The 56,278-nt window shown below is 70.6% G+C and carries 53 protein-coding genes, 1 tRNA gene and 2 pseudogenes (2 of these 56 running past the window's edge); 33 read left to right on the top strand and 23 right to left on the bottom strand.

Going from position 1 to position 56,278, the window contains the following annotated elements:
• The 6 genes from OG956_RS16680 to OG956_RS16655 all read right to left on the bottom strand — a co-directional run.
• On the bottom strand, positions 1–1,160 hold the 5' portion of the coding sequence (locus OG956_RS16680; RefSeq protein ID WP_330338765.1) for a cupin domain-containing protein. 34 nt of this gene lie to the left of the window's left edge; only the first 1,160 of its 1,194 coding nucleotides appear in the window; the start codon lies at positions 1,158–1,160; its stop codon lies off the left edge, out of view.
• Between the two features lie 16 nt (positions 1,161–1,176).
• Positions 1,177–1,323: a hypothetical protein gene (locus OG956_RS16675; protein WP_330338764.1), complete on the bottom strand. Its 147-nt coding sequence runs from the start codon at positions 1,321–1,323 to the stop codon at positions 1,177–1,179.
• 176 nt (positions 1,324–1,499) lie between these two features.
• A complete protein-coding gene (locus OG956_RS16670; protein WP_330338763.1) occupies positions 1,500–1,634 on the bottom strand; it encodes a hypothetical protein in 135 nt (44 codons plus the stop codon).
• Positions 1,619–1,855: a DUF7848 domain-containing protein gene (locus tag OG956_RS16665; protein ID WP_330338762.1), complete on the bottom strand. Its 237-nt coding sequence runs from the start codon at positions 1,853–1,855 to the stop codon at positions 1,619–1,621. The genes OG956_RS16670 and OG956_RS16665 overlap by 16 nt, the downstream gene beginning before the upstream one ends.
• Positions 1,852–2,223 carry a hypothetical protein gene (locus OG956_RS16660; RefSeq protein ID WP_330338761.1) on the bottom strand — a complete coding sequence of 124 codons (372 nt, stop codon included), beginning with the start codon at positions 2,221–2,223 and terminating at the stop codon, positions 1,852–1,854. The genes OG956_RS16665 and OG956_RS16660 overlap by 4 nt, the downstream gene beginning before the upstream one ends.
• A gap of 44 nt (positions 2,224–2,267) precedes the next feature.
• Positions 2,268–2,684: a recombinase family protein gene (locus tag OG956_RS16655; RefSeq protein WP_330338760.1), complete on the bottom strand. Its 417-nt coding sequence runs from the start codon at positions 2,682–2,684 to the stop codon at positions 2,268–2,270.
• 119 nt (positions 2,685–2,803) lie between these two features.
• Between OG956_RS16655 and OG956_RS16650 the strand changes: the two genes are divergently transcribed.
• Genes OG956_RS16650 through OG956_RS16640 form a run of 3 tightly spaced genes read left to right on the top strand, consistent with a single transcriptional unit; the run spans position 2,804 to position 5,287 of the window.
• The gene (locus OG956_RS16650) at positions 2,804–3,847 is read left to right on the top strand and encodes a helix-turn-helix domain-containing protein (RefSeq protein ID WP_330338759.1); all 1,044 of its coding nucleotides are present in this window, start codon (positions 2,804–2,806) and stop codon (positions 3,845–3,847) included.
• Positions 3,844–4,533, top strand: a complete 690-nt coding sequence (locus OG956_RS16645) for a YdcF family protein (protein ID WP_330338758.1) — start codon at positions 3,844–3,846, stop codon at positions 4,531–4,533. The genes OG956_RS16650 and OG956_RS16645 overlap by 4 nt, the downstream gene beginning before the upstream one ends.
• Positions 4,475–5,287 (top strand): WbqC family protein, encoded by an 813-nt coding sequence (locus tag OG956_RS16640; protein WP_443065566.1) that lies wholly within the window; start codon positions 4,475–4,477, stop codon positions 5,285–5,287. Before OG956_RS16645 ends, OG956_RS16640 begins: the two co-directional genes overlap by 59 nt.
• A 62-nt stretch (positions 5,288–5,349) precedes the next feature.
• On the opposite strand, the gene OG956_RS16635 is transcribed toward OG956_RS16640, so the two are convergent.
• The 3 genes and pseudogenes from OG956_RS16635 to OG956_RS16625 form a co-directional block, all read right to left on the bottom strand.
• On the bottom strand, positions 5,350–5,796 hold the full coding sequence (locus tag OG956_RS16635; protein ID WP_330338757.1) for a plasmid mobilization relaxosome protein MobC: 447 nt from the start codon (positions 5,794–5,796) through the stop codon (positions 5,350–5,352).
• 704 nt (positions 5,797–6,500) lie between these two features.
• On the bottom strand, positions 6,501–7,190 hold the full coding sequence (locus tag OG956_RS16630; protein WP_330338756.1) for a zinc finger domain-containing protein: 690 nt from the start codon (positions 7,188–7,190) through the stop codon (positions 6,501–6,503).
• Positions 7,191–7,197: 7 nt separating this feature from the next.
• Positions 7,198–8,041, bottom strand: a pseudogene (locus OG956_RS16625) (helix-turn-helix domain-containing protein).
• A gap of 481 nt (positions 8,042–8,522) precedes the next feature.
• Here OG956_RS16625 and OG956_RS16620 point away from each other — a divergent pair.
• From OG956_RS16620 to OG956_RS16600, 5 genes and pseudogenes are all read left to right on the top strand, one after another.
• Complete coding sequence (locus OG956_RS16620; RefSeq protein ID WP_330338755.1) at positions 8,523–8,780, top strand: helix-turn-helix domain-containing protein; 258 nt, start codon at positions 8,523–8,525, stop codon at positions 8,778–8,780.
• 141 nt (positions 8,781–8,921) lie between these two features.
• On the top strand, positions 8,922–9,134 hold the full coding sequence (locus OG956_RS16615) for a helix-turn-helix domain-containing protein (protein ID WP_330338754.1): 213 nt from the start codon (positions 8,922–8,924) through the stop codon (positions 9,132–9,134).
• Positions 9,134–10,271, top strand: a pseudogene (locus tag OG956_RS16610) (tyrosine-type recombinase/integrase). The gene OG956_RS16615 and the pseudogene OG956_RS16610 overlap by 1 nt, the downstream one beginning before the upstream one ends.
• A 208-nt stretch (positions 10,272–10,479) precedes the next feature.
• Positions 10,480–12,546, top strand: a complete 2,067-nt coding sequence (locus tag OG956_RS16605; RefSeq protein WP_330338753.1) for a GNAT family N-acetyltransferase — start codon at positions 10,480–10,482, stop codon at positions 12,544–12,546.
• Positions 12,543–13,022 (top strand): ASCH domain-containing protein, encoded by a 480-nt coding sequence (locus tag OG956_RS16600; RefSeq protein WP_330338752.1) that lies wholly within the window; start codon positions 12,543–12,545, stop codon positions 13,020–13,022. Before OG956_RS16605 ends, OG956_RS16600 begins: the two co-directional genes overlap by 4 nt.
• A gap of 39 nt (positions 13,023–13,061) precedes the next feature.
• Here the strand turns inward: OG956_RS16600 and OG956_RS16595 are convergent, their stop codons facing one another.
• Together OG956_RS16595 and OG956_RS16590 are read right to left on the bottom strand one after the other, a co-directional pair.
• A complete protein-coding gene (locus tag OG956_RS16595) occupies positions 13,062–13,580 on the bottom strand; it encodes a DUF3761 domain-containing protein (protein WP_330338751.1) in 519 nt (172 codons plus the stop codon).
• 538 nt (positions 13,581–14,118) lie between these two features.
• Positions 14,119–14,192: transfer RNA gene (locus tag OG956_RS16590), tRNA-Gly, on the bottom strand.
• A 282-nt stretch (positions 14,193–14,474) separates the two neighbouring features.
• Here OG956_RS16590 and OG956_RS16585 point away from each other — a divergent pair.
• The 3 genes from OG956_RS16585 (at position 14,475) to OG956_RS16575 (ending at position 15,902) form a co-directional block, all read left to right on the top strand.
• Positions 14,475–14,633, top strand: coding sequence for a hypothetical protein (locus tag OG956_RS16585; RefSeq protein WP_330338750.1), 159 nt, complete (start codon positions 14,475–14,477; stop codon positions 14,631–14,633).
• A 182-nt stretch (positions 14,634–14,815) separates the two neighbouring features.
• Positions 14,816–15,391: a dCTP deaminase gene (gene dcd / locus OG956_RS16580; RefSeq protein WP_330338749.1), complete on the top strand. Its 576-nt coding sequence runs from the start codon at positions 14,816–14,818 to the stop codon at positions 15,389–15,391.
• Between the two features lie 13 nt (positions 15,392–15,404).
• Complete coding sequence (locus tag OG956_RS16575; RefSeq protein ID WP_330338748.1) at positions 15,405–15,902, top strand: phosphoribosyltransferase; 498 nt, start codon at positions 15,405–15,407, stop codon at positions 15,900–15,902.
• Positions 15,903–15,971: 69 nt separating this feature from the next.
• Here the strand turns inward: OG956_RS16575 and OG956_RS16570 are convergent, their stop codons facing one another.
• The gene (locus OG956_RS16570) at positions 15,972–16,280 is read right to left on the bottom strand and encodes a hypothetical protein (protein WP_330338747.1); all 309 of its coding nucleotides are present in this window, start codon (positions 16,278–16,280) and stop codon (positions 15,972–15,974) included.
• Between the two features lie 27 nt (positions 16,281–16,307).
• The gene (locus OG956_RS16565) at positions 16,308–18,896 is read right to left on the bottom strand and encodes an ATP-binding protein (RefSeq protein WP_330338746.1); all 2,589 of its coding nucleotides are present in this window, start codon (positions 18,894–18,896) and stop codon (positions 16,308–16,310) included.
• A gap of 327 nt (positions 18,897–19,223) precedes the next feature.
• On the opposite strand from OG956_RS16565, the gene OG956_RS16560 reads away from it, so the two are divergent.
• A complete protein-coding gene (locus OG956_RS16560; RefSeq protein WP_330338745.1) occupies positions 19,224–19,889 on the top strand; it encodes a hypothetical protein in 666 nt (221 codons plus the stop codon).
• Between the two features lie 325 nt (positions 19,890–20,214).
• Here the strand turns inward: OG956_RS16560 and OG956_RS16555 are convergent, their stop codons facing one another.
• The 3 genes from OG956_RS16555 to OG956_RS16545 form a co-directional block, all read right to left on the bottom strand.
• Positions 20,215–21,243, bottom strand: a complete 1,029-nt coding sequence (locus tag OG956_RS16555) for a Yip1 family protein (protein ID WP_330338744.1) — start codon at positions 21,241–21,243, stop codon at positions 20,215–20,217.
• Positions 21,244–21,360: 117 nt separating this feature from the next.
• Positions 21,361–22,719, bottom strand: coding sequence for an FG-GAP and VCBS repeat-containing protein (locus OG956_RS16550; RefSeq protein ID WP_330338743.1), 1,359 nt, complete (start codon positions 22,717–22,719; stop codon positions 21,361–21,363).
• A gap of 69 nt (positions 22,720–22,788) precedes the next feature.
• Positions 22,789–24,270 carry an FG-GAP-like repeat-containing protein gene (locus OG956_RS16545; protein WP_330338742.1) on the bottom strand — a complete coding sequence of 494 codons (1,482 nt, stop codon included), beginning with the start codon at positions 24,268–24,270 and terminating at the stop codon, positions 22,789–22,791.
• A gap of 229 nt (positions 24,271–24,499) precedes the next feature.
• Here OG956_RS16545 and OG956_RS16540 point away from each other — a divergent pair, with 229 nt between their 5' ends.
• Complete coding sequence (locus OG956_RS16540) at positions 24,500–24,826, top strand: antibiotic biosynthesis monooxygenase family protein (protein ID WP_330338741.1); 327 nt, start codon at positions 24,500–24,502, stop codon at positions 24,824–24,826.
• A gap of 71 nt (positions 24,827–24,897) precedes the next feature.
• On the opposite strand, the gene OG956_RS16535 is transcribed toward OG956_RS16540, so the two are convergent.
• Positions 24,898–27,165: a (Fe-S)-binding protein gene (locus tag OG956_RS16535; RefSeq protein ID WP_330338740.1), complete on the bottom strand. Its 2,268-nt coding sequence runs from the start codon at positions 27,163–27,165 to the stop codon at positions 24,898–24,900.
• 186 nt (positions 27,166–27,351) lie between these two features.
• On the opposite strand from OG956_RS16535, the gene OG956_RS16530 reads away from it, so the two are divergent.
• From OG956_RS16530 to OG956_RS16510, 5 genes are all read left to right on the top strand, one after another.
• Positions 27,352–28,371, top strand: coding sequence for an MraY family glycosyltransferase (locus tag OG956_RS16530; RefSeq protein WP_330338739.1), 1,020 nt, complete (start codon positions 27,352–27,354; stop codon positions 28,369–28,371).
• A gap of 94 nt (positions 28,372–28,465) precedes the next feature.
• A complete protein-coding gene (gene dnaK / locus OG956_RS16525) occupies positions 28,466–30,307 on the top strand; it encodes a molecular chaperone DnaK (RefSeq protein ID WP_330338738.1) in 1,842 nt (613 codons plus the stop codon).
• A complete protein-coding gene (gene grpE / locus OG956_RS16520; protein WP_330338737.1) occupies positions 30,307–30,981 on the top strand; it encodes a nucleotide exchange factor GrpE in 675 nt (224 codons plus the stop codon). The genes dnaK and grpE overlap by 1 nt, the downstream gene beginning before the upstream one ends.
• A 42-nt stretch (positions 30,982–31,023) precedes the next feature.
• Positions 31,024–32,190, top strand: coding sequence for a molecular chaperone DnaJ (dnaJ, locus tag OG956_RS16515; RefSeq protein WP_330338736.1), 1,167 nt, complete (start codon positions 31,024–31,026; stop codon positions 32,188–32,190).
• Positions 32,191–32,195: 5 nt separating this feature from the next.
• Entirely contained in the window at positions 32,196–32,648 is a 453-nt protein-coding gene (locus OG956_RS16510; RefSeq protein ID WP_330338735.1) for a heat shock protein transcriptional repressor HspR, read from the top strand.
• Between the two features lie 64 nt (positions 32,649–32,712).
• Here OG956_RS16510 and OG956_RS16505 read toward each other — a convergent pair whose 3' ends face one another.
• Entirely contained in the window at positions 32,713–34,743 is a 2,031-nt protein-coding gene (locus OG956_RS16505) for a fibronectin type III domain-containing protein (protein ID WP_330338734.1), read from the bottom strand.
• A 291-nt stretch (positions 34,744–35,034) separates the two neighbouring features.
• On the opposite strand from OG956_RS16505, the gene OG956_RS16500 reads away from it, so the two are divergent.
• Positions 35,035–36,144, top strand: coding sequence for a sugar ABC transporter substrate-binding protein (locus OG956_RS16500; protein ID WP_330338733.1), 1,110 nt, complete (start codon positions 35,035–35,037; stop codon positions 36,142–36,144).
• A gap of 239 nt (positions 36,145–36,383) precedes the next feature.
• Positions 36,384–37,430: a helix-turn-helix transcriptional regulator gene (locus tag OG956_RS16495; RefSeq protein ID WP_330338732.1), complete on the top strand. Its 1,047-nt coding sequence runs from the start codon at positions 36,384–36,386 to the stop codon at positions 37,428–37,430.
• Here OG956_RS16495 and OG956_RS16490 read toward each other — a convergent pair.
• Together OG956_RS16490 and OG956_RS16485 are read right to left on the bottom strand one after the other, a co-directional pair.
• Positions 37,393–38,379, bottom strand: coding sequence for a helix-turn-helix transcriptional regulator (locus OG956_RS16490; protein ID WP_330338731.1), 987 nt, complete (start codon positions 38,377–38,379; stop codon positions 37,393–37,395). The two genes, OG956_RS16495 and OG956_RS16490, sit on opposite strands and share 38 nt — an antisense overlap.
• A gap of 20 nt (positions 38,380–38,399) precedes the next feature.
• Entirely contained in the window at positions 38,400–39,344 is a 945-nt protein-coding gene (locus tag OG956_RS16485; protein ID WP_330342861.1) for a helix-turn-helix transcriptional regulator, read from the bottom strand.
• Positions 39,345–39,526: 182 nt separating this feature from the next.
• Here OG956_RS16485 and OG956_RS16480 point away from each other — a divergent pair, with 182 nt between their 5' ends.
• Together OG956_RS16480 and OG956_RS16475 are read left to right on the top strand one after the other, a co-directional pair.
• Positions 39,527–39,823 carry a hypothetical protein gene (locus tag OG956_RS16480; RefSeq protein ID WP_330338730.1) on the top strand — a complete coding sequence of 99 codons (297 nt, stop codon included), beginning with the start codon at positions 39,527–39,529 and terminating at the stop codon, positions 39,821–39,823.
• Positions 39,820–40,155: a hypothetical protein gene (locus OG956_RS16475; RefSeq protein WP_330338729.1), complete on the top strand. Its 336-nt coding sequence runs from the start codon at positions 39,820–39,822 to the stop codon at positions 40,153–40,155. Before OG956_RS16480 ends, OG956_RS16475 begins: the two co-directional genes overlap by 4 nt.
• Before the next feature lie 171 nt (positions 40,156–40,326).
• On the opposite strand, the gene OG956_RS16470 is transcribed toward OG956_RS16475, so the two are convergent.
• The gene (locus OG956_RS16470) at positions 40,327–40,719 is read right to left on the bottom strand and encodes a pyridoxamine 5'-phosphate oxidase family protein (protein WP_330338728.1); all 393 of its coding nucleotides are present in this window, start codon (positions 40,717–40,719) and stop codon (positions 40,327–40,329) included.
• 129 nt (positions 40,720–40,848) lie between these two features.
• Between OG956_RS16470 and clpB the strand changes: the two genes are divergently transcribed.
• Both clpB and OG956_RS16460 read left to right on the top strand, forming a co-directional pair.
• The gene (clpB, locus tag OG956_RS16465) at positions 40,849–43,446 is read left to right on the top strand and encodes an ATP-dependent chaperone ClpB (protein ID WP_330338727.1); all 2,598 of its coding nucleotides are present in this window, start codon (positions 40,849–40,851) and stop codon (positions 43,444–43,446) included.
• 257 nt (positions 43,447–43,703) lie between these two features.
• A complete protein-coding gene (locus OG956_RS16460) occupies positions 43,704–44,243 on the top strand; it encodes a YbjN domain-containing protein (RefSeq protein ID WP_330338726.1) in 540 nt (179 codons plus the stop codon).
• A gap of 15 nt (positions 44,244–44,258) precedes the next feature.
• Here the strand turns inward: OG956_RS16460 and OG956_RS16455 are convergent, their stop codons facing one another.
• Both OG956_RS16455 and OG956_RS16450 read right to left on the bottom strand, forming a co-directional pair.
• Positions 44,259–45,479, bottom strand: a complete 1,221-nt coding sequence (locus tag OG956_RS16455) for a hypothetical protein (RefSeq protein ID WP_443065565.1) — start codon at positions 45,477–45,479, stop codon at positions 44,259–44,261.
• Positions 45,480–45,596: 117 nt separating this feature from the next.
• Positions 45,597–46,781 carry a pyridoxal phosphate-dependent aminotransferase gene (locus tag OG956_RS16450; protein WP_330338725.1) on the bottom strand — a complete coding sequence of 395 codons (1,185 nt, stop codon included), beginning with the start codon at positions 46,779–46,781 and terminating at the stop codon, positions 45,597–45,599.
• 927 nt (positions 46,782–47,708) lie between these two features.
• On the opposite strand from OG956_RS16450, the gene OG956_RS16445 reads away from it, so the two are divergent.
• The 9 genes from OG956_RS16445 to OG956_RS16405 all read left to right on the top strand — a co-directional run.
• Positions 47,709–48,233, top strand: a complete 525-nt coding sequence (locus tag OG956_RS16445) for a DUF2617 family protein (protein WP_330338724.1) — start codon at positions 47,709–47,711, stop codon at positions 48,231–48,233.
• 98 nt (positions 48,234–48,331) lie between these two features.
• Positions 48,332–49,969 carry a polyamine aminopropyltransferase gene (locus OG956_RS16440; protein WP_330338723.1) on the top strand — a complete coding sequence of 546 codons (1,638 nt, stop codon included), beginning with the start codon at positions 48,332–48,334 and terminating at the stop codon, positions 49,967–49,969.
• 54 nt (positions 49,970–50,023) lie between these two features.
• Complete coding sequence (locus OG956_RS16435) at positions 50,024–50,842, top strand: SRPBCC domain-containing protein (protein ID WP_330338722.1); 819 nt, start codon at positions 50,024–50,026, stop codon at positions 50,840–50,842.
• 30 nt (positions 50,843–50,872) lie between these two features.
• On the top strand, positions 50,873–51,661 hold the full coding sequence (locus OG956_RS16430; protein ID WP_330338721.1) for an aldose epimerase family protein: 789 nt from the start codon (positions 50,873–50,875) through the stop codon (positions 51,659–51,661).
• A gap of 10 nt (positions 51,662–51,671) precedes the next feature.
• Positions 51,672–52,220, top strand: coding sequence for an orotate phosphoribosyltransferase (gene pyrE / locus OG956_RS16425; RefSeq protein WP_330338720.1), 549 nt, complete (start codon positions 51,672–51,674; stop codon positions 52,218–52,220).
• Between the two features lie 144 nt (positions 52,221–52,364).
• Positions 52,365–53,387 carry a class II fructose-bisphosphate aldolase gene (gene fbaA, locus OG956_RS16420; RefSeq protein WP_330338719.1) on the top strand — a complete coding sequence of 341 codons (1,023 nt, stop codon included), beginning with the start codon at positions 52,365–52,367 and terminating at the stop codon, positions 53,385–53,387.
• A gap of 69 nt (positions 53,388–53,456) precedes the next feature.
• Entirely contained in the window at positions 53,457–54,920 is a 1,464-nt protein-coding gene (locus tag OG956_RS16415; protein ID WP_330338718.1) for an MFS transporter, read from the top strand.
• Between the two features lie 80 nt (positions 54,921–55,000).
• Positions 55,001–55,414, top strand: coding sequence for a DUF3151 domain-containing protein (locus OG956_RS16410; RefSeq protein ID WP_330338717.1), 414 nt, complete (start codon positions 55,001–55,003; stop codon positions 55,412–55,414).
• A gap of 145 nt (positions 55,415–55,559) precedes the next feature.
• Positions 55,560–56,278 carry the 5' portion of a tryptophan 2,3-dioxygenase family protein gene (locus OG956_RS16405; RefSeq protein WP_330338716.1) on the top strand. Its footprint extends 130 nt past the window's final position, so the window shows 719 of its 849 coding nt (coding positions 1–719); its start codon is at positions 55,560–55,562; its stop codon lies beyond the right edge, outside the window.

Below are 56,278 nucleotides of genomic sequence, written 5' to 3'. Positions count from 1 at the left end.
CCGTCCTTCAGCTCCGAGGCGATGGCAGCGATCTCTGCGACTGGCAGGCCGGTTGCTGTGGCCAGTTCGCCGAGGGACACGGTGCTGGGTGCGGCGGACAGCAGGTGCTGGAGGAGGGGCCGGACTTCCTCAGCCATCTCCCACTCGTTGTCGCAGGCTCGGAAGATCACGCTGTCCGTGTTGGCCGCAGGTTCCAGGCGAGATCGTGTGGTGGTCAGCCTGATGCGGAGGTCCGGGTCTGCGGGGATGCCGGTGATGTGGGGCAGGCTCGGCCGCAGACGGGTGAGGTCGGTGCCGTCGCGCATCGCCGTGTACCGGTCGACGAGATCCGAGTTTTCCAGGGCGGTGGTGACTTCCTTGCGCAGCCGTTCAAGGTAGGCCGTCTGCTGGGTGGCTGGTGCGTGGACGGGCAGGTCCTCGCGCAGGACGTCGTGGCGGCGCAGGTCATCGGCGAGCCAGGACAGGAGCTGGGCGCCGGTGGCGCTCTGGATGCCGAAGGTGAGGTGGAGGGAGTGTTCGCCTTCGGAGGCGGCCACCGAGTGCCACCAGCCGCGCGGAAGGTAGAGCAGGTCACCCGGGCGCAGGACCAGCTCCGTGATCGGCTGCTCCGGCGGTGGTTCGGGCTCGTCGGTGTCCTTGTACATAGGAGCGGTGCGGGTGGGGCCGTACAGCTTCCAGCGTTTGGCGCCGTCGATCTGGATGACGATCACCTCGTGGTCGTCCCAGTGCACGCCGAAGCCCTCGCGGGCGGTCCATGAGGCGTACAGGTTGGTCTGCACTCCGGTGCGCAGCCAGTGCTCCAGCTCCATCGCGGCGCGGCCGACGGGCGGGTGGAGTTCGTCGACGGCGTCGATGACCAGGGAGGCGCCCTCGGCGAGGCGGGCGTGCAGTTCGCTTGGGTGCAGGCGGTGCCAGACGGTGTGCCGGCGGGTGGTGACCGGGGCGGTGTAGCGGTGGGCGGGCAGCATCTCGCCGTCTGCGGAGAGGCGGAAGCGGGGCGGTTCCAGGCGGTGGGTGGCCAGGATGGTGTTGACGTCGTCCCATGTGATCAGGCTGCCGGGGTTGGTGATGGCGGCCGGGACGTGGCGGTGGTGGCGGTGGAGCACCTGGGCCAGGAACTCGTCCTGGCCCAGGTGAGCCGCCAGGTTCAGCGGCGACAACGCGTTTCCTCCCGGATCAGTCGTTGCCGTCGGTACGGCCGGTGCTGCCGCCGTCGGACGGGGTGACGCCGCGCTCGCGGGCGGCCTGGATCCTGCGACGGGCCTTGACCAGGCCCGGCCGGACCGGACCGGCCGTCGGGGCGGTGGTGGTGCTGTTCGGCATTGGTTCCTCCTGGTGTGAGAGATGAGGTGCATTGCGGACCCGCCCCGGACGGCGCTCGACCTGTCCATGGGCTCGGGCGGCTGATCCGCCCGGGGCGGGGTTTGCAGCCCGCCCCTGCCAGGGCTTCTCGGAGTGGGGGAACGTCTCGATCGGCTACGTCCGGCAGGGACGGGAACTCAGGGATGGGCCGGAGATGTGGCGACCGTCACGCCAATCACGAAGCCGCATGAGGCGGAGAGCAGCATGATCAGCAGCGGGCCCGTGTAGCGGGCCAGTCGGCTCACGGTGCGGCCCATCAGGGCTTCCACCATGCCCGCCACGGCCGCGTGATGATCTCCCGGTATGTGTGATGCGAGGGGTTGCGGCCTCCGTGCTCGAACACCCAGCTCTGGGGTTCGGCGAAGTCGACGCTGGGCGGCGAGTTGTCACCACAGACCGAGCACTGCATCGCATAGGTTGCGGGCTCGGCGTCGGGCTCACGGTCGGGCTGGAGCGTCCATTCCTTGGGGCACACGACTGCTCGGACACTCACCGGCCCACCTCCTTCAGAGCGGCACTGACATAGGGGTGCTGGAGCGCGGCGTGGAGGGCGTCGGCATCGGTGAGGGTGTCGTCGTCAGGCAGCTCGCACCAGCCGCCTAGCCAGTCGTCGATCTGTTCCAGGCTGGGCGCGACGAGCCAAGAGTTGGTGGACAGATGCCGTACCGGCAGTTCGCCCCACCTTTCGGCGGTGCCGGTTCCAACGGCGTAGTAGAGGCGTTCATTGGGCCCGTCGTAGAGCACCGGACCGATCGCCGCGCCGGTGGCCCGCAGGTGGGCCAGGGCCAGGAACCCGATGTCCGCGGAGGTTCGTACGAGGTCCCAGCCGTCGCCGACTCGGAGCAGGCGCAGGCTGGGCATGTCGTTGACCGTAGGTGCGCTGCGCAGTGCTTCGCGAAGGGACATCACGTTCCCCCTTGGCGCAGGAGGCCGGGGCTCGCGATGAGGGAGGGTGCGGGGTCCGTTGCCGGCCTGGTGGAGCGAACCACGATCAGACGAGTGCCTGGCGCCGTCATCTGCCGCTGTCGGTCGGTCGCAACGCGCCTCGGGCCGAGGTGGCTGAGGGCGGGAACCACGACGCCATAGGTGTCGGGCAGTTCGAGTGCGTCGAGGAGGCCGACGAAGGCGGGAGACCGGGCGGCAGTCGTCGCCTCTCGGTCCGTGAACACTCCGCACAGGCGCAGTTCGTGCTGTCGGCAGTACTCGGTGAGACAGGAGACGAGCGCCGCGTGGCGGGCCAGGCCACCGGATACATGGCGCAGGTAGCCGAAGACCTGGGGGAAGGCCACGGGGCGGCGTTCCGTGATGAGTTCGTCGTCCATGTCCCCAGCGTCCACTGCCGCGAACGGCCTTGAAATGACCCGCTGTTGCACTTTCGTTGCACTTCCCGCCCCGCGTCGTCACCGAGAGTGCTTCCATACGTGACGGAGGGAGGTCATCCGTGGTCAGCGTGCAGCAATGGACCGGCCGGGAAGCGAGCGCCCTGCGCGCAGCGCTGCGCATGAGTACGCGCACCTTCGCCGAGCACCTCGGTGTCGCGCTGCGCACGGTCGCCAAGTGGGAGAGCCTCGGCAGCGAAACCCAGCCCCGCCCGGACACCCAAGCCATCCTCGACACCGCGCTCGCCCGTGCGGACTCCGCCGCCCAGGCCCGGTTCGAGGCGCTGCTGTTCCCTGAGCGCAAGAGCGCGCGGCTGGCGGACCATGAGACGTGGGCCGAGGACATTGAGCGCGCGGTCGTCTGCATCAGCCGCCAGGACTTTCCCTTCGCCACCACCTTGCTGAACCGCTGGCTGGGACGCCTCGACCCGCATCACCTGGACGACAAGGGCCTGTACCTCTATGGCCGTTCCCTCGTGCTTCTCGGGGACCTGCAACGGGATCAGGGGGCGGTCCTCGGCCCGCTCTCCGCCCGGCATTCCTACACCGCAGCTCGCGGCATGTTCACCGAGCTCGACATCCCGCGCCGAGTGGCCCAGATCGATCTTTCCCTCGCCGTCGTCCAGGAGATGTCGGGTCAGCTCGACGCCTCCGCCCGCCAGTACGAACTGCTTGCCACGGACGAGCGTTTAAGCCCTCGCGATCGAGCCAGGGCGCGGCTCTGGGTGGGTACCGCGCTGAGCAAGAAGGGCAACAACGAGTACGCCACCCAGGTCATGACAGCCGCCACCCGTGCCTTCGAGGACCTCGGCGAGCCGGAGGACTGGTCGGTCGCCCACCAGAAGCTGGCCCTGGCCCACCGAGGCGCCGGCGACCTGAAGCAGGCACTGCACTACATCGACGTCGCGCGCACCACCGGCACGGTCGACTCGCCGATGCAGCGAGTGCGGCTGGACACCGCCTACGGGCACATCCTTCTGTCGGACGCGGCGACCCGGAATGATGGGCTGTCCGTCCTCGATCAGGCGGCTCAGGTGGCCCAGCAGTACGGGCTGAGCCACCAGCTGCGCAGTATCGAGGGCATCCGGAAGGACCAGCAGGGATGAGCCAGGGAGTGCCAGTGCCGGAGCACGAGCAGCGCCAGATCACCGACCAGCAGTTCCACGACGCGACGCTGATCTGGAACTACCACCAAATGGGCCATGAGCAGCGGCCCTGCTCGGCGGCGATCGGCCTGGGCAGCCATGACCTGGGCGTGGCCACCACGGCCGCCGAAATGTACCGTGCCGGTCTCTTCCCGGTCCTGGTCTTCAGCGGCGGCAACAGCCCCACCACCCGCGCCCGCTTCCCGCGCGGTGAGGCTGTCCACTACCGCGAGCACGCCCTGAGCCTGGGCGTGCCGGACGAAGCGATTCTCGTGGAGCCGAAAGCCGCGAACACCGGGCAGAACATCACCTTCTCCCGCGAGCTGCTCACCGAGGCCGACGTGGAGGTGGAGTCGCTGCTTCTGATCTCCAAGCCGTACATGGAGCGGCGCTCGTACGCGACATGCCGCAAGCTGTGGCCCGAGGTGGACGTCGTATGCGCATCCGAACCGCTGGAGCTGGACGACTACATCAAGTCGATCGGCGACGAGAAACTCGTCATCGACATGCTCGTCGGCGACCTGCAACGGGTGATCGAGTACCCGAAGCTCGGCTTCGCCATCGAGCAGGACGTGCCGGGAGATGTGTATGAGGCTTACGAGCGCCTCCTGGGTGCCGGTTTCGACAGCCGCCTCATCGGCACCTGAGTCATCCCGCTTCGGTCCACCAAGCGAGGTCTGCGCGATCCATCAGCCGAACCTGTTCCCACGCCTGTCCACCTTGGCGAAGCTCTTCGCCGCCGACCGCTGGATCGTCCTCGACGACGTACAGTTCGCCCGGCGCGACTACCAGCACCGCGCTCGCCTCGCCGCCTTGGACGATCCCGGTCGGCAGCAGTGGCTCACGCTACCGACACACCTTCCCCACGGGCGGCCGACACTAATCAGCCAGGCGCGGCTCGTTGATCCTCATTGCTCGCGCAGGACTGTCGAGCTGCTTGTGCGCCAGTACTACGGCCGCAGTGGCCACAGGGACGCCGTGCGCGATGTTCTCGACGCGGCCCTGGACGCATTGGACACCACTGATCGTGTGGCACGTATTGCGCGAGCATCGACGCTCGCCATGCTCGCTGCGCTTGGCTGGGCCAGGGAGGTGCTGGACAGCGGTCGGATCCGCACCCGTCACAACCGATCGGAGCGCCTCGCCGATCTCGCGGCAGCCACCGGCAGCACCCACTATCTGTGCGGCACCGGCGGTACGCGCTACCTCGACCCTGCCCCCTTCGATGCCCACGGCATCTCCGTATTGCCCTTCCACACCCCTGTGGATACGGAGGACCCGCTTTGGTGCTGGGCTCGGCGTGCCAGCAGCCTCTGGGCCTTGAGCAAGATCGGGCCGCGGGAACTGGCAGGTCGGCTGGCTGCCTTGCGAGAAGGTCATCGGCTCGGTGCACTGCTCTGAGCACTGGCCGACTCCTCTCAGAGACGCCACCCAGCGCTCGCGGATCCTGCCCGCGCTGCTTCCTAGTGCTGGGCGATGAGCTGTTGCACCGCGTAGTCGACGCGGTGAACGGCGCGGTTTACGGCGGCGAGGACGGCGTCGATCTCGACAGGCCAGGAACCGGAGTTGAGGGCCTTGGAGGCTTGGTTGAGGTTGTTGCCGACCTGGTTGAGGTGCCGGCGTGTGGCGAACAGTTCCGAGATTGTTTCTCGTCGTCCGGCTATGGCAGCGGCGGTGTTGTTGAGGTCACTGGCGGCGGCGAGGCCGCTGCGGGCGAGGAAGGCGGGCAGACTCGCTCGGGTCGCCGCGGCAGCAGCGGTGAGGACGGTTTTCTCGGTGTCGTTGAGACGGACACAGCACACGTGAACGCGCTTGTCATTGCCGGATCTCGGCCAGCGCTTGCGCGCGGTCTTCTCGGAGGTGCGGTGCTTGGAGCTTGGCGACTGCCCTTCTGGCTGCGATCCCCCCACGGCCGCTGCCTCCCGGACTGGCGCCCCCTGGTGCCAGTCCGGACCCGCCACCCCCGGGGCGGGTTGCGCCTGGACAGTCTTCCCCACCGGGGAAGACTGTCTTGGCGGATAACTTGCTGCGCGGTTGTCGGGGGCGGTGGGCGTCTCCTGCCGGTTGGTGTGTTCATGGTGTCGGTCGTGCATGCGTGGTTCTCCGGGGTGTTCGGTAGGGGAGCTGAGTCGCCGGGTCGCCGAGCGAGGGCAGCGGTCGGAGCAATTCGGCGGTGGTCGGCTGAGGTCTGGACAGGTCGACCGAGATGGGCGTTGTCCGAGCGAGGGCTGCGGCTGAAAGGAGAGCGACGGGGACCGGTACCCAAAGTGCCGCGGTGCACGGTCCCCAGACGCTTGGGGACGGGGACGCGACGCTCATCGGGGACGGTCCCCCTGACACGTCGTCACGGGGACGGTCCCCGTTTTCCTGCACGGTCCCGGTCCCCGAGGGGACCGAAGGTACTGCTGCGGGGACGGTCCCCGTTCTGGGGACGCTCTGGGACCGGTATGAAAGGCCCTCTGAGCTGCGGCTTCAGAGGGGACCGGTCCCCGGCAGCCGTCACACGGTCCCCGGGACGCGGTCCCCAAGTGCTCGTGGGAGTCGTGTACGACCGGTTCGGGGACCGACGGTCGTAGCCCCACGTAGCTGCCGCGAGGAGCGGCGCCGGGCTGCGTCACGCAGCTCGGTGTCGGTCCGTCCGGGCAGCGGCGAGGTCGATGCGCGACGGGTGAGGGGTCGCGCGTATGGCATTGCCCCGGGCAGCGCCGTCGGGGCTCGCCCTTCGTTGACGGCAAGGGGAGCCCACGGGTGCCTGGCACCAGTTGCACCGGACTCTGAGTGCATCGGGGATGCCCCCGGCGACGGCGGCCTCGCGAGCGGCGCGGTTCGGACGGTAGCGGGCCAGCTCGGCGCGGACGGCCGGCGGGATGCACGAGCCGATCTCGCGCAGGCGCCCCTCGACGTCGCGAGGCCGGCCACCGCTGGCGATCTGCCGGTGCGTGGTAGGGGAGGCTATGCCGGCGGCGACAGCGTTCCGGGACCGCAGCAGCTCGGCTCGCCAGGCGGCCGGATCGTCCGGGTCGGCGGCGGGAATGGGGTCGGTGTGCCGCTCGAGGCGGTCGCGTCGGTGGGGACGCCATCGGCGGGCGACGTCCACGGGCAGGATCGGGTACGGCGAGTCGAGGACGTGGGACCGTATGGCCTCGCGGACGTCCCAGCCGTGGTCGGTGGCGAAGGGCACGTCGTCGAGCAGCTCCTGCCACTGGGCGATTTGGTCACGGGCTTCGCCCGTGCCGGGGCGGATGGTGCGGGGATCGAGGCGTCCGACGTAGGCGAGGACAGCGGCGACTTCGCGTCGGTCCAAAGGCGGGTTACTCCGTTCCGGTCGGTTCGTCGAGGGCGGCGAGCAGGGCGGCCATGTGCGCCTCGGAGCGCGTCATGCCGAGTGTTGGGGGGGGAGGGTGTGCCGCCTGGCAGGGCGTAGAGCTTGGGGCGGCCAGGGGCGGGGGTGTGTTCCCGGGCGATCCACGCGCGCCAGTCGGCTGCCCACGCGGCGGCGGTGCGGGGCGCCCAGGCGGCCCGGTAGGTGCGCCACTTCTCGTCGGCGGCGTGCATCGCGTCCTCGCCGAGGCGGTCGAGGTGGCCGTGGTGCTGCAGCCAGGAACGGGCATCGGTGTCGATCTGCCACTCGATGGCGGAGATGAGCGGGGCAGAGCTGCTGCTCTTACCGTTCACCTTCGGTTCTCTTCTGTTCTGGGGGTCGGAATCTGCACCCCCTCTGGGTCGGAATCCGTACCCCCTGGGGGTCGGATTCTGTTCCCCGGGGTCGGATTCCGACTCCCCTTCGACGTGCTCGGCCGGGTCGGATTCCGACCCCCCGAGGGTCGGAATCTGACCCCCCTGGGTCGGATTCCGGTTCCCCTCCGCGGTCTGCTCGGCGAGGAACCGGGCGGCGACTGGGAGGTGGTAGTACGTCTCTCCCCGCGGCCCTTTGCGGTCGGTGAGCTGTACGAGCTCGCCGCTGGCGATCAGCTTGGCCAGGGCATCGCGTACGGCGGTGCGGGAGGCGTTGGCGCGTTTCATGAGGGTGGGCACGGACGCGTACGCGACGCAGTGCCGGTCGCGGCACCGGTCGGCGATCAGGGCGAGGACCATGCGGGCGGTGCCCTTGCTGTGGCTGTGGTCCCACACCCATTCACGGGCGTCGTAGCTCATCGGGCGGCGGCTCCTAGGTCAGGGAGGGGAGGTGCGGTCGGCCCTCGTCGGGCGTTGCACAGGGAGGGGGTTGCACACAGCCCCGGTCCGAAGGCGCGGGGGAGGGCTGGTGGCGTCGTATAGCCAAGACAGCCACACGCATGCCGCACAAGTCCAGCATTCCGCCAGGAAATCAGACAGCTGACGGCGAACCTGTGCTACGAAGCATCACCAAAACCATAAACCCGAATCGGCGGTTGCCGAAATAATGCCCTGTCAGTTGAAGCCAGAAGCATCACATCGGGAGACCGTTGACTCCCTGCTGCGGCGCAAGCTACAACACAACATCCCACGTCAGAGCGCACTGTCGGGCCGACGAAGGCAACGCCCGACGGATACCCGAACCCCCAGCCCAGAGGTAACTCCCGCCCGTTCGCCGGGCGGAACATAGCCGACGATCCCCGGTTAACCAAACCGGCGAATGCAAGCTACAAATGGAGCCATGGCAGCACGATCCCTGGAAATCGGTACGGCCGGAATACGGACCGCCCGCAGCATCGAAATCCTCCGCACCGAACGCGGCCTCGCCCAGCGCGAGCTCGCCGCCCGCGTCACCGCCCTCGGCCGTCCGATGACCAACACGATGCTGTCCCGCATCGAACGCGCCCAACGCCGCTGCGACATCGACGACCTCGTCGCTCTCTCTCAGGCCCTCCGTGTCTCGCCCCAGGAACTCCTCCAGGGGCCTCGCGCCGCGTAACCCCAAGCGCTGCCAGCAGCAACGGCCAGCCGCCCAGACCCCCCCGAGTAAAGGACCCGTCGCCCTTGCGCCGACCCGCAATACCCTCTGCCCTTCCCCGCTCCCAGCGCACCGCTCGCACCGATCAGGAGGTGACGGCGAATGACTGACCGGCTCCTGACCGTGGCCGAGGCCGGCGAAATGCTCGGTACAGGGGAGCGCTTCGTCCGCCGCCTGATCGCCGAGCGCCGCATCCGCTACGTGAAGCTCGGTCGCCCGGTGCGCATCCCGGAAAACGCGATCACCGAGTACGTCGAGGCGCGCACCGTCGAGCCGGTCCGCCGCATCCGTGCCCGCTACGGGAAGGCGGCCTGATGGCGGGACGCAAGCCGCAGCGGCGGCGCGAGTTCGGCACGGTACGCAAGCTCCCCTCCGGCCGATGGCAGGCCCGCTACCTGGGACCGGACGGGCAGCGCTACACCGCGCCGGAGACGTTCGACACCAAGTCCGACGCGCAGGAGTGGCTCAACCTCACCCGCGCCGACATCGAGCGCAACCAGTGGCGCGACCCGGACGCTGGGGCAGTCAACTTCAAGAAGTACGCCTTGCGCTGGCTGAGGGAGCGCGGGCTGGCCCCGACGACGGTCGATCGCTACAACGGCCTGCTGCGCCTGCACATCCTGCCGACCTTCGGAGGCAAGGACCTGGACGAGATCAGCTCGCCCAGCATCCGTACATGGCGGGCCGAGCGCCTGAAGGCGACCGGCGCCACCACGGTCGTACCGGCTGCTGAAGGCCATCCTGCAGACGGCGGTCGACGATGACCTGCTCCGCAGCAACCCGTGCCGTATCAAGGGCGCTGGCAAGGAGGAGGCCGACGAGCGTCCAACGGCCACGATCGGGCAGGTCTTCGACCTGGCCGACGCCATGGGCCCGCGCTGGCGCCTGATGGTCCTGCTCGGCGCGTTCGCCGCGCTCCGCCCCGAGGAACTGGCCGAGCTGCGCCGTCGCAGTGTCGATCTCGACGAATGTTCCCTGCGGATCACGCAGGCTTCCCCGGAGCTCACCAACGGCAAGCGGGTCACCGGCGACCCGAAGTCCCGGGCGGGCAAGCGCACCGTCTACCTGCCCGACTTCCTGCTCCCCGAGCTGCGCCGCCACCTGCAGTGGTTCGCTGAGAAAGAGCCGGACGGCCTCCTTTTCGTCGGGGAGAAGGGCGCACTGTTCCGCCGCTCAACCTTCGGGCGGAAGTGGCGCAAGGCCAGGAAGAAGGTCGACATGGCGGACAACTTCCGCTTCTACGACCTCCGACACACCGGCAACACCCTCGCCGCCGACACCGGAGCCAAGCTGAAGGACCTCATGGTCCGCGCCGGCCAGTCCTCCGAGCGGGCCCAGCTGATCTACCAGCACTCCACGGCGAAGCACCAGCGCAAGCTGGCCCAGGGGATCGACGCCGAGGTGCGAGAGCGGCTGCGCGCGTCAGCTGCCGAGCAGACGAAAGCCATGTAGGCGAAGGAAGCCGTGACCTACGGAGTCCGGCCGGACGGCTGCGTCGGCCGGACTCCGGGACGGTCGGCACCGCGTGCGACAGTCTCCGCATTACCGTGCGCCCCTTGTGCCCCCTTGAGAGACGGCCGTGAGTGAGATCAGCTTTTCCTGCATGCACTGACAGGGGAGTTGTGGGCGGCCGTGACCGGCCCAACTGGAGGGGGGAGCAATGGCGATCAAGTTGGTGTCCGTTTCGCCTGCGCAGGACGAGCTGATCGACAAGGCCATAGCCCTGGGTGATCGCTACACGAAGACGCTGGGGCTTCTGACGCCTCCTGCTTACCGGAAGGCAGCGGAGGATGGCGGCCTTCTGGCCGCGGTTGAAGCGGACGAGGTGCTCGGCTATGCGCTGTTCGGACTGCCGAAGAGGAGCGCGCGTATTCGGCTCGCACACCTGTGTGTGGCGGAGGAACAGCGCGGCCGGGGCATCGCCCGCCGGCTGGTGGAGGGCATCAAAGAGCGGTACCCACAGCGACTCGGGATCAAGGCCAAGTGCCGACGGGACTACAACCTGAGCGGGATGTGGAGGAGTCTCGGCTTCGTCCCGGATGGTGAGGTGCGAGGCCGCGGCCGTGACGGCGAGATCCTGGACGGTTGGTGGTTGGACCTCGGCCATCCGGACCTGTTCACGGAGATGGAGAGCGACGCGCTCCTGGTGGTAACGGTCGACCACGGAGTGTTCGCCGATCTGCGCGGCCTCGCTGACACGGCCGACGCGGAGGAATCCCGCGCACTGGAAGCCGGCTGGATGGCGGATCTCATCGAGCTCGCATACACACCCCAGCTGGTTCATCAGATCCGGGACCTCACAGACACGGCAGAGCGTCAGCACCAGCGGGCGGCTCTGACCGGCCTGCGCAAGCTGTCCCCCGACTCGGCAGCTGTGGACGAGCGAACCCGTGAACTACTCGTGGCCGCCACGCAGGCCATCCCCAGTCTGACCGTCGGCGCTGAGCTTCGGCTCTGCCTGCGGTACGTGGCCGAGACCTCATGTGCCGGTCTGCAAGTCCTGGCGACCCGCGATCCGCTGTTGTCCCGCCTGGCTGACGTGGCCTGGGAGGTCGCCCGGGTCCGGGTCGTCTCGCCTTCCACCGTGACGCTGCACGTGGATGAGTTGCGGCAGGCCCAGGTGTATCGCCCGGCCGATCTGATGGGGACGGATTTCCGGTCCGGCGAGGTGGCACCAGGCGCAGAGGGCGAACTGGTCGCCTTCTTCCACCAGGCGGGTGGCGACGACGGCTCGGCCTTCGCCGAGCGCCTGCGGTCGCTGAATGGGGGTACGGTCGCCTGGCGCCGCGAACTGCTCAGGGATGGTCAGGGCCACCCGGTTGCCCTCTACGCATGGGCGCTGGATGGGCGAACGCTGGTTGTCCCCGTCCTTCGTACGGCCAGCCACCCACTGGAAGAGACTCTGGCCCGGCAGCTCCTCTTCCTGATCAAGCGGCTTGGCCGGGACTGCGGTGCAGAGATCATCCGCATCAGCGATTCGCATCCCTCCGCGGCCGCCAAGTCCGCGGCAGGCGACGACGGGTTCTTCGAGCATGACGGCAGGCTTGTCGCCCTCCTCGTGAATGTGTGCGGGACGGCTGCCGAGGTGGAGGCCGTGGCGGGCGGACTGGCCCGCGAGCTGACCGTGGAGACGACCGCGCTCCGCGTCGGCATGCCCGCCGAGGTAGCCGCCGTGGTGGAGCGGGCATGGTGGCCGGCGAAGGTCATCGACTCGGGGCTGCCGTCCTTCCTGGTGCCCATCAAGCCGCGCTGGTCAACCGAGCTGTTCAACGTCCCGGCCATGCTCATTCCTCGGAGTGACGCCCTGGGCATCAGCAGGGAGCACGTCTACTACCGTTCCTCGGGCCGCCGCGGGGAGAGCGTCCCGGCTCGCCTGCTCTGGTACGTCAGCGAGGGCAGTTCCCCGGGCGAAGGCCAAATGGTGGTGGGCAGTTCGCGACTCGACGAGGTGCTCATCGACACGCCCGACACCCTCTTCTCGAAATTCGAACACCTGGGCGTATATGGTCGAGCTGAGGTTCAAGCAGCTGCTGACACCTCCGGCCACGCCATGGCACTGAGGTTCTCGGACACCGAGATCTTCCCGAAGCCGGTGACGCTGCGGCGATTGACCTCGCTGGCCAGGGAGCGGGGACTACCGTGGTCGCCGAGTTCGCTGATCTCGCTGTCCAAGATCAGCGAGGAGCTGTTCCAGGCGATCTACCAAGAGGGGCACCGAACGACGTGAACGATCCGGAACGCGCGATGCTGCTGTCCGTCCACCCGCGCTTCGCCACCGCGATTTTGGCCGGCAGCAAGACGGTGGAGGTCCGCCGCCAACGCGTCGCTGCGCCACCCGGAACCCCGGTTCTGTTGTACGCGACCGCGCCCACCATGGCTGTGGTGGGCATGGCGCGCATCGCTTCAGTCCATGTCGCCTCCCCAAAGGAGGTGTGGTCCGCCCACAGCGCCCAGACGGGAATCACTCGGCGTGAGTACGACGCCTACATGAGTGGCGCGACTCAGGCGAGCGGCCTCACGCTGGAGGATCCCGTCTCCTTCGACGAGCCGGTGACGCTCAGCGCGCTGCGCTCCGCGGGGGCTTTCCACCCTCCACAGAGCTACCGCTACATGAAGGGCGAAGAGCTTCGACAGGTGGCCGTGGCAGGACCTGTCGTAGGCACCGCCCTTCGTGAAGCGTTGGGAGACCTGGTGTCTGCCTAAGGCAAGAGTCGAAGCCCTGGGTTGCCGCGTCCTACAAGATCAGTCGAAGAGCAACGTGGCCCATGGGAGCCCAGCGACAACGCCGCCGTGGTGTGAACACGCACCTCGTCGGCCGATGGAGCTGGACGGCCACCCGTCGCTGCAGTGAGCGGGTGAGGGCATTTCTACCCGGCTGACCTCGGTAGGGGCCTGATCTATGCGGGTGGCCTCGGCGATGAAGTCGCTGTCGAAGCACTCCTGGTGGTCGAGAACAATGCGTGCAGCCTGACCAGCCAGGTCGCGCTTCTTGGCGTACGCCGTTGCTATGTCCAGCTCGGTGGCCGATGTGGTGTCGAGGTTCCCGAGATCGTCGGGGAGCTTGGTCCCGAACTGCAGGATGCTGATGTTCGGGTCGCCGGCGAACACCAAAGGAATCCGTACGGCGCGGGCCTTGTCGCTCAGCGCAAGGGCCTCGGTTCGGTGTGGCTGGCACATGGACTCGTGCTGATCGTCCTTCCAGGCATCCCAGACACCGACGCCAAGGCCAACAAACACGGCCAGGGTGACGAGCGAGAGCACGACTCTGATCGTCCGCTGTTCTCGTTCTGCCTGCTGCCTCGCCCTCTCGGTCCGAGCTTTTGCCTCCTCGGCGGCAGCTTCACGCTCAGCTCGGGTGGCGTGGTGCCGACAGCCTCGGCCGATCTCCTGGGGGAGCTTGCAGGGCGTCCCTTTCTTCGTGGGACGCCCACAACGCGATGACGTTCGGCGTCTTCGAGAACGGTCGTACCTCATGGGCATGGCGCGCATTGTGAACCACCCGCTCATGCTGCCGCTGCGGAACGACCGAAGTGCAGTCCGGATGGTCGACAGCTGCGCGCAAGCCCGCAAGTCGCCCTTTGCGTAAGGGACTTCACCACCATTTACACAACCTGTGGCGCAGGTCACACGAAATGCGTCTCGCCATTTGAGACGAACCAGGGCGGGGGTGGCCAGAGAGGCATCCAGGCACCCCTGAGGTGACCGCTCAGCCTCGACTTAGGGCACGCGGAGGGCACGCCACCCTCAAATTGGACTAGACAACAAACAAACCCCAGGCTGCTGACCTGGGGTTTCTCTCTGGAGCGGGTGACGAGAATCGAACTCGCGCTCTCAGCTTGGGAAGCTGATGTTCTACCATTAAACTACACCCGCGTAAGTACGGACATGACCCTCGCGGAGCCCGTGTCCGGACCTTGCTCACTGTACATCATCGCAGACCCCTGGTGCCCAGAGTCCGGGGGTCTGCGTCGTTTCCCGGGGTGGGATCCGGCTGCGGGCGAGCGGAGTTGGGGCGTACCGTAGAGGCCTCGCGGAGGGCTCGGGGGAGGCCGGAGCGCCGCCTGGAGAGTCGTCTCTTTGATCCCGTAATGTGGCTTTTGTCGTCAGGGTCGTAAAGCCCGACGAGGCTCTTGGGGAAGGGACTTGAGGGACTTGATGGAACGCACTGTCGTCCGCTGCGCGGACGGGCACGTCTTCAGCACCGCTTCGTTCCCGATGCAGCAGGCCGACCGGCTCGGCCCCGGCCGGCTCATGAGGTGCCCCCGGTGCGCCCGGCTCCGCAGTGTGGTGCCGGTCGCCCTGGAGAAGCGCTAGCCGAGGACGCCGTAGCCCTGGCGCAGACGCCGGCGGCGGATGCGGCGGCGGCAGGACGCGACAGGGGAAGGCAGGAGGCGCGGCGCGAGGCCGCCGCTGTTCGAAGAAGGCGTGAGCCGTCACCGGGCGCGCGGAGTCGTCACGATTGTCACGGCTGCGCGCGCCTTGCGTATCCTCGCTACGTGCTTCTCTCAGACAAGGACATCCGGGCCGAGATCGACGCCGGGCGGGTACGGATCGATCCCTACGACGAATCCATGGTGCAGCCGTCGAGCATCGACGTCCGGCTGGACCGTTACTTCCGGGTGTTCGAGAACCACCGGTACCCGCACATCGACCCCTCGGTCGAGCAGCCCGATCTGACCCGGCTGGTCGAGCCCGAGGGGGACGAGCCGTTCATCCTGCACCCCGGGGAGTTCGTGCTCGCGTCGACGTACGAGGTCATCACGCTGCCCGACGACCTCGCCTCGCGGCTGGAGGGCAAGTCCTCGCTCGGGCGGCTCGGGCTCGTCACGCACTCCACCGCCGGGTTCATCGACCCCGGCTTCAGCGGGCACGTCACGCTCGAGCTGTCCAATCTCGCCACCCTGCCGATCAAGCTCTGGCCGGGGATGAAGATCGGGCAGCTGTGCATGTTCCGGCTCAGTTCGCCCGCCGAGTTCCCGTACGGCAGCGAGCGGTACGGCTCCCGGTACCAGGGGCAGCGCGGGCCGACCGCCTCGCGGTCCTACGTCAATTTCCACCGGACCCAGGTGTGAGGGCCACAGCGACATGAGTGAAGTGCGGGAGAACCTGACCTACGAGGCGTTCGGCGTCGCCATCCGGGAACTGGCGCAGACGATCGCCGACGACGGGTACGAGCCCGACATCGTGCTCAGCATCGCCCGGGGCGGAGTGTTCGTCGCGGGCGGGCTCGCCTACGCCCTGGACTGCAAGAACATCCACCTCGTGAACGTCGAGTTCTACACCGGGGTGGGGACCACCCTGGAAATGCCGGTCATGCTGGCGCCCGTCCCCAACGTGATCGACTTCTCCGACAAGAAGGTCCTGATCACCGACGACGTCGCCGACACCGGCAAAACGCTCAAGCTGGTGCGCGACTTCTGCCTCGACACCGTCGCCGAGGTGCGCTCCGCGGTGATCTATGAGAAGTCCCACTCCCTCGTGAAGTGCGAGTACGTCTGGAAGCGGACCGACGACTGGATCAACTTCCCGTGGAGCGTCGAGCCGCCCGTGGTCAAGCGGGCCGGGCAGGTGCTCGACGCCTGAGGGCACCGGGTGCGTGAGCCGGGGGGAGAGGGCTTTCGCATCCGCCGCTGACGCGGGCGCCCTTCGGGATCACGGGGTGTCGGCCGGGCGGATGTCGTCCAGGCTGTCGACGGTCGTCACCGGCGGTGGCGGCGACGGTGTGGGCACCTGGATGAGGAGCGGGACGTAGACCATGCTGCCGTGCCTGAACTCGGCCTTCCAGGACGTCCGGTAGCACACGACGGTGGTCGGGTCGCGCTTTGTCGCATAACACTCGGGCGCCGACTTCGCGGGCGCGGGCCCGGCCGGGGAACCCGTCGGTGCGGCCCAGCCGCCGAGGGTCAGGCAGCAGGAGGCCGCGATCAGGAGGCCGGCGATCCGTGAGGCTGCTTTCTGCATGGTCGTCACCCGTCGGACTGCTGGGTTTCAGCGCTCGGAATGGTGGAGTTTGCGGGCGGCGTCCTGCCGGCTGTGGACGCCGAGTTTGGCCAGTACGGCGCCCACGTGGTGCCCGGCGGTCTTGGGTGTGATGTAGAGGCGCGCGGCGATCTCGGCATCCGACAGGCCCTCGTGCAGCAGCTTGAGGACGTCCATCTCCCGGAGGGTCAGCCCGTACGGATTGGCGCGGGTGGCCGCCCGCGGGCCACGCCGGACCGGGCGGACGCCGCGGGCACGCATCACGGCGCGGGTGCGTGCCACGGCCGGCCGGGCGCCGAGGGCCTCGAAGGCGGCGAGAGCCTCGTGCAGCGCGGGCGCGTCGCCGGACAGGCGGACCAGCGCGGCCTGGTACGGGCAGCCGAGCCTGTCCCACTCGGCCGCGGCGCCCGCCCAGTCGCCGGCCAGCTCCAGGGCGCAGGGTCCGGCCGCGGGCACCTGCGGGGGTGTTCCTCCGGCGCGGCGGATCCAGCAGGCCAGCGGCCCGGACAGCCAGGGATGGGTACGTCCGGCCAACGCGTCCAGGCCGTGCTGCGCCTGCGTCCGCACCCGCTCGTGGTCACCCGCCAGCCAGGCCGCCTCCACCCGGGCCTCCCATCCCAGGCCCGTGTCCAGCAGGCAGTCGGAGTCGACCAGGTTGGCCGCCCGCTTCAGCAGCGGCCACACCTGGCCCTTGCCCCGACGGGCCCGCACCAGGGCCAGGACGGTCAGGGCCAGGGCCCGGACGACCGGGGGCGAGCCGGGGTGGGACAGCACGTTCTGCGCGGCGTCGGCGGCCTCGGTCCACAGGCCCCGGGCCAGCAGCCCCCAGCTTCCCCAGGCCCGTGTACACAGCAGGTACGACAACAGGTCGCGATCGAGGCAATACGCTTCCGCACGGTTCACGGCCACGGTGGTCCCGGCCGTGTCGCGCTTGAGCGCGGTGAACCAGCACATGTTGAGCGCCATGAGGGCCGCGTCCTCCGGCAGGTCCCGCGCCATGGCGAGGGTCACCGCCTGTTCGCAGTCCGTCCAGCCGGAGTCCTCGGTCAGCATGCGTGCCGCCGCGGCGTGGAAGCGCGCCTGTACGACCACCCCGGCATCGCCGAAGCGCTCACCCAGGGCGATCGCCTTCGCGGCGTAGGCGTCGGTCACCGTGACCGCCTCATGCCCGTAACAGGCCAGCTGGCACAGGTTCAGGTACGCCCGGGCCAGTTCCGGGCTCGGCCCCAGCTCTTCGAGCACCCGCACCGCGTCCAGGCCGGTCCGTCTGGCCTCTACGGCCCGCCCGTCCGGCCACAGCCACCACGACAGCCAGCGCAGGTTCTCCCCTTCGCGCAGCCGGTCGCCCAGGGCGCGGCGCAGCGTCACCGCGTGGCGGCGGGAGGCGACCCCTTCGTCCAGCCGGCCGGACAGGAGGCAGGCCTGGGAATGGCCTTCCAGCAGGGAGCTCTGCCGGGCGGCCGGCAGGTGGTCGGCGTATCGCAGGGCACGGGCGTACTGGGCGGCCGCCTCCCGGTGCGCGCCCAGCGCGGCGGCACGGGCGGCCGCGGCGGGCGCGAACTCCAGTACGGCGGCCGCGTCCCCGGCGCCCTCGGCGTGATCGGCCAGCAGCGTCAGATCGTCCGCGGCGACCGGGCCGGACCGCAGCGCCGCGAGCGCCTGCCGGTGCACCCGGAGACGGCAGGCGGCGGGGACGGACTCCAGCACCGCCAGCCGGGTCAGCTCGTGGCGGAACTCGGCCGTCTGCCCGTCGGTCCGTACGATTCCGCCGGCCACGGCCTCGTCGAGCGCCTCCTCGCAGGACGGCAGCATGCCGGCCAGCAGCGGCAGCGAGGCCCGGCGTCCCAGGACGGAGAGCACGTCGACGACCTCACGCGCCGCGGCCGACAGGCCGGCCAGGCGGCCGGCGACGGCCTCGCGCACCGTGGCCGGGACGGACTCGCCGGGGGCGGCGAGGATCTCGGTGACGATGAACGGGTTGCCGGCGGAGACCTGATACAGGTGCTCGGCGTCGACGACGTGCCCGGCGGCCAGCCGGGCCACGGCCCGCCGGCTCAGCGGGGCGAGGTCGTGGCGGTACACCCACGGATAGCCGGCCAGGGTGCCGAGGAGGGCGGTCACGTCGTGGGTGCGACCGATCTCGTCGTCACGGTAGGTGACCACCAGCAGCACCGGAACGCTCGGCAGGCGGCGGGCCAGATACCGCAGCAGGTCCATCGTGGCCTCGTCGGCCCAGTGGACGTCCTCCACGACGAGCAGGCTGGGATAGGAGCTCAGGTCGGCGAGCAGACAGTCGAAGACCTCGTCGGGGCGGCAGGCGCCGGACAGCGCGCCGGTCAGGGCGGTACGCACCGCCTGGCCCAGGCGCGGAGCCAGGTCCACCAGGGGACCGAGGGGGCGGGGCGTGGCCAGGGGGTCGCAGGCGCCGACCAGCACCCGGATCTGGGGACCGGCCAGCTGGGTCAGACGGTTGACGACGGCGGTCTTTCCGATGCCGGCCTCACCGCGCACAAGAGCCAGACGCCCAGGGCCGCTCACGGCGTCCTGTAGGTGGCCGGTGAGGTCCTGGAGCACGGTCTCTCGCTCCAGCAGGTCCATCACCCGCCAGTTTCCCTCTGTGACCGGTGCCGCGCAAAAGATCCAGACCGATCAAGTCGGGTCGGCTGGGTGGGGTGGTGCCCCTCATTCCCGGTGGGATGTGGGGTGCGCCGGGGTGGAACTTGGGGCGTCCACCCGATGTGCCCCCGGCGCCGTCAGAGCATGCTGACGAATGAGTCCAACCCGGCCGGTTGTCAAGTCACGAGATTTCGGGGAATGACGCGGGCGGAGTGGCGGGGGCCTAATTGATTCATCAGGCCGAATGGATGGCCCTATCGAATAGGCCCTGAATCGGCACAATCACCTAGTCCTCGAAAAGGAATCACCATGATCCGCAAGATCGCAAAGCGTACCGCGGTGCTGACCGCATCGGCCGCTCTGGCCGCGGGCGGGGCCATGATCCCCTCCGCCGCGTTCGCCGCCCCGACCCCGACAGTCGCTCACGTGATGGCACCGAGCGACAACGGCGGAGGCAACAACAACAATAACAACAACAATAACGGCGGAGGCGGAAACAACAACAATAACAATAATAACAACAACCGCCACAAGGGGCACCGGAACAACAACAACAATAACAACAACAACAACGGCGGCGGAGCCAACAACAACAACAACAATAACAACAACAACGGCGGTGGCGCGAACAACAACAATAACAACAACAACGGCGGCAGGGCGAACAACAACAACAATAACAACAACAACGGCGGTGGGGCCAACAACAACAATAACAACAACAACAACGGCGGCAGGGCGAACAACAACAACAATAACAACAACAACGGCGGTGGGGCCAACAACAACAATAACAACAACAACAACGGCGGCGGCGCGAACAACAACAATAACAACAACAACAACGGCGGCGGCGCGAACAACAACAATAACAACAACAACAACGGCGGCGGTGGCGCGAACAACAACAATAACAACAACAACAACAACGGCGGCGGTGGCGCGAACAACAACAATAACAACAACAACGGCTGAACGTCACAGTCCGGCGGCCGACGGCGCGCATGCGCCCGGCCGCCGGGCCGTTTCATGTTCGGGTCTCAGGTCTGGTGGCAGTTGAGGTTCTGATTGTGGTGGGCTTGCCCAGAAGTGCAAAACTCTCGGCGAGTTTCATTCGGCCAGCCTTTTCGTCGTTCCTGGTGCCGGGTCCCGGCTTCGGTGGAGAGGATGGATTTCCAGCCCCCGGTACAGCCCCGGAAACCCCAGCCCCGGAAACCCTGCCACGACCGCGCGCATGGCGCATATGAAGAAGGGCCCCGGCTGCCTTGCCGGGGCCCTTTCGCGTGCCGTGCCTCGAGGACTAGAACGTCCCCAGCTTCACTATCGACAGCAGCGCGATCAGCTGGATCGCCGACGCGCCCAGCGCCTTCGGCCAGGGCAGGTCGTGGGAGCGGGAGACCATCAGGGTCAGCAGGGCGCCCGCGCCGATCCAGGTGGCCCAGCCGAGCAGCTGCACGAAACCGGCGTCGCCGCCGAAGAACATGGCGAAGACCAGGCGGGGCGCGTCCGTGAGCGCCGTGATCAGCATGGACAGGCCGACCGTCGGCTGCCAGGCGCCGTCGCCGCCGAGCTGGCGGGCCAGGGTGTGGGTGACCACGCCCAGGATGAACAGGCCGAGCACCATCACGACCGCCGTGATCAGCACGATCGGCACCGCGTTGGAGAGCGTGGCGCTGATGGCGTCCTGGCGGGCGCCGTCGAAGCCGAACACGGCCAGCAGGCCGTAGAGGAAGGTGGTGATGAGCGCCGGGGCCCACATCGTGTAGTCCCGCATGCGCAGGAAGGTCTGGTTGGGGGAGAGGACGATCCCCCTCAGCAGTTCCTTCCAGTGCAGCGGTGGGCCCAGCGGAGCGGCGGGGGCGGCGGCAGCGCCGGCCTGGTAGGTCGCGCCCTGGGTGTAGCCGGCGGCCTCGTCGATCGAGAACGCCTGGGTGTGGCCGGGGTTGTTCGCCGCGTAGGGGTCCTGGCCCGCGCCGCCCGGGTAGCCGCCGTCGCCGAAGTACTCCGGCCCGTCCTCGCCCGCCGGGCCCGGGTAGCGGTACGGCTGCCCCTGCTGCGCGTACGGCTGCGGGTGCGGCCGCTGCGGCGCCTGCGGGTAGCCGTACGAGGGCCCGGAGGGCTGCCCGTACGGCGCTCCCGGCTGCCCGTGCTGCGGTCCCGGCCGGCCGTACGACGGTCCCTGCGGCGCCTGCTGTCCTTGGGGGGTGCGGTTGTCCCGGTCCCCGCGTCCGATCCTGAATCCAGCCACGTCATCGAACGTACCCGGTCCCGGAGAGTGACGTGCCCGGCCCCGGCGTCCGGGCCGGGCTTTGCGGCCGACCTGTGACATCCCCTAAGGGACCGTCAGGGCACGGCCCCGGGGATTTCCAGGGGTCCCGCCCTGCCGGGCCTCAGGGACGCGCCGGCACAGCGGCACAGGGCGTCCGGGCACGCCGGCCCGGGAACGTCAGTCCAGGAAGGCGCCCCCCACCATCGGCAGCCGCACGGCACCGGACGTCGCCGGGACCGTCGAGGTGCCGCGGAGCAGGACCGCGCCGCCCATCAGGCCGATCGCCAGCTCCCCTCTGCCGTCGCCGGTGAGGTCGCGCAGGCGGACGGTGTAGCCGAATTCGGCGTCGGTGGTGGCCGGGGCGGCGGTCGTCTCGGGGATCCAGGAGGAGCGGCTGCCGCTCAGGCCCCCGGAACCACCGCGGAAGACGTGCACGCCGCCCTGGTCCTCGGTGCCGTCGACGTCCTCCAGGGGCACGCCGACCGCGAGGTCCGCGTAGCCGTCGCCGTTGGTGTCGCCGGCCGAGACGGCCGCTCCGAAGTGGTCGTCGGCCTCGGGTGTGCCGGAGACGCCCGTGGTGGCCTGGGTGAACGTCGTCGAGCCGCTGGGGCCCGAGGAGGAGCCGCGCCACACGGTCACCGCGCCCTTGCCGTGGTCCTGGTCGGGCAGGCCGAGGGCGATGTCGCCGTAGCCGTCCTTGTCGAAGTCACCGATTGCCGCGTCCCAGGCGCCGGCCGGCAGCGTCTTGGAGGCACCGGAGACCAGACCGGAGGAGGAGCCCTTGAGGAACCAGGCGCGCTGCTTCGGAGTGCTGTCGCCGGCGCTGGAGAACTGCTCGCCGAGGACGACGAGGTCGGTCCTGCCGTCGCCGTTGACGTTGCCGGCCACGAGACGGGAGGAGTACCAGCCGGCGTCCGTCTTGTCGATCTCGCTGACGGTTCCGGTGTGCCCGGCCTTGGTGAACGGGCCCCGGTACAGCCAGGTCTCCATCCCGCCGACGACCGCGAGGTCGGGCGAGCCGTCGCCGGTGAAGTCGCCGGTGGCGAGGGAGGCGCCGAAGTGGGCCTGGGACCGGTTGGCATAGCTCTTCGGGGTGAGCGTGGTGCCGCCGGACAGGCCCGAGGCGGAGCCCCAGAGGATGGTGACCGTGCCCCGGTACTCGTCACGGCCGACCTTCTCGGTCGGGTTGCCGACGACCAGGTCGGAGTACCCGTCCTTGTCGAGGTCGGCCCCGGCGAGGGCCTCGCCGAAGAGGTCGTCCTCCTCGTCGGTGCCGGGCACGCCGGGGCTGTCCTGGTCGACCGTCTGCGTGTGCGCGGTGTCCGGGCCCTTGGCGCCGCCGTAGACGACGGTGACGGCGCCGCTCCCCCCGCCGTCCCGGCTGTGGCCCTGGAAGGCCAGGTCCCGGTGGCCGTCGCCGTTGAAGTCGTCGTACTGCTTGGCGACCGCGGCGGCGGCCGGGGTGCTCAGCGCCAGCGGGGTCAGCCCCGCGGTGAGCAGGGCGGCCGCGAGGGCGGCGGAGGTGGCTGTGCGCATCGGGGCTCTCCCGGTGAGGCAGGCTGGTCGGACGGCGGGGCGAGGCGGAGGGGTCGGCGGGACGGGGTCTCAGTCGGCGAAGACGGCGCCGAGCTGGGGGGTGCCGCTGGTGGAGACGCTCACGTTGGACGGGCCGAAGGAGCGCGAGCCGCTCGTGGTGATCTTCGTGCCGTCGGACGGGAGGTAGGTGATGCCGCCGTTGCCGCTGTTCTCGTACGAGCCCACGACCAGGTCGGCCTTGCCGTCGCCGGTGACGTCGTCGAGCTTGACGTCGGCGCCGAACAGGTCGGACTTCTCGCTGGTCCCGGGCACGCCGGGGGTGTTCTGCTCGAAGGCCTGGGCGCCGGAGGCGGTGTTCACGCCGGAGGCCGAGCCGTACAGGACGGTGACCATGCCGGTGTCCGTGACCCCGTCGATGTCCTCGTCGGGGCTGCTGACGACGAGGTCCTGGTAGCCGTCGCCGTTGACGTCGCCGAGGTCGAGGTCCCAGCCGAAGCCGTCGCCCTTCTCGGAGGTGCCGGGGACGCTGCCGGTGTTCTGGCTGATGCCGGTGGTGCCGGCGGGGCCGGACGCGGAGCCGTAGGTGACGTTGACCCGGCCGCCGTTGGAGGAGTCCGGGACGGGGGTGCCGTCGCCGGTGGTGGCGTCCCAGCCGGCGCCGCTGACGATGTCGCCGAAGCCGTCGCCGTTGATGTCGCCGATGGCGGTGATGATGCCGGGCTTGAGGGCCTTGGCGGTGGAGCCGCTCAGGCCGCTCGCGCCGCCGGGCAGCCAGTAGTTGGTGTTCCAGCCGTAGGACGTCTGGGTCTCGTAGCCGTCGACCACGAGGTCGGTGCGGCCGTCGCCGTTGACGTCCCCGGCGGTCAGGCTCATCGGGCCGTACGGGTCGTCGTTGGTGCCGGAGATGATGGGCGGCTTGACGGTGCTGCGGCTGCCGTAGGCGCCGGAGGTGGTGAAGCCGCCCTTGTAGAGGTAGAGGGTGCTGGAGGAGCTGCCCACGACCAGGTCGGCCTTGCCGTCGCCGTCGAAGTCGCCGGCGGCCAGGTCCTTGCCCCAGAAGTCGTGGGAGGACGGGGCGGGGTCGGGGAGGTCGACGGCCTTGCCGGTGAGGCCGCTGCTGGAGCCGAAGAGGATGGCGACGCCGCCGCCGTCGGTGTCGGTGCCGACCTTCTCGCCGGGGGCGCCGACGGCGAGGTCGTCGTAGCCGTCGCCGTTGAAGTCGGCGTACGCCATCTCGGCGCCGAAGAAGTCGCCGGCCTCGGCGGTGCCGGGGACGCCCGAGGTGTTCTGGCTGATGGTGGTGCGCTTGGCGGAGGTGACGCCGGAGGCGGAGCCGTACAGGACGACGACCTGGCCGGCGTTCTTGTGGCCGCTGACGTAGGCGCCGACCGCGGACGTGGCGATGTCGCCGATGCCGTCGCCGTTGAAGTCGGCCTTCGCCACCTTGAAGGAGTCGGCTGCCGTGGCGGGCGAGGCGGCGAACGTGAGCAGACCGCCCGTCAGCGCGGCGGCGGTGGCCGTGGCGAGGGCGAGTCGCGTGTGCAGGTGCATGCGGTCTCCTACGGCATGCGGGGGATGCCTGGCGGGCATCCGCAGACGATGGTGTGCGGACCGTCCGTGTTCGTCGCGAGTTGTCCCGCGGTTCACCGGCCGGTCGGCGATCAGGAGACCTGCGGTGGGGCGTAAGGGTTGTACGTGAGTTCGGTAAACGTTTGTGCCTGCCTGTGCGCCGGGCACGGCCGCGGCGGCGGCAGGCCCGCGGCTGTCGCAGGATGGTGCCATGAGCGTAGTGAAGATCAACGTGCTGACCGTCCCCGCCGAGCAGCGGGAGACCCTGGAGAAGCGGTTCGCCTCGCGGGCGCACGCGGTGGAGAACTCCGACGGCTTCGAGTGGTTCGAACTGCTGCGCCCCGTCGAGGGCACCGACACCTACCTCGTGTACACGCGCTGGCGTGACGAGGAGTCGTTCCAGGCCTGGATGGAGGGGCCGATGAAGTCCGCGCACCAGGGCGGCGGAGAGGGCGCCGAACGCCCGAAGCCGGCCGCCTCCGGCTCGACCCTGTGGTCCTTCGAGGTGGTGCAGCAGGCGGGGCCGAAGAGCGCCTGACCGCGTGGCGGACACGCGACGGCGCCCCCTGCCTGTGCGAGCAGGGGGCGCCGTCGGTCGTGGGGCCGGTGTTACTTGACCGGCTCGGGCTCCGGCGCGGTCTCCGTCTCGGCCTCGCCGGCCGGGTCGACCGGGGTCTTGACGGAGTCGAGCAGCAGCTGGGCGACGTCGACGACCTGGATGGACTCCTTCGCCTTGCCGTCGTTCTTCTTGCCGTTGACCGAGTCCGTGAGCATGACGAGGCAGAACGGGCAGGCGGTGGAGACGATGTCGGGGTTCAGCGACAGCGCTTCGTCGACACGCTCGTTGTTGATGCGCTTGCCGATCCGCTCCTCCATCCACATCCGGGCGCCGCCGGCGCCGCAGCAGAAGCCGCGCTCCTTGTGGCGGTGCATCTCCTCGTTGCGCAGGCCCGGGACCTTGCCGATGATCTCGCGCGGGGGCGTGTAGATCTTGTTGTGGCGGCCCAGGTAGCACGGGTCGTGGTAGGTGATGATGCCCTCGACCGGGGTGACCGGGATCAGCTTGCCCTCGTCCACCAGGTGCTGGAGCAGCTGGGTGTGGTGGATGACCTCGTAGTCGCCGCCGAGCTGCGGGTACTCGTTGCCGAGCGTGTTGAGGCAGTGCGGGCAGGTGGCGACGATCTTCTTCGCGGACTTCGGCTTCTTGGTGGCCGGGTCCTCGTCGTCCTCGCCGAACGCCATGTTCAGCGCGGCGACGTTCTCCATGCCGAGCTCCTGGAACAGGGGCTCGTTGCCGAGGCGGCGGGCGGAGTCGCCGGTGCACTTCTCGTCGCCGCCCATGATCGCGAACTTGACGCCCGCGATGTGCAGCAGTTCGGCGAAGGCCTTGGTGGTCTTCTTGGCGCGGTCCTCCAGGGCGCCGGCGCAGCCGACCCAGTACAGGTACTCGACCTCGGAGAGGTCCTCGATGTCCTTGCCGACGACCGGGACCTCGAAGTCGACCTCCTTGGTCCACTCCAGGCGCTGCTTCTTGGCCAGGCCCCAGGGGTTGCCCTTCTTCTCCAGGTTCTTGAGCATCGTGCCCGCCTCGGACGGGAACGCGGACTCGATCATCACCTGGTAGCGGCGCATGTCGACGATGTGGTCGACGTGCTCGATGTCGACCGGGCACTGCTCGACGCAGGCGCCGCAGGTGGTGCAGGACCACAGCACGTCCGGGTCGATGACGCCGTTCTCCTCGGCGGTGCCGATCAGCGGGCGCTCGGCCTCGGCGAGGGCCGCGGCGGGCACCTGGGCGAGCTGCTCCTCGGAGGCCTTCTCCTCGCCCTCCATCGTCTTGCCGCCGCCCGCGAGCAGGTACGGCGCCTTGGCGTGCGCGTGGTCCCGGAGGGACATGATCAGCAGCTTCGGGGAGAGCGGCTTGCCGGTGTTCCAGGCGGGGCACTGCGACTGGCAGCGGCCGCACTCGGTGCAGGTGGAGAAGTCCAGCAGGCCCTTCCAGGAGAACTGCTCGACCTGGGAGACGCCGAAGACGTCGTCCTCGCCGGGGTCGGTGAAGTCGATCGGCTTGCCGCCGGAGGTCATCGGCAGCAGGGCGCCGAGGGAGGTCTCGCCGGTGGCGTTGCGCTTGAAGAAGATGTTCGGGAACGCCAGGAAGCGGTGCCAGGCCACGCCCATGTCGGTCATCAGCGAGACCGTGATCATCCAGATGAAGGACGTCCCGATCTTGATCATGGCCGTGAGGTAGACCAGGTTCTGCAGCGTGGAGACGCTCAGTCCCTTGAAGGCGAGTACCAGCGGGTACGAGGCGAAGTACGCGGCCTCGTAGTGGTGCACGCCGGCGAGCGCGCCCTCCAGGCCGCGCAGCGTCATGATCGCGAGGCCGATGACGAGGATGACGGCCTCGACGAAGTACGCCTGGCCGAAGTTGGAGCCCGCGAAGCGGGACTTGCGCCCGGGCCGCCGGGGGTGGCTCAGCTGCCGGATGACGATCAGGGTGAGGATGCCCAGCGACGTCATGGTGCCGATGAACTCGACGAACAGCTCGTACGGCAGCCACGTGCCGATGACGGGCAGCGTCCAGTCGGCCTGGAAGAGCTGGCCGAAGGCGTTGACCAGGGTCAGCACCAGGGAGAAGAAGCCCACCGCGACGAACCAGTGGGCGACGCCGACCACGCCCCAGCGGTTCATCCGGGTGTGGCCGAGGAACTCCCTGATCACCGTGGCGGTGCGGGCGGTCCAGTCGTTGGTCCGGGTGCCCGCCGGGACGTCCTGGCCGAGCCGTACGAACCGGTAGATCTGCGCGATGGCGCGGCTGAACAGCGCAACGCCGACCACGGCGAGTACCAGCGACACGATGATCGCGGCGAGTTGCATGGGGGCTCCTGGGCGGCCTCGAACTTAACCGAGCGAGATTACTAAGCGGTAACTTATCCAGTTCGTCTGAGACTACCCTCATCTTCCTGCGGGATGCAGCCGGGCGCGGGGTGACGAGCGTCATCCCCCGTCCATCGGATCGTGTTATTCATACCGAATTGCTACATTCACCCCTACCTTAGAGCCGTGCTCTACGGGATCGCCGCCGCCACCGCCGCCCTGCTGCTCGCCGCCGTGCTGTGCGCGCTGCTCAGGGTGCCGGCGCTGCGGGCGGGCATCGTCGACCGGCGCCGGCAGCGCAGGCTGCCGCTGCTCGGCGGGGTCGCCGTGGCGGCCGTCACCTGCCTCGTCGCCTGGGCCGGGCGGTGGACCGGGATCGCGCCGCTCGGCGAGGGCGTGGGCAGGCTGCTGGCCGCCGCCGCGTGCGTCGCCGGGCTGGGCCTTCTCGCCGACGTCTGGCGGCTGCGCCGGCGCGTGCTCGTCGCCGGTACGGCGGTGGCGGCGGCCTTCGTGGTGCCGTACCAGGAGACCGGCCTGCCGGGCGGCCTGCTGGGCCTGGGCTGGATCGTGCTGGCCACCCTGGCCTTCAAGGGGCTCGACCACGCGGACGGGCTCGCGGGGACCGTCGGTGTGATCACCGCGTTCGGGGCGGGGGCCTGCGCCGCCGCCGAGGTGATGGACGGCCTCGCCGTCCTGCTGAGCGTGTTCGCCGCCGCCCTCACCGGCTTCCTGATGCACAACTGGCACCCCGCGAGGATCGGGCTCGGCGCCTGCGGCTCGCTGTTCACCGGGTTCCTGCTGTCCTCGTCGCTCGTTTTCACGCGTGCGGGGTACGACCTCACGCCGAGCGCGGCCGTGGTGTTCTGCCTCGGCGCGGTGGCCCTCGCCGACGCCCTTCTCGTCGTCCTCTCCCGCGGCCTGGCCCGGCGCCCGCTGCTGCGCCGCGGCCCGGACCATCTGGTGCACCGGCTGCGGCCGCTCGGGCTCACCCCGCAGGGCTCGGTCATCCTGCTGGGGGCGGGCTCCTTCGCCTCGGTGCTGGTGGGGGTGCTCGTGCACGCCGGGTGGACCGGGGACGGGGTGGTGGCCTGGGTGGCCGGAGGGGTGCTGCTGGGCGTCGGCGTCGCCCTTCGTATCCCTGTCCGACAACCCCGGCGGATGCCATCGACGCAGGTCAGAGGCCAGTTGCGTGTAAGGAACGGATAAGACTTGAGCCAGGCCGACTCAGGTCTGTTGACCCAGCCGGTGCCGTCATGCACACTTGAGTCCGTTCCACTCAAGTCAGCTGGAGGAATCAACCATGGCACGTGCGGTCGGCATCGACCTGGGCACGACTAACTCCGTCGTCAGCGTTCTTGAGGGCGGCGAGCCCACCGTCATCACCAACGCCGAGGGCGCCAGGACCACGCCGTCCGTCGTCGCCTTCGCCAAGAACGGTGAGGTGCTCGTCGGCGAGGTCGCCAAGCGTCAGGCGGTCACGAACGTGGACCGGACCATCCGCTCGGTGAAGCGCCACATGGGCACCGACTGGAAGATCCAGCTCGACGGCAAGGACTTCAACCCGCAGCAGATCTCCGCGTTCATCCTGCAGAAGCTGAAGCGGGACGCCGAGGCCTACCTGGGCGAGAAGGTGACCGACGCGGTCATCACCGTCCCGGCGTACTTCAACGACTCCGAGCGCCAGGCGACCAAGGAGGCCGGTGAGATCGCCGGTCTGAACGTCCTGCGCATCGTCAACGAGCCGACCGCCGCCGCGCTGGCCTACGGCCTCGACAAGGACGACCAGACCATCCTCGTCTTCGACCTCGGCGGCGGCACCTTCGACGTGTCCCTGCTGGAGATCGGCGACGGCGTCGTCGAGGTGAAGGCCACCAACGGTGACAACCACCTCGGTGGTGACGACTGGGACCAGCGCGTCGTCGACTACCTGGTCAAGCAGTTCCAGTCCGGCCACGGCGTGGACCTGTCCAAGGACAAGATGGCCCTGCAGCGTCTGCGCGAGGCCGCCGAGAAGGCCAAGATCGAGCTGTCCTCGTCCACCGAGACCTCGATCAACCTGCCGTACATCACCGCGTCCGCCGAGGGCCCGCTGCACCTGGACGAGAAGCTCACCCGGGCTCAGTTCCAGCAGCTGACGGCCGACCTGCTGGAGCGCTGCAAGACGCCGTTCCACAACGTCATCAAGGACGCCGGCATCTCCATCAACGACATCGACCACGTCGTGCTCGTCGGTGGCTCCACCCGTATGCCCGCGGTCGCCGAGCTCGTCAAGGAGCTGACCGGCGGCAAGGAGGCCAACAAGGGCGTGAACCCGGACGAGGTCGTCGCCATCGGCGCCTCGCTCCAGGCCGGTGTCCTCAAGGGCGAGGTCAAGGACGTCCTGCTGCTCGACGTCACCCCGCTGTCCCTCGGCATCGAGACCAAGGGCGGCATCATGACCAAGCTGATCGAACGCAACACCACGATCCCGACCAAGCGCTCCGAGATCTTCACCACGGCCGAGGACAACCAGCCGTCGGTGCAGATCCAGGTCTACCAGGGCGAGCGCGAGATCGCGGCGTACAACAAGAAGCTCGGCATGTTCGAGCTGACCGGTCTGCCGCCGGCGCCCCGCGGCGTCCCGCAGATCGAGGTCTCCTTCGACATCGACGCCAACGGCATCATGCACGTCACGGCGAAGGACCTCGGCACCGGCAAGGAGCAGAAGATGACCGTCACCGGCGGCTCCTCGCTCCCGAAGGAAGAGGTCGACCGCATGCGCGAGGAGGCCGAGCGCTACGCGGAGGAGGACCACCGCCGCCGCGAGGCCGCCGAGGCCCGCAACCAGGGCGAGCAGCTGGTCTACCAGACCGAGAAGTTCCTCAAGGACAACGAGGACAAGGTCCCTGGCGAGATCAAGACCGAGGTCGAGGCCGCGGTCGGCGAGCTGAAGGAAGCCCTCAAGGGCGAGGACACCGCCGAGATCCGCACCGCCACCGAGAAGGTCGCGGCCGTCTCGCAGAAGCTGGGCCAGGCCATGTACGCCGACGCCCAGGCCGCGCAGGCCGCCGCCGGCGGCGCCTCGGCCGGTGAGGCCAAGGCCGACGACGACGTGGTGGACGCCGAGATCGTGGACGACGAGCGCAAGGACGGTGCCGCGTAATGACGGAGGAGACCCCGGGCTTCGAGGAGAAGCCCGACGTCCCCTCCGGCGCGACCCCCGACGACGCCGAGCCGAAGGCCGCTCCCGATGAGGGGGCGGCCCCGGCCGGGGACGGAAACGAGAACGCCGGCCTGCTGGCCCAGCTGGACCAGGTGCGCACGGCGCTGAACGAGCGCACGGCGGACCTCCAGCGCCTCCAGGCCGAGTACCAGAACTACCGCCGCCGGGTCGAACGGGACCGGATCGCGGTCAAGGAGATCGCCGTCGCGAACCTCCTGACCGAACTCCTGCCCGTGCTCGACGACATCGGCCGCGCGCGGGAACACGGCGAACTGGTCGGCGGCTTCAAGTCGGTGGCCGAGTCGCTGGAGACCGTCGCGGCCAAGATGGGCCTGCAGCAGTTCGGCAAGGAGGGCGAGCCCTTCGACCCGACGATCCACGAGGCCCTGATGCACAGCTACGCGCCGGACGTCACCGAGACGACCTGCGTGGCGATCCTGCAGCCCGGGTATCGCATCGGCGAGCGCACCATCCGCCCCGCGCGGGTGGCCGTCGCCGAGCCGCAGCCGGGCGCGCAGACCGTCAAGGCCGAGGGCGCCGAGGAGAAGACCTCCGAGGCGAAGGACGCCGGCGCCGCTGACGACAAGGAGAACGGTGGCCCGGACGAGGGCTGACGTGAGGACCCACGGGAAGCACGGGAAGGGGGTACGTCGAGGATGAGCACGAAGGACTTCATCGAGAAGGACTACTACAAGGTCCTCGGCGTCCCCAAGGACGCCACCGAGGCCGAGATCAAGAAGGCGTACCGGAAGCTCGCCCGCGAGTACCACCCGGACGCCAACAAGGGCAACGCCAGGGCCGAGGAGCGCTTCAAGGAGATCTCCGAGGCGAACGACGTGCTCGGCGACCCCAAGAAGCGCAAGGAGTACGACGAGGCACGCGCCCTGTTCGGCAACGGCGGCTTCCGCCCCGGGCCGGGCGCCGGCGGCTCGTTCAACTTCGACCTGAGCGACCTCTTCGGAGGCGGCGCGAGCACCCAGGGCGGCTTCGGCGGCGGACTCGGTGACGTCTTCGGGGGCCTGTTCAACCGCGGCGGCGCCGCGGGCACGCGGACCCAGCCCCGGCGCGGCCAGGACATCGAGTCCGAGGTCACGCTGAGCTTCACGGAGGCCATCGAGGGCGCCACGGTGCCGCTGCGGATGTCCTCCCAGGCGCCCTGCAAGGCCTGCTCGGGCACCGGCGACAAGAACGGCACGCCGCGCGTGTGCCCGACCTGCGTCGGCACCGGGCAGGTCGCCCGGGGCTCGGGCGGCGGCTTCTCGCTCACCGATCCCTGCCCCGACTGCAAGGGCCGCGGCCTGATCGCCGAGCACCCCTGCATGGAGTGCAAGGGCAGCGGCCGGGCGAAGTCGTCCCGGACGATGCAGGTCCGCATCCCGGCCGGGGTGACCGACGGGCAGCGCATCCGGCTGCGCGGCAAGGGCGCGCCCGGCGAGCGGGGCGGACCGGCGGGCGACCTGTACGTGGTCGTGCACGTCGGCACGCACCCGGTGTTCGGCCGCAAGGGCGACAACCTCACCGTCACCGTGCCGGTGACGTTCCCCGAGGCGGCCCTCGGCGGCGAGGTCCGGGTGCCGACCCTCGGCGGACCGCCCGTCACCCTGAAACTTCCGCCCGGCACGCCCAACGGCCGTACCATGCGCGCCCGGGGCAAGGGCGCGCTCCGCAAGGACGGCACCCGCGGCGACCTCCTGGTCACCGTCGAGGTGCGTGTGCCCAAGGACCTGTCGGGGAAGGCTCGTGACGCGCTCGAGGCGTATCGCGAGGCGACCGCGGGCGAGGACCCGCGGGCGGAGCTGTTCGAGGCCGCGAAGGGAGACTGAGAGAGATGGACGGCCGTCGACGTAACCCGTATGAACTGACCGAGGAGACCCCGGTCTACGTCATCTCGGTGGCGGCCCAGCTCTCCGGACTCCACCCGCAGACGCTGCGCCAGTACGACCGCCTGGGCCTGGTCTCGCCGGACCGCACCGCGGGCCGGGGCCGCCGCTACTCGGCCCGCGACATCGAACTGCTCCGCCAGGTGCAGCAGTTGTCGCAGGACGAGGGCATCAACCTGGCCGGCATCAAGCGCATCATCGAACTGGAGAACCAGGTCGCCGCCCTCCAGTCCCGCGTGGCGGAGCTGGAGGCGGCCCTGGACGGCGCGGCGGCCGCGATGCAGCAGCGCGAGGCCGCCGTCCACGCCTCCTACCGGCGCGACCTGGTGCCGTACCAGGAGGTCCAGCAGACCAGCGCGCTGGTGGTGTGGCGGCCCAAGCGCCAGCAGCAACAGGACTGAGGCAGCAGGACTGAGTGGAACAGGGTGAAGGGGCCCGCGGTCGCCCGCGGGCCCCTTCACCGTGTCAGGACGCGCTCGGCGGGGTGATGGTGTAGTCGGTGTCGGCGAAGGACTCGGTGCCGTCCGCCCGGACGAGGGAGATCATGTAGTACACGGTCGTGCCGGCCGGGGCGTCGGTGTCCGTCCAGAACCAGCCGTCCCGGCTCTTGGCCACCGGGGCCTCGGTCAGCCGGACGAACCGCTCCTCGGCGTGGTTCCAGCGGTAGACGTGGAAGCCGGTCACCGAGGAGGTGTCCTCGTAGGGGCACCACGGTTCCACCCTGATCCCGCCGGTGGTCCTCCAGGTCGTCGTCTGGCAGCCCGCCGTGTCGGGCGGGACCGAGGTGGGCCGCAGGTCGAGCGCGGTCACCGGGACGGAGGCGACCGGCACGCTCCAGTCCTCGACGTCCGGATCGTCCTGGTAGGTCAGGGAGTTGCCGTAGACGTCCACGGCCACGACGAACAGGCGGTACGACGTGCCGTCGGCCGGCCAGGGCAGCAGGGTCTGCGTCGCCGAGGCGTCCGCCTTCCCCAGGTACTCGGGGTCGTGGGCCTCGTCCTGCTGCTGGTAGAGGGCGTAGGACGCGAGGTCCGGGGCCGTGCTGGGCTGCCAGGACAGGCGGATGCCGTACTCGAGGGGCTCGGCGGCGAGGCCGGTGACGGCCGGGGGCGGGGTCTCGTCGCCGGGCCGGACGGCGGTGACCTCGGCGGAGGGCACCGACCAGCGCCCGGCCGAGTCCTTGCGGAGCACCGTGTAGTGGTACGCGGTGCCGCGGCGGCCGGAGTAGTCGGTGCAGGCGCGCTCGGTGTCGCCGGCGGCGTCGGTGGCGCTCGTGGGCGAGCCGCAGGTGAGGGTCTTCCAGTCCCGGGAGCCGTCGGCGTGGTCCTCGGAGCGGCGCACCAGGTAGTCGGCGGTGCCGGCGGGCTCGGTCCAGCCGACGACCGTCTCGCCGCTGTCCGTGCGCGCGGTGACGTGCTGCGGCGGGGCGATGGTCCGGGTGCTGGTCACGACGGCCGAGTCGGCGGCGTTGCCGTGCGCGTCGAGCGCGGCGACCTTGTAGTCGTAGGCCGTGCGGTAGGCGGCCTTGGCGTCCGTGTAGGCGGTGGACGTGGTGTCGCCGAGGGCGGTGAAGTCGCCCGTCCCGGCGGCCCTGCGGTACACCCGGTAGGAGACGGCGTCCGAAGGGGCCGTCCAGGACAGCTCGTTGGCGTCCTCGGTGCCGGTCGCGGCGAGCTTCGGGGCGGCGGGCGGGGTCAGGTCCTGGGAGGGGACCGGGCCCTGGTCGGTGCTGCCGGCGGACTCGTTGCCGGCCTTGTCGTAGGCGCGGATCTCGTAGTAGTACGACTGCCCGGTCTGCGGCGGCCGTTCGCTGAAGCGCGGCACCGTGGTCGTGCCGACCCGGGTGAAGGTGCTCGTGCCCGCCACCCGCCGGTAGACGCGGTAACCGGCGAGGTCCATCTCCTTGTTCGCCGTCCAGCTGAGCACGGCGTCGATGCCGGGCGGCTGACCGGTGTAGTAGTCCCAGGACGCCCCGGTCGGGGCCAGGGGCCGCACCGTGTCGACGGCGCTGGAGGTGCGCGGGGTGTAGGCGAACTTGACGCTCGCGGCGCCGGTCCAGTTGACGTAGTCCACGCGCAGGGTGTGCCTGCCCTTGGGGACGGTGACGTTGACCGTCTTGGCGCGGGCGCCCGAGGTGTTGGACCACAGGTCGGTCTTGCGGACGCCGTCCAGGTACACGCGGATGCCGTCGGTCCCTGAGGCGGCGAACGCGAAGGGGCCGCCGGAGCCGAAGTCGCGGGTGACGCTCCAGCGGACGCCGAAGTTGTCCTTCGGCAGCCCGGACGCGGGCGCGCCGGTCCAGTTCTGGTCGATGACGCTGTCGCAGTCCGTCTTCTTCGGGGTGCCGGAGAACGTGGTGTTCGCGTAGAACGTCCGCTTGTACGTCGGCGCGGTGCACGTCGTGGCCGCGGACGCGGTCGGGGCGGCCGCGTTCAGCAGGGCGCCGGCGGTGGCGAGCACGACGGCCGTGGCGGTCGCGCGGCTGGCTGGGTTCATTCGGTCCTCTGCTCGAGTCGGGTGGGCGGCGCACGGCCGCCGGTGATCACGACTCGCGAAGATCCGGCTTGGTTGTACCGCTCTTTACCGGGCCATGAACTCCCTTTGGATGGAGGGTCCGTAAAGGGTGTTTGGAGGTGATTCCGCATGTCCTTCACGGAGTCAGCTGAGCGTGGTGTTGCGGACTCGTTAAGTAGTTCCGCTTGACGACGGGTGTGGCGTCCGCGTTGTCTTTTCAGACACCTGGGTCGTATAGCCGCCCTACGTCCGGAAGCTGAAGTGAGCCCTCGCATGCGTCGTATCGTCCTGTCCGTGGCCGCATCCACGATGACCGTCTCGCTCGCCGGCTGTGGCGTGCTGGACGCCACGGGGAACAGCGCGAGCGCGAGCCCGAGCCGGGGCAACGACATCACCGTCGGGCTGCTGCTGCCGGAGAAGGCCAACACCCGCTACGACCGGTTCGACTACCCCATCATCAAGAGCGAGGTCTCCCGGCTCACCGCGAAGCAGGGCAAGGTCGAGTACGCCAACGCCGACGCGGACGCCTCCCGGCAGACCTCGCAGATGCAGCGGATGATCGACGAGAAGGTCGACATCATCATGCTCGACGCCGTCGACTCGCACGCCATCGCGCCCGAGGTGAAGAAGGCCAAGGACGCGGGCATCCCGGTCATCGCCTACGACCGGCTCGCCGAGGGCCCGATCGACGCCTACGTCTCCTTCGACAACGAGCTCGTCGGCGAGGTGCAGGGCCGCACCCTGCTGGAGGCCCTCGGCTCGAGCGCCGACAGCTCCAACAAGATCGTCATGGTGAACGGCTCGCCCACCGACCCCAACGCCAAGCAGTTCAAGGAGGGCGCGCTCTCCGAGCTGAACGGCAAGGTGACGATCGCGGAGTCGTACGACACCACGGACTGGAAGCCGGAACTCGCCGAGTCCGAGATGGCCAAGGCCATCGCCGCGATCGGCAAGAACAACATCGCCGGCGTCTACGCCGCCAACGACGGCATGGCGGGCGGCGTCATCAAGGCCCTGAAGGCGGCCGGCGTCACCAGCCTCCCCCCGGTCACCGGCCAGGACGCGGAACTCGACGCGGTGCAGCGGATCGTGAGCGGTGAGCAGTACATGAGCGTCTACAAGGCCTACCCGGACGAGGCCGAGGCCGCCGCCCAGATAGCCGTCGCCAAGGTCCAGGGCAAGGACATCCAGTTCGACGCGCTCACCCAGGACAAGGTCTCCAGCCCGACCGCCAAGGACATCCCGTCCAAGCTCATCCAGCCGACCGCCCTGACCAAGGGCAACATCAAGGACACGGTCGTCGCGGACGGCATCTACACGGTGGCCGACATCTGCACGCCCAAGTACAAGGCGGCCTGCGCGGCGATCGGCCTGAAGCCCTGAGTCGTTGAGGGCTTGCGGGGCTTGAGGCCTTCAGGCCCTGAGGTCTTGAGGCGGGGCGCGTTCCCCTCCGCGCCCCCACCCCCCAGCTTGTTGCAAGGCGAGCGGCGGAGCCTGGTCGATACCCGGACACAACGTGCTTTCGCGGCGGGCCTGTCGGGGCGAGCCGTGTTGCGGACCCGGTCCGGCGCCGCGCATAGTTGCGCTGCGGAAGTGGCAGCACACCGGGGGTGAAATGGGCGATGGCCGGGCACGGGGCGGAGGAGCATCCACACGGGGCCGACCGACTGTGCGCGGCCGGGGACCGTGTCTATTCCCGGGCCGTACGCCGGGGCCGGGTGCCGCGCACCGACGCCGAGGCGGTGCCCTGCCTGCTGGACCTGGCCCTGCTGCACCCGGACCCCGACGACATGGACTGGCTGGTGCCCACCTCCCCGCAGGAGGTCATGACCAGGCTGCTGCGCGGGGTCTACGACGAGGTCAGCGAGAGCCAGCGGAAGGTGGGCTCGGCGGTGGCCGCCTTCGAGTGGTACGCCGGGCTCGGCCGCCCGCCGGGCGCGCCCTCCGCACCGGCCGAGGGCAGCGCGATCCGGGTGCTCGACGGCCTGTCCCGGATCCAGGCCGCGATGGACGAGGCCACCGAGGCGTGCACCACCGAGGTGCTCACCGTGCAGCCCGGCGGCATCCGGCGGGAGGCCGAGCTGACCGAGGGCCTGCACCGGGCGCTGGCCCTGCGCGGCCGGGGCGTGCGCATGCGCGACCTGTACACGCACGTGGCCCGGCACGGCCAGGGGCTGCTCAACTACCTGGAGCTGATGGGCGACACGGTCGAGGCCCGGACGCTGGACGAGGTCATCGACCGGCTCATCCTGTTCGACCGCACGGTGGCCTTCATCCCCGCCAACGCCGACCGCACCATGGCCCTGGAGCTGCGCCATCCGGCCCTCGTGGAGTACCTGGTGACGGTCTTCGAGCGCCTCTGGCGGCTCGCCATCCCGCTCACCGCGCCGCTGCCCGACACCGGCATCGAGGGCATCTCGCACCGCGAGCAGTCCATCGCCGCGCTGCTCGCCGAGGGACACCAGGACGCCGTGATCGCCGAGCGGCTCGGCATCAGCGTGCGCACCTGCCGCGCCCACATCGCCCGCCTGTCGGAGACCCTGGGCGCGGCCAGCCGTACCCAGCTGGGCGTGCGGATCGCCCAGGTCGGCCTGGACGGCCACCGCGGCGCCGGGCTGCCGGCCCGGGCGCTCACGGCTCCCGATCAAGGATCCCCGAGCGTGCGATGAGATAGCCGAGCTGGGCGCGGCTGTCGCTGCCGAGGGCGGCGGCGAGCTTGGCGATGTGCAGCCGGGCGGTCCGGACGTTCATGCCGAGGCGGTCGGCGATGTCGGCGTCGGTGTGCCCCTCGACCAGGAGGGCCGCGATGGCCAGCTGACGGGGCGTGACTCCGTCCAGGGAGGGCTGCGGGGCGGTCTGCGGGTACAGGGGCGTCGCCAGGCGCCAGAGGCGGTCGAAGGCGGTGGCGAGGAACCCGACGATCGCGGGCTGGCGGATCTCCAGGGCGAGGGTCCGGTCGGCGTTCGCCGGGATGAAGGCCACCGTGCGGTCCACGACGATGAGGCGGTCGGTGATCTCGTCGAGGGTGCGGGCCTCGGCGTCGCCTCTGAGCTGCTCGTAGCGGGCGACCACCGAGGGCGCGTGCCGCAGGGTGTGCTGGTAGAGCGTGCGGATCCGGCCGCCCCGGTCGAGGAACGCCTGGTCGCGGGCGAGTGCCTCGGCGCGGGCCTCGTCGGACGTCCGGGTGTGGCTGACGTGCGGCTGGACGGCGAGCAGTTCGCCGCCGCTGCCTGCCATGGCCCGCTCGATGGCCCGGCCGATGCCGCGGAATCCGCTGAGAACGGCGATCACCGGCGGGCCGTCGGCCGCGGTGGGCCCGGCGTCGATCCGCATCAGCGGTGCGAACAGCTCCGCCAGCCGGGCCTCGCGCCGCCGTTCGTCGGCGATGCGGTCCTCCGAGGCCAGCAGCAACCGGTGCAGGGCGACGGCGGGGGCGAGGGGCTCCAGTCTGCCCAGGTCCCCGGCCGACGGGTGCAGCAGGCCGGTGTCGATCAGGCAGGGCGCTTCCTCGGCGTCCTCGGCGCGCAGGTGGCCGTCGCGCAGCGCGCGTGCGTAGAGGGCCGCCCCCTGGGCGCACACGTCGTCGGCACCGTGTGCCGCATGCGTGGCCCGGCCCATGGTCGCCTCCCCTCCCGCACTCAGACGTCCTGGTCCAGGATTCCCGACTGCGCTATGAGGAAGCCGAGCTGGGCGCGGCTGCCGCTGCCCAGCGCGGTCGCCAGCTTGGCGATGTGGGCCCGGCAGGTGCGCACGTTCATCCCCAGGCGCCGGGCGATGGCCTCGTCGACATGCCCCTCCACCAGCAGCTTGGCGATGGAGTGCTGGATCTCGGTGATGCCGTCGGGGGCGGTCTCGTAGGGCGCGCCGGCGCTCAGCGGTACCGCGCGGGCCCACATGAACTCGAAGACCTTGATCAGGTAGCGGACGAGCCCCGGGTGCCGCAGTTCCAGGGCGATCTCCCCGTCGTCGCGCGTGGGGATGAAGGCCACCGTCTCGTCGCAGATGATCAGCCGTTCGACGAGTTCGTCGATGGTGCGGTACTCCACCTTGCCGTCGGTGAACTGGGCCACGTACGCGAGCGTCTCCGGGCTGTAGCGCGCCGGGTGCTGGTAGAGGGTGCGGATGCGGCAGCCGCGTTCGATCAGGGGGCGGTCGCGCTCCAGGGCCTTGGCGAGGGTGTGCTCCAGCCGCCGGCGGCTCGGCTGTACGGTCAGCATCTCGGTCTGGCACTGTGAGGTGGCGAGATCCAGTGCCGCGTTGATCCGGTCGAGGCCCTCCAGCACGGTGATCGAGTGCGTGGTCGCCGTGGGCTGGGCACTGATGCTCATGAACGGCTCGAAAGCATCGGCCAGTTCGATCGACTGCCGCCTGCGCTGGCTGATCTCCTGCTCGATGGGGTTGAGCCGCTGGGCCAGGGCTATGGACGGGGGGACCGGACGCAGCCAGTTCGGGTCGTCGGGATCGGGATGAAGGAGGGCGAACTCCATCAGACAGGGCGCCGGTTCCACATCCGCACGGGCTAGGCGTCCCGTCCGGAGAGCGTTCCCGTAAAGGCGGCGCCCGTCCTCGCACAGGTCGGTCAGCCCGTGGGGATGTGTCCGCTTAGTCTCATTTATCGCCAAATCTCCACCCCCCAGGGTCCTGAACGTGCAGGAACATGATGCATCGATTGTGTGGCCATGACGTGCCGGAATGGGCCATCGTCGTATTCGGACGGGGGAGAGGTGACCTTCACATGAGGACGAAGCCGACTATGCATAAGAGAATGCTTCGCTCGGCGCTTGTCGCCGCCTTCTCCGCCGTGCTGGCCTTCGGAGCGATGACCGGTCACGCGGGGGCGAGGAGTGATGCCGCGCAGGACAGCAGCTGGCTGGTCAAGGCCGCGCCCGGCGACAGTAGTTGGCTGGTCAAGGCGGCGCCCGGCGACAGCAGCTGGGTGATCGCGGCGTCCGGCACTCCGGGCGACAGCTCCTGGGTCGCCCCGGCGGACAGCAGTTGGGTCGCTCCCGCGGACAGCTCGTGGGTCGCCCCGGCGGACAGCAGTTGGGCCGTGCGGTCATGAGCACTCCACCCGACGACCGCTCCTTCCGCCGCGAGATGGCCACGGCCTACCGCTCCGGATGGCACTTCATCGACCTGGTCACCGCCATCCCGCACAGCGGTGACTCGCTGATGGTGACGGTGTTCGGCGAGCCGGTCGTCGTGACGCGGGACGCGGACGAGGACGTGCGGGCGTACCGGTGCCTGCGCAAGCCGCGCGGCGCCCCCCAGCCCGTGCGCTGTGCCGTACGGTACGGAATGATCTTTGTGAATCTCGACCAGCGGGACCACCGGCTCGCCGAGCCGGCGGACCAGGACCTGAGGACCATCTCGGCCACCCCCCGCAGTGCCTGACGCGATTCCCCCGTCGTAAAAGATCGCTCAGGTGCTTCCCCCCGCAGCGGCGTCACCGTGACCTGAACACGGTGACGCCGCTGGCGTTTTCCGGCGGTATGTCATGGCATGCGCCGGTATGAGCGCGCCGCCAAGGTGGCCGAAACTGTTCGCTCGCGCCCCGGCGTCCCGTCACAGGTTGCCCAGCGCCCGCTCCACCTCGATCTCGATCACCACGCGCGCCGGATTGGGCGACGGCACCCGGTCGTACCGCTCGGCGTACCGCTTCTCCGCCTCCGCCACCCGGTCGGCCTGCGTCCGCACCCGCGCCCGGCCCTCCAGCGTGGCCCAGCGCCGGCCGTCCACCTGGCACACCGCGACCCGGGCGCCCTCGGCCCCCGCCGCGCGCACGTGCCGCACCTTCGCGCTGGTTCCGTTGGTGATCACCCTGGCCAGTCCGGCCGCCGCGTCGTACGTCACCCCCACCGGGACCACGTGGGGACTGCCGTCGGGCCGGAGCGTGGTCAGCGTGCACAGATGGCGTTCGCGCCAGAAGGCCAGGTACTGCTCGGAGTGGTTCACCATGCACCGCAACCTAGCCGCCCGCCCCGGTTTCCGCCCTACCGTCCCAGCCTTGAGCGGAATAGACTCAACTTTGTGTACGCTGATTAAGTCAGCAGTGGAAGAGTGCGGCCGAGGAGGAGAACGGACGACGTGGACGCCGAGCTGACCAACAGGAGCCGGGACGCGATCAACGCGGCGAGCAACCGTGCCGTGACCGAGGGGCACCCGGACCTCACCCCCGCTCACCTGCTGCTGGCTCTGCTCCAGGGGCAGGACAACGAGAACATCACCGACCTGCTCGCGGCCGTCGAGGCCGACCAGGCCGCCGTACGCGCGGGCGCCGAGAAGATCCTGGCCGCGCTGCCCAGCGTGACCGGATCCACCGTCGCGCCCCCGCAGCCCAACCGCGAGCTGCTGGCCGTGATCGCCGACGCCGGCGAGCGCGCCAGGGAACTGGGCGACGAGTACCTGTCGACCGAGCACCTGCTCATCGGCATCGCCGCGAAGGGCGGCCGGGCCGGCGAGCTGCTCGCACAGCAGGGCGCCGATGCCAAGAAGCTGCTGGAGGCCTTCAAGAAGGCCAGGGGAGGACGCCGCGTGACCACCGCCGACCCGGAGGGCCAGTACAAGGCCCTGGAGAAGTTCGGCACCGACTTCACCGCCGCGGCCCGCGAGGGCCGGCTCGACCCGGTCATCGGGCGCGACCAGGAGATCCGGCGGGTCGTGCAGGTGCTGAGCCGCCGGACGAAGAACAACCCGGTCCTCATCGGCGAGCCCGGCGTCGGCAAGACCGCCGTGGTCGAGGGGCTGGCCCAGCGGATCGTCAAGGGCGACGTGCCCTCCTCGCTGAAGGACAAGCGGCTGGTCGCCCTCGACCTCGGCGCGATGGTCGCCGGCGCCAAGTACCGCGGTGAGTTCGAGGAGCGCCTGAAGGCCGTCCTCGCCGAGATCAAGGACTCCGACGGGCAGATCATCACCTTCATCGACGAGCTGCACACCGTCGTCGGCGCGGGCGCCGGCGGCGACTCCGCCATGGACGCGGGCAACATGCTCAAGCCGATGCTGGCCCGCGGCGAGCTGCGCATGGTCGGCGCCACCACGCTGGACGAGTACCGGGAGCGGATCGAGAAGGACCCCGCCCTGGAGCGCCGCTTCCAGCAGGTGATGGTCGCCGAGCCCACCGTGGAGGACACCATCGCGATCCTGCGCGGCCTGAAGGGCCGGTACGAGGCCCACCACAAGGTGCAGATCGCCGACAGCGCGCTGGTGGCGGCGGCCACCCTCTCCGACCGCTACATCACCTCCCGCTTCCTGCCCGACAAGGCCATCGACCTCGTCGACGAGGCCGCCTCCCGGCTGCGCATGGAGATCGACTCGTCCCCGGTGGAGATCGACGAGCTCCAGCGTGCCGTCGACCGGCTGAAGATGGAGGAGCTGGCGATCGCCAAGGAGACCGACCCGGCCTCCGTGGCCCGCCTGGAGAAGCTGCGCCGCGACCTCGCCGACAAGGAGGAGGAGCTGCGGCACCTCACCGCCCGCTGGGAGAAGGAGAAGCAGTCCCTCAACCGGGTCGGCGAGCTGAAGGAGAAGCTGGACGACCTGCGCGTCCAGGCCGAGCGCGCCCAGCGCGACGGCGACTTCGACACCGCCGCCAAGCTGCTCTACGGCGAGATCCCGAACCTGGAGAAGGAACTGGAGGCCGCCTCCGAGGCCGAAGAGGAGGTCGCCAGGGACACCATGGTCAAGGAGGAGGTCGGCTCCGACGACATCGCGGACGTCGTCGCCGCCTGGACCGGCATCCCGGCCGGCCGCCTGCTGGAGGGCGAGACGCAGAAGCTGCTGCGCATGGAGGAGGAGATCGGCAAGCGCCTCATCGGCCAGACCGAGGCCGTACGCGCGGTCTCGGACGCCGTACGGCGCTCGCGGGCCGGCATCGCCGACCCCGACCGGCCCACCGGGTCCTTCCTGTTCCTCGGCCCCACCGGTGTCGGCAAGACCGAACTCGCCAAGGCGCTCGCCGACTTCCTCTTCGACGACGAGCGGGCCATGGTCCGCATCGACATGTCGGAGTACAGCGAGAAGCACAGCGTGGCCCGGCTGGTCGGCGCGCCCCCCGGGTACGTCGGCTACGAGGAGGGCGGCCAGCTCACCGAGGCGGTCCGCCGCCGCCCGTACTCCGTCATCCTGCTGGACGAGGTGGAGAAGGCCCACCCGGAGGTCTTCGACATCCTGCTCCAGGTGCTGGACGACGGACGCCTGACGGACGGCCAGGGCCGCACGGTCGACTTCCGCAACACCATCCTGGTGCTCACCTCCAACCTGGGCAGCCAGTTCCTGGTCGACCCGCTCAGGAGCGAGGAGGAGAAGCGGGAGCAGGTCCTCGAGGTGGTCCGGTCCTCCTTCAAGCCGGAGTTCCTCAACCGCCTGGACGACCTGGTGGTCTTCTCGGCGCTGACCAAGCCCGAGCTGGAGCGGATCGCCCAGCTGCAGATCGACCGCCTGGGCAGGCGGCTGGCCGAGCGCCGGCTCACCCTGGACGTCACCCCCGAGGCGCTGGCCTGGCTCGCCGAGGAGGGCCTGGACCCGGCCTACGGCGCCCGGCCGCTGCGCCGTCTCGTCCAGACCGCCATCGGCGACCGCCTCGCCAAGGAGATCCTCGCCGGCGACGTCAAGGACGGCGACACGGTCCGCGTCGACCGCTTCGGTGACGGCCTGCTGGTCGGGCCGCCGACCGGGAAGACGCTGTGACGCTCACACGGTGAACGCCGAGAGACGTACGAGGGCCTGCTGAGGGCCCTCGTACGTCACCTGTCCGTGTTCACGAAGCCGCTGTTCAGCCGTGTGCCGTACACCCCGCTGCGCCGCCTGCGCCCCCGCCCGCGCGACAGCCCGCCGCCCCTGGGCCGGAATCATGTCAGCCAATGGCGGACAGGGGGCGTCGGGGCTTGCCTCCCCCCTCCCCGCATGGGGGAGGATGGCGGAATCCGCATGAAGGGAAGTACACGGTGAGCATCGACCCGTCCTCGATTCCGAACTTCGGGGGCCAGCCCGAACCGCAGCCCCAAGGACCGGCGGGCCCCGTCGTCCCGGATCAGGATCTCGTGAAGCAGCTCCTCGACCAGATGGAGCTGAAGTACGTCGTCGACGAGGAGGGTGACCTCGCGGCGCCGTGGGAGCAGTTCCGCACCTACTTCATGTTCCGCGGAGAGGCCGAGCAGGCCGTCTTCTCGGTGCGGACGTTCTACGACCGCCCGCACAAGATCGACGAGAAGCCGCAGCTGCTGGAGTCCGTCGACGACTGGAACCGCCGCACCCTGTGGCCCAAGGTGTACACCCACACCCACGACGACGGCACCGTCCGGCTGATCGGCGAGGCCCAGATGCTGATCGGCACGGGCGTCGACATCAACCACTTCGTCTCCTCGACCGTCAGCTGGGTGCGGGCCGCGATCGAGTTCGACCGCTGGCTCGTCGAGCAGCTCGGCCTGGAGCAGGAGGTCAACGAGGCGGACGAGCCCGAGAACCCCGAGGACGACGCCGAGTAGCCCGCGCGTCCCCGTCTACAGCGGCTTGTGCGCGTACACCACCAGGTACGCGCCGTAGGCATAGCCGAGCCCGGCCAGGGCCCCGACCAGCACGGTCGCGTGCCAGGGCCGGGCTCGCGCCGTTCGCGCCAGGCTCCGCGCCGCCGGCAGCAGCAGCGGGAACGCCGGCAGCAGGAACCGCGGCTTGCACTCGAAGAAGCCCGACCCGCCGAGCACGACCAGCAGCAGTACCCCGCTGAACACCAGCAGCGGCAGCGGGGCGCGGTCCAGCACCAGCAGCGCGTACAGCACCGTCGCCACCGCGACCAGGACCAGCGCCATCGGGAACACGAACCGGCTGCCGTGCAGCAGCACCGAGCGCAGGAACAGCAGCGAGCCGTGCCCGAAGTCGAACGTCGACCCCCACTGCCGCTGCACCTCGAAGTAGCCCCCGAACAGGTCCCCCCTGCGCCGGCCGGCCCACAGCACGTACGCGGTCCAGCCCAGCGGGGCGAGCGCCGCGCCCGTCCACAGCCTGTGGGAAACCCGTCCGCGCCGCCGCCACAGCTCGGCCCCGGCCGCCGCCAGCACCGCGACGGCGACCGCGAACCCGTTCGGCCTCGCCAGCCCGGCGCCCGCCGCGAGCGTGCCCGCCCACAGCCAGTCCCCGGCCAGCACCGCGTACAGCGACCAGGCCGCGAACGCGGTCAGCACCGGCTCGGTGTACGCCATCGACAGCACCACCGCGTGCGGCAGCAGCCCCCACAGCAGCACCAGCGCGACACCGGTGGCCGGCCCGTGCAGCCGTGTGCCGATCGCGTGGATCCCGGCGGCGGCCACGGCGGCTCCGGCCCAGGAGATCAGCAGCCCGGCGGCGCCCCCGCCGACCGGGGTGAGCGCGGTCACCGCCCGCAGCAGCGCCGGGTACAGCGGGAAGAACGCGAGGTCGCTGTGCGGGCCCGGGTCGTGGGAGGGCAGGTCGTGCCCGTAGCCGTGGGCGGCGATGCCCAGGTACCACACCGAGTCCCAGGACCGCGCGAGCAGCCGCAGCGGATCCCGGCCGGCGACATGCGCGACGAGGGCCAGCACGGCCGCACCGGTGAGCCGGACCCCGAGGAAGAGGCCCACGGCGACACCCCCCGCGCCCAGCAGCGACGGACCGGTACGGTCCCGCCGCACCGGCTTCGAGGCGGCCCGGGGCGGGGCGAGGGCCGGGGCACGGGTTGGGCTGGCGTGGGCGGGGCCGGCGTGGGTCACATCTGAGCACCATGCGCGAGAACGCGGCACGCCCGCACGGTGCACCGCCGATGCGCCGCCCGCGGTCACCCGTCTGCGGGGCCGCCCGGGGGCGCGGCCCCGCGTGCTACGGGGCGCTCACAGCGCCCGGAGCCGTTCGGCCGCCTCCCGGAGCACGTCCTCCCTCTTGCAGAAGGCGAAGCGCACGTACGGCGCGCCCGCCTCCCGGTCGTCGTAGAACACGGCGTTCGGAATGGCGACCACACCCGCCCGTTCCGGCAGGGCCCGGCAGAAGGCGAAGCCGTCCTTCTCGCCGAGGGGCCGGATGTCGGTGGTGATGAAGTAGGTACCGGACGGCACGAAGACCTCGAACCCCGCCTCCGCCAGCCCCCGCGCCAGGATGTCCCGCCGGGCCAGCATGGACCGGCGGAACTCCTCGAAGTAGGAGTCCGGCAGCGCGAGCGCCTCGGCCACCGCGTACTGGAAGGGGCCGGAGGAGACGTACGTCAGGAACTGCTTCGCCGAGCGCACCGCGGCCACCAGCCCGGGCGCGGACGTCACCCAGCCGACCTTCCAGCCCGTGAAGGAGAACGTCTTGCCGGCCGAGCCGATCGTCACCGTGCGGTCGCGCATGCCGGGGAAGGACGCGAGGGGCAGGTGCTCGGCGTCGTCGAAGACCAGGTGCTCGTAGACCTCGTCCGTGACCACCAGCAGGTCCCGCTCGACCGCCAGCTCGGCGACCGCGGCCAGCTCGGCGCGGGTGAGGACCGTGCCCGTCGGATTGTGCGGGGTGTTGATCAGCAGCAGCCGGGTGCGGCCGGTGACGGCGGCGCGCAGCTCGTCCAGGTCCAGGCGGAAGGAGCCCTCGTGCGGGCGCAGGGTGACCGGCACCCGCGTGCCGCCCGCCATCGCGATGCTCGCCGCGTAGGAGTCGTAGTACGGCTCCAGGGCGACGACCTCGTCACCCGGCTCCACCAGCGCCAGCAGCGCCGCCGCGATCGCCTCCGTGGCGCCCGCCGTGACCAGCACCTCGGTGTCGGGGTCGTAGCTCAGCCCGTACCGGCGCAGCTGGTGCGCGGCGATCGCGGTGCGCAGCTCCGGGATGCCCGGGCCCGGCGGGTACTGGTTGCCGCGGCCCTCGCGCAGCGCCCGCACCGCCGCCTCCCGCACCTCCTCGGGGCCGTCGGTGTCGGGGAAGCCCTGGCCGAGGTTGATCGACCCGGTCGACAGGGCGAGCGCGGACATCTCGGCGAAGATCGTCGTACCGAACGCGGCCAGCCGGCGGTTCAGGTGAGGGCGTGCGCTGGAGGTCATGCCGGCCATCCTGCGCCCAAGCTCTGGAGTTCCTCAACTCTGCTTTGCGTCCCGAGGCGGCCGGGCATCCCCCGTGCACGGCGGTCCACGGGGGGCCGCTTCGGGGGAACGGAAGGAGGGTGACGCCGTGGTTGCGGGCATCATCTTCATCCTGGTCGTGGCGGCGATCGTGGCGTGCACGGCGCTGGCGGGCGGGTCGCGGAGCCGGCGGCGCGCGGTGCCGCCCGGGAAGGGCGGCGGCCGTCCGTCCCGGTTCCGTACGTACCGCTCGGCGTCGTCCTCGGGGGCGGCCGGGGGCGGCGCCAGCTGGTGGGCCGGGGACTCGGGGTCGTCCTCGGGAAGCCACGGGGGACACCACGGCGGCCACCACTCCTGCGGGGGCGGCCACTCGTGCGGGGGCGGGCACGGCTGCGGAGGCGGCGGCTGCGGGGGAGGCGGCGGCTGCGGCGGCGGTTGCGGGGGAGGCGGCTGACGCGGGGCGGGCAGTTGACATGAGGCTGGGCGGCTGACTCGGGGCTGGGCGGCTGACGCGGGGCTGCCCGGCTGACGGTGAGGTGAGTGGCTGACGGAGGCCGGCGCGCTGCTCTTCCGGGTGTTCGGCGGTGACGACGGCCCGTGGGCGCCGGTCCGTGTCAGGTGTCCGGCGCCCGCGTGTCCTGGGGCCCGACCTCGCCGTTGTGTTCAGCGTGCCCGGCGCTTGGGGGCCGTTCCGCGCGCCAGGCGTGCGCCATGGTTGAACAGTTGAACAGTACGGTCCCCTGAGGGATGGAAACCCCACGAAGTTGGGTAAAAACGCTGTGGGGGTGCCTCTGTTCATGATTCCCTCTAAATCGCCAACGCAGCCCCCGGATTGTCCCTGAGACTGCCCACTCCGGCGGAGCCGGCTGGGCTGACGTGGCCGATCTCCCCCTCATCGCGTGTTAGCGGAGCCGATCCATGCTCACGACCCTGAACACCTCCTACACCGATACGCGCGCAGCCGACCTAGCCTGGGCCCTGGGACGCGAACCGCTGCCGGCCCTGGCCACCCTCGACCTCGAACTGACCGATGCCAAGCTCCAGTTGAGACTCCTCGGCGCGTCCCACCAGGTGCTGCTGGACCAGGAGCGAGGCAGCTGCTCGGAGACGGTCGCGTGCATCCCCGGCTCCAGCACCCCGCTGCCGCTCGGCGTGGCCAAGCGGGTCGGCGACTGGGAGTACGAGTTCGCGGCGCGCGTCGAGGTGCTCACGCCCGGCTCCTTCGCGGGCCGCGCCCAGGAGTTGCTGGCCCTCGTCTCCGACCACCCGCACGGCCTCGTCGGCGTCTTCCCGGGCAGCCCGCACGCCTTCACCGCGATGCTGGCCCAGCGTCACGAGGGCCAGGTGCACTGGCGTACCTGGCACGCCTACCCGCAGGACGGGCAGTTGGTGGCCACCCGGACCCGGGTCGGGGTGCGGGTGCCGGTGAGCAACGCCGGTTGACCGAAGATCGGTGACATAAACCCACGGGGGCTCAAATGCCCCCAGATCCACACGTGTGGGTGACGAAGCGTCCCGAGCGCGTGACGTAACGTCGCAGGGTGATCGAACCGCACGCCCCCGCGCCCCCGGGCGCCCCGCCCCCCTGGACGGGTCCGGCCCTGCTGCCCGTCCGGCCCGGCACCGGGCGGTTCCTGGTCCTCGTGTGCGTCTTCGTCTGCGCGGCCTGCGGACTCGTGTACGAACTCGAACTCGTCGCCTTCGCCTCGTACTTGATCGGAGACTCGGTCACCCAGGCCTCCGTCGTGCTCTCCGTGATGGTGTTCGCGATGGGCATCGGCTCCCTCGCCGCGAAGCGGCTGCGCTGGCACGCCGCCGCCGGCTTCGGCGCGATCGAGACCGCGCTCGCCCTGGTCGGCGGGTGCAGCGCGATGGTGCTGTACGCCGTCTTCGCCTGGACCGGCGGCTGGGGCGGGCTGTGGGCCGAGGGCCCGCGCTGCCTGCTGGTCGCCTTCTCCCTCGCCATCGGCCTGCTCATCGGCGCCGAGGTCCCGCTGCTGATGGAGCTGATCCAGCGCATCCGCCGGCAGGACGCGGGCGGCGCGGTGGCCGACCTGTTCGCCGCGGACTACGTCGGCGCGCTGGTCGGCGGTCTCGCCTTCCCCTTCCTTCTCCTGCCGTTCCTCGGCCAGTTGACCGGCGCCCTGCTCACCGGCACGGTCAACGTGGTCGCCGGCGGCGCCCTGGTCCTCGGCCTGTTCCGCCGCGACCTGACCCGCCGGGCCCGCTGGACCCTGCTCCTCGTCGGCCTCACCGTCCTCGGCGTCCTCGCGTCCGCCGCCGCCCTCGCCGACGACTTCGAACGCGCCGCCCGGCGCGCCGTGTACGGCACGGACGTCCGGGTCGCCGAACAGACCGACGTCCAGGAGGTCGTCCTGACCGGCGGCAGCGGCGGCGCGCCCCTCGACCTGTTCCTGGACGGCCGGCTGCGCGCCGGCGGCCGCGACGAGCGCCGGTACGCCGAGGCCCTCGTGCACCCCGCGCTGTCCGGCGGCCCGCACGCGCGCGTGCTGATCCTCGGCGGCGGCGACGGCCTGGCCGCCCGCGAGGCGCTGCGCCACGGCGGGGTGCGCCGCGTCGACGTCGTCGAACTCGACCCCGGCCTGATCCGCCTGGCCCGCCACGACCCCGGCCTGACCGCCGCCAACGGCCACGTCTACGACGACCCCCGCGTCCGCACCGTCACCGCCGACGCCCTCGGCTGGCTGCGCGGGGCGCCCGCGGCGGCGTACGACGTCGTGATCGCCGACCTCCCCGACCCCGGCATCACCGCGAGCACCAAGCTGTACTCCCAGGAGTTCTACGGCCTGGCCCGCCGCGTCCTCGCCCCCGGCGGCCGGCTCGTCGTCCACGCCGGGTCCGTCACCACCCGGCCCCGCGTCTTCTGGACGGTGGCCGCGACCCTGCGCGCCGCCGGCTTCGCCGGCTCGCCCTACCGCGTCGTCGGCCACGACTCCGGCTTCCCGGCCGGCCCCGACCGCTCGGCGGCCGCGTCCGGCGCCCCGCACGACTGGGGCTTCCTGCTGGCCCGGCCCGGAACCATCCCACCACCGCTCCGCCTGGCTCCCGGCCGACTGCGCACTCTCACCCCGGCGGCACTGGGAGCGGACGCCAGGGCAGCGGACCGGACCCGCATCGGGGGCCTGCCCGCGTCGACACTGGTGCATCCCCGGTACTGACGAGCCCGTCTGGTGCGGGTACTTTCCGGGGACACCTGGGTAGGCTCACCGGACATGGAGCACCAGGTCTTCGTCCCGGTCCCGCCCGCCCTGCTCGGCGCCGCGCTCGCCGACCCGGTCCGCGTCGCCCGCGCGCTCCCCGGCCTGCAACAGGACGCCGGCGCCGAACCCGTCGCCGGGCGCCTGAAGCTCCGCGTCGGCGGACACTCCGTCACCTATCGGGGTACGGCACGGGTGGTGGCCCGCGACGACGGCACGTACGCCGTCGAGGCCGACGCCACCGAGGCCCGCGGCACCGGCGCCGTGAAGCTCGCCCTCACCCTGCGCCTCGCGGACACCGAGGGCGGTACGACGGTCATCGCCGAGGGCACGGCGGACGCGGACGGCCGTATCGCGGAACTCCCGCCGGACACGGTGCACGCGGCGGCCACCCGCCTGCTGAACCGTTTCCTGGAGAACCTGGCGGCGGCACCGGAGGAGCAGGAGCCGGAAGTGGAGAGGGAGGCGGAAGCGGCGTCGGAGACAGCGGAACCCGAAGAGGAGCACACGTCCGTCTTCGACGCCGAGGTCCCCCCGCCGTCCCTGGACCCCGCCGCCGAGGACGCGGAGGACGCCGGCACCCCGGCCGGCGGCCTGTCCGAGGACTTCGCCGACACCGGCGAGCCGCCCGCCGAGGCCGCGCACGCCCGCCGCACGATGATCGGCCGCAGCGCGGAGGAGGTCGACCACGCGCCTCCGCGGGGCCGCTACGCCCCGGTGCCGGCCCCCCAGACGGTGACGGCGACCTCGGCCCTGCGCTGGGCGGCGCCCGCGGCGGCACTGGCGGTGGCGTCGGCGATCGTCGTGACCCGGGCACTGCGCAGACGCCGCTGACCCGGCCGGTCCTCCCAGTACTGTCTTCCCGTGAGTAACGAAGACATCACGCTGACCGCCGGCCTCGCGGAAGTACACGTCAGCCCGGCCAACGGCGGCCGTATCAGCAGCCTCGTAGTCGATTCCCTGGAGCTGCTGCGGCAAGGGCCCCGCTACGGCTGCTTCCCGATGGTGCCCTGGTGCGGCCGTATCCGCGACGGCCGTTTCCTGGACGGCGGCGCCGTCCGCCAGATGCCGCTCAACTCCCCGCCCCACGCCATCCACGGCACCGCCCGCGACGGCGCCTGGCGCACCGCGCGCGTCGCGGAGAACGAGGCGGTGCTCACGTACGACCTGGTCGAGCCCTGGCCGCACCCCGGCCGCGTCACCCAGGTCGTCACGCTCGCCGAGGACGGCCTGACCCTCACCATGTCGGTGGAGGCGCGGGACGACTCCTTCCCGGCGCAGATCGGCTGGCACCCCTGGTTCAACCGGAACCTGGGCGGCGAGGACGTGACCCTCGGCTTCAAGGCCGCCTGGCAGGAGGAGCGCGGGGAGGACCACCTGCCCACCGGGAACCGGATCGACCCCACGCCCGGCCCCTGGGACGACTGCTTCGGCATGCCCGGCGGCGTCGACGTCACCCTCACCTGGCCGGGGCGGCTGGAGCTGAAGGTGACCAGCCGCGAGGAGTGGGTGGTGGTCTACGACGAGCAGGCCGAGGCCGTGTGCGTGGAGCCGCAGACCGGCCCGCCCAACGGCCTGAACACCGCCCCGCGCCTGGTCACACCCCTGGAGCCGCTGGAGGCGAGCACCGCCTGGAGCTGGCGCCGCCTTTAAGCTGGTCGGCATGACGGACGTACGCGGCGCGCTGCTGCAGCAGATCAAGGACAAGGCCGTGGTGCACGGCAAGGTGACCCTCTCCTCGGGTCTGGAGGCCGACTACTACGTCGACCTGCGCCGCATCACCCTCGACGGCGAGGCCGCCCCGCTGGTCGGCCAGGTGCTCCTGGACCTGACCGCGGACCTCGAGTTCGACGCGGTCGGCGGCCTCACCATGGGCGCCGACCCGGTGGCCGCGGCCATGCTGCACGCCGCCGCCGCGCGCGGGCGGAAGCTCGACGCCTTCGTCGTACGCAAGGCCGCGAAGGCGCACGGGCTGCAGCGGCGGGTCGAGGGTCCGGAGATCAAGGGCCGCCGCGTCCTGGTCGTCGAGGACACCTCCACCACCGGCGGCTCCCCGCTCACCGCCGTGGAGGCCGTGCGGGAGGCCGGCGCCGAGGTCGTCGCCGTCGCGACCATCGTGGACCGGGCCACCGGCGCCGCGGAGAAGATCGAGGCCGGTGCGGGCGTTCCGTACCGTTTCGCCTTCTCGAAGGATGAACTGGGTCTGGACTGACGACGCGGAGTGACCTGGACTTGTCCGGCGCATGGACCAGCGGTCCATGTCTGGAAAGATGGGGACGACGACGGCGTCGACACCCTCAGGTCTAGGTCAGGGCCGTAACGCACAACCCCAACCCGCAACACAAGGAGCGGACAGATGCCCATCGCAACCCCCGAGGTCTACAACGAGATGCTCGACCGGGCGAAGGCAGGCAAGTTCGCCTACCCGGCCATCAACGTCACCTCGAGCCAGACCCTGAACGCGGCGCTGCGCGGCTTCGCGGAGGCGGAGAGCGACGGCATCGTCCAGATCTCTACCGGCGGCGCCGAGTTCCTCGGCGGCCAGTACAGCAAGGACATGGTCACCGGCGCGGTCGCGCTCGCCGAGTACGCGCACATCATCGCCGAGAAGTACCCGGTCAACATCGCGCTGCACACCGACCACTGCCCGAAGGACAAGCTCGACGGGTACGTGCGTCCGCTGCTCGCGATCTCCGAGGAACGCGTGAAGGCCGGCCGCAACCCGCTGTTCCAGTCCCACATGTGGGACGGCTCCGCCGAGACCCTCGCCGACAACCTCGCCATCGCCCAGGAGCTGCTGGAGCGCACCCGCGCCGCCAACATCATCCTCGAGGTGGAGATCACCCCGACCGGCGGCGAGGAGGACGGCGTCTCGCACGAGATCAACGACTCCCTCTACACCACGGTCGAGGACGCGATCCGCACCGCCGAGGCGCTGGGCCTGGGCGAGAAGGGCCGCTACCTGCTGGCCGCGTCCTTCGGCAACGTGCACGGCGTGTACAAGCCGGGCAACGTCGTCCTGCGCCCCGAGCTGCTGAAGGAGCTGAACGAGGGCGTCGCCGCCAAGTTCGGCAAGGCCTCCCCGTTCGACTTCGTCTTCCACGGCGGTTCCGGCTCCAGCGAGCAGGAGATCCTCACCGCGATCGAGAACGGCGTGGTGAAGATGAACATCGACACGGACACCCAGTACGCCTTCACCCGTCCGGTCGCCGGCCACATGTTCCAGAACTACGACGGCGTCCTGAAGGTCGACGGCGAGGTCGGCAACAAGAAGGCCTACGACCCGCGCACCTGGGGCAAGCTGGCCGAGGCGAGCATGGCCGCCCGCGTCGTCCAGGCCACGCAGAACCTGCGCTCGGCGGGCAACAAGATCAAGTAAGCGGTACGTCCGTTCCGCACCGGGCCCGGCGGCTGTCCTCGGCCGCCGGGCCGCTGTATACCTGGGATCATGCCCGACGTCCGGCTGGCCTCGCCCCAGGGCAAGTGGATCCTGCTCACCACGGTCCTCGGCTCCAGCATGGCGCTGCTGGACTCGACCGTCGTCAACGTGGCGCTGCCGCGGATCGGCGACGACCTGGGCGCGAGCCTCGCCGCGCTGCAGTGGACGGTCAACGCGTACATGGTCACGCTGGCCGGGCTGATCCTGCTCGGCGGCTCGCTGGGGGACCACTACGGCCGCCGGAAGATCTTCGTGCTCGGCGTGGTCTGGTTCGCGACGGCGTCGCTGCTGTGCGGCCTGGCGCCGAGCCCGGGGATCCTCATCGCCGCGCGGGCGCTGCAGGGCGTCGGCGGCGCCCTGCTGACCCCCGGCTCCCTGGCGATCATCCAGGCGTCCTTCCACCCCGACGACCGCAGCCGGGCCGTCGGCCTGTGGTCCGGCTTCGGCGGGATCGGCGCCGCGGTCGGCCCGTTCCTCGGCGGCTGGCTGGTCGCCGGCCCCGGCTGGCGCTGGGTGTTCCTGCTGAACGTGCCGCTGGCGCTGCTGTGCGTACCGGTGGCGCTGCGGCACGTCCCGGAGTCGGCGGACGGCGGCCGGCACGCCCGCTTCGACGTGCTCGGCGCTGTCCTCGGCGCGCTGGCCCTGGCCCTGCTGACGTACGCCCTGATCGAGGCGAGGGCGGGCTCCCTGGCGGTGGCCCTGACGGCGGCGGCGGGCCTGGCGGCCGCGGTGGCCTTCGTGCTGGTCGAACGGCGCCGCCCGGATCCGATGCTCCCTCTGGACGTCTTCGCCTCACGCCAGTTCAGCGCGGTCAACCTGGTCACCCTGTGCGTGTACGCGGCGTTCGGCGGCTTCTTCTTCCTCACCGCGCTGCAGCTCCAGGTCGTGGCCGGCTACTCGCCGCTCAAGGCCGGTACGGCCCTGCTGCCGACGACGGCCCTGATGCTGCTGCTCTCCTCCCGCTCCGGCGCCCTGGCCGACCGGACGGGGCCGCGGCTGCCCCTGACGGTCGGCCCGCTGCTGTGCGCGGCCGCGATGCTGCTGATGCTGCGGGTGGGGGAGGGCGCGTCCTATCCCGCCGACGTCCTCCCGGCCGTCCTCGTCATGGGCGCCGGCATGGTGACCCTCGTCGCGCCGCTGACCGCCACGGTCCTCGCCTCGGTGGAGGCCTCCCGGGCGGGCCTGGCCAGCGGCGTCAACAACGCGGCGGCACGCGCGGCGGGCCTGGTCGCGGTGGCCGCCCTGCCCCTGCTGGCCGGGATGGGACCGGACGCGTACCGGGTCCCGTCCGCCTTCGACGCGGCGTTCCGGCGGGCCATGCCGATCTGCGCCGGGGTGCTCGTGGCCGGCTCGCTGCTGGCCTTCGCCCTGGTCCGCCGCCCGCCGCCCGGCTGCCGCCACCCGGAGTGCCGCGTACACGGCTGCGTCACGGCCCCGCCGCTGGAGGGAGGGCGGCGGAGGCAGCCGTCGTAGCGAGCCGGGCCGGCCCGGTGCCGGCGCGGGGCACCGGCACAGCGCCCGCGCCTGTCACCCGCGTGCGCCAGACTGGACCCATGAGCATCCACGAAAACCTTCTCGGCGGCCCGCCTCCCACCCACCTCCCCGACGACCCCGAGCCCCGTGAGCAGCTCGCCGCCGGCGCCGCTCCCGCGGACGTCGCCGCCAAGTACCCCGCCTCCTCCCTCGCCTGGGCCCAGCTGGCCGACGACGCGTTCGAGCGCGGCGCGGTCGTGGAGTCGTACGCCTATGCCCGTACGGGCTACCACCGGGGCCTGGACGCCCTGCGCCGAAGCGGCTGGAAGGGGCACGGCCCGGTGCCCTGGGAGCACGAGCCCAACCGCGGCTTCCTGCGCGCCCTGCACGCCCTGGCCCGCGCCGCGCAGGCGATCGGCGAGCAGGAGGAGTACGAGCGCTGCACCCAGTTCCTGAAGGACTCCTCCCCGACGGCGGCCCAGACCCTCGGTTAGCCGTACGTCCCGGTGTGGCCCGTCTGGCACAGGCGGGCCTTGCCGTATCCGGGGTCCATTGCGGAGGATGCCGGTGGGGACCGGGGCCCCCGTGCCGGCATCGGCAGGGGCGGACCGCTACCCGGAGCTACAACAGGAGACAGCGATGTCCCAATCGGCTCGGCAGTCCACACAGACTCAGGAGCCCGAGACTCCGCATCTCGATTTCGCGGGCACGACGCCGTACGAGGACTACGTCAGGGCGGACGTGCTCACCCACCTCCAGCACACCCTCTCCGACGATCCCGGAGAGATGGTCTTCCTGGTCACGACCCAGGTGATGGAGCTGTGGTTCACCGTCATCGTCCATGAGTGGGAGACCGCGGCGGCCGCCCTGCGCGGTGACGACGTACCGGCCGCGATCGCCGCGCTGAAGCGTTCCGTACGGGAACTGGAGGCGCTCAACGCCTCCTGGACACCGCTCGGCCAGCTCACCCCGGCGCAGTTCAACTCCTACCGGTCCGCCCTCGGCGAGGGCTCCGGCTTCCAGTCGGCGATGTACCGGCGCATGGAGTTCCTGCTCGGCGAGAAGTCCGCGTCCATGCTGGTCCCGCACCGCGGCACCCCCCGCGCCCACGCGGAACTGGAGAAGGCGCTGCACGAACCGAGCCTGTACGACGAGGTGCTGCGGCTGCTGGCCCGGCGCGGCCACGCCATCCCCGCCTCCGTCCTGCACCGGGACGTCTCCCAGCGCTACGAGCCGTCCGACGCGGTGGAGCGGGCCTGGGCGGCGATCTACGCCGGCGACCAGGACGCCGAACTCGTCCGGCTCGGCGAGGCGTTGACCGACGTGGCCGAGCTGGTGTGGCGCTGGCGCAACGACCA

This window comes from Streptomyces sp. NBC_00557 (assembly GCF_036345995.1).
In the GTDB taxonomy this organism is placed as follows: domain Bacteria; phylum Actinomycetota; class Actinomycetes; order Streptomycetales; family Streptomycetaceae; genus Streptomyces.
Note: the sequence above shows the minus strand (reverse complement) of the source record. Positions and strands in the feature narration are given on the sequence as shown.

Bases quoted from the DNA above. Each gene is read 5' to 3' on its own strand.
- OG956_RS16675 (WP_330338764.1), bottom strand. From the start codon at position 1,323: ATGCCGAACAGCACCACCACCGCCCCGACGGCCGGTCCGGTCCGGCCG.
- OG956_RS16670 (WP_330338763.1), bottom strand. From the start codon at position 1,634: ATGGTGGAAGCCCTGATGGGCCGCACCGTGAGCCGACTGGCCCGCTAC.
- OG956_RS16660 (WP_330338761.1), bottom strand. From the start codon at position 2,223: ATGCCCAGCCTGCGCCTGCTCCGAGTCGGCGACGGCTGGGACCTCGTA.
- OG956_RS16655 (WP_330338760.1), bottom strand. From the start codon at position 2,684: ATGGACGACGAACTCATCACGGAACGCCGCCCCGTGGCCTTCCCCCAG.
- OG956_RS16645 (WP_330338758.1), top strand. From the start codon at position 3,844: ATGAGCCAGGGAGTGCCAGTGCCGGAGCACGAGCAGCGCCAGATCACC.
- OG956_RS16640 (WP_443065566.1), top strand. From the start codon at position 4,475: ATGAGGCTTACGAGCGCCTCCTGGGTGCCGGTTTCGACAGCCGCCTCA.
- OG956_RS16620 (WP_330338755.1), top strand. From the start codon at position 8,523: ATGGCAGCACGATCCCTGGAAATCGGTACGGCCGGAATACGGACCGCC.
- OG956_RS16615 (WP_330338754.1), top strand. From the start codon at position 8,922: ATGACTGACCGGCTCCTGACCGTGGCCGAGGCCGGCGAAATGCTCGGT.
- OG956_RS16605 (WP_330338753.1), top strand. From the start codon at position 10,480: ATGGCGATCAAGTTGGTGTCCGTTTCGCCTGCGCAGGACGAGCTGATC.
- OG956_RS16585 (WP_330338750.1), top strand. From the start codon at position 14,475: ATGGAACGCACTGTCGTCCGCTGCGCGGACGGGCACGTCTTCAGCACC.
- OG956_RS16575 (WP_330338748.1), top strand. From the start codon at position 15,405: ATGAGTGAAGTGCGGGAGAACCTGACCTACGAGGCGTTCGGCGTCGCC.
- OG956_RS16570 (WP_330338747.1), bottom strand. From the start codon at position 16,280: ATGCAGAAAGCAGCCTCACGGATCGCCGGCCTCCTGATCGCGGCCTCC.
- OG956_RS16565 (WP_330338746.1), bottom strand. From the start codon at position 18,896: ATGGACCTGCTGGAGCGAGAGACCGTGCTCCAGGACCTCACCGGCCAC.
- OG956_RS16560 (WP_330338745.1), top strand. From the start codon at position 19,224: ATGATCCGCAAGATCGCAAAGCGTACCGCGGTGCTGACCGCATCGGCC.
- OG956_RS16555 (WP_330338744.1), bottom strand. From the start codon at position 21,243: ATGTCACAGGTCGGCCGCAAAGCCCGGCCCGGACGCCGGGGCCGGGCA.
- OG956_RS16550 (WP_330338743.1), bottom strand. From the start codon at position 22,719: ATGCGCACAGCCACCTCCGCCGCCCTCGCGGCCGCCCTGCTCACCGCG.
- OG956_RS16545 (WP_330338742.1), bottom strand. From the start codon at position 24,270: ATGCACCTGCACACGCGACTCGCCCTCGCCACGGCCACCGCCGCCGCG.
- OG956_RS16540 (WP_330338741.1), top strand. From the start codon at position 24,500: ATGAGCGTAGTGAAGATCAACGTGCTGACCGTCCCCGCCGAGCAGCGG.
- OG956_RS16535 (WP_330338740.1), bottom strand. From the start codon at position 27,165: ATGCAACTCGCCGCGATCATCGTGTCGCTGGTACTCGCCGTGGTCGGC.
- dnaK (WP_330338738.1), top strand. From the start codon at position 28,466: ATGGCACGTGCGGTCGGCATCGACCTGGGCACGACTAACTCCGTCGTC.
- grpE (WP_330338737.1), top strand. From the start codon at position 30,307: ATGACGGAGGAGACCCCGGGCTTCGAGGAGAAGCCCGACGTCCCCTCC.
- dnaJ (WP_330338736.1), top strand. From the start codon at position 31,024: ATGAGCACGAAGGACTTCATCGAGAAGGACTACTACAAGGTCCTCGGC.
- OG956_RS16510 (WP_330338735.1), top strand. From the start codon at position 32,196: ATGGACGGCCGTCGACGTAACCCGTATGAACTGACCGAGGAGACCCCG.
- OG956_RS16505 (WP_330338734.1), bottom strand. From the start codon at position 34,743: ATGAACCCAGCCAGCCGCGCGACCGCCACGGCCGTCGTGCTCGCCACC.
- OG956_RS16500 (WP_330338733.1), top strand. From the start codon at position 35,035: ATGCGTCGTATCGTCCTGTCCGTGGCCGCATCCACGATGACCGTCTCG.
- OG956_RS16495 (WP_330338732.1), top strand. From the start codon at position 36,384: ATGGCCGGGCACGGGGCGGAGGAGCATCCACACGGGGCCGACCGACTG.
- OG956_RS16490 (WP_330338731.1), bottom strand. From the start codon at position 38,379: ATGGGCCGGGCCACGCATGCGGCACACGGTGCCGACGACGTGTGCGCC.
- OG956_RS16480 (WP_330338730.1), top strand. From the start codon at position 39,527: ATGCTTCGCTCGGCGCTTGTCGCCGCCTTCTCCGCCGTGCTGGCCTTC.
- OG956_RS16475 (WP_330338729.1), top strand. From the start codon at position 39,820: ATGAGCACTCCACCCGACGACCGCTCCTTCCGCCGCGAGATGGCCACG.
- OG956_RS16470 (WP_330338728.1), bottom strand. From the start codon at position 40,719: ATGGTGAACCACTCCGAGCAGTACCTGGCCTTCTGGCGCGAACGCCAT.
- OG956_RS16450 (WP_330338725.1), bottom strand. From the start codon at position 46,781: ATGGCCGGCATGACCTCCAGCGCACGCCCTCACCTGAACCGCCGGCTG.
- OG956_RS16445 (WP_330338724.1), top strand. From the start codon at position 47,709: ATGCTCACGACCCTGAACACCTCCTACACCGATACGCGCGCAGCCGAC.
- OG956_RS16435 (WP_330338722.1), top strand. From the start codon at position 50,024: ATGGAGCACCAGGTCTTCGTCCCGGTCCCGCCCGCCCTGCTCGGCGCC.
- pyrE (WP_330338720.1), top strand. From the start codon at position 51,672: ATGACGGACGTACGCGGCGCGCTGCTGCAGCAGATCAAGGACAAGGCC.
- fbaA (WP_330338719.1), top strand. From the start codon at position 52,365: ATGCCCATCGCAACCCCCGAGGTCTACAACGAGATGCTCGACCGGGCG.
- OG956_RS16415 (WP_330338718.1), top strand. From the start codon at position 53,457: ATGCCCGACGTCCGGCTGGCCTCGCCCCAGGGCAAGTGGATCCTGCTC.
- OG956_RS16410 (WP_330338717.1), top strand. From the start codon at position 55,001: ATGAGCATCCACGAAAACCTTCTCGGCGGCCCGCCTCCCACCCACCTC.